The sequence below is a fragment of the Streptomyces sp. NPDC044571 genome (assembly GCF_040647115.1).
GTDB lineage: Bacteria > Actinomycetota > Actinomycetes > Streptomycetales > Streptomycetaceae > Streptomyces.
In genome coordinates this window covers 1-57671 of sequence record NZ_JBEZBN010000040.1, presented here as the reverse complement: position 1 = coordinate 57671, position 57671 = coordinate 1, and the positions used below count along the sequence as shown (strand labels likewise).

Genomic DNA, 57671 nt, shown 5'->3' with positions numbered 1-57671 from the left:
CGGACCCCGTACGGCCGCCCGCAGCTCTTCAGGGCCTGACACCGCCACCGCGATCCCGGCCACCGTCACGGCACGCCCCGGTCAGGGCGAGCCGCGCGCCCTCCCGCATGCGCCGGTGTGCGGGTCGTGCCGGTGGCCGCGCCCGCACCGGTGCCGCGAGAGCTCCCGCACACCGACACCCTGTCAACTTCCGGCGGCATGCGCCCCGTTGCGCCTCTTGTCATGCACCCAACGCGACGTTAGGTTGTGCGCTTCCTGATGTCTTCAATGGGGGCTCCCATGGGTGTACGGGGTCGGCACCGCCGATACCAGCCGAGCAGCATCAACCGCGCATCGCTCGCCGTCACCGCCGGTGGCGCCGGGATCGCGCTCCCCCTGATCGGCACCGGCGCCGCCCAGGCCGCCTCCCTGGACACCTGGGACAAGGTGGCCGGGTGCGAGTCCACCCACAACTGGCACATCAACACCGGCAACGGCTACTACGGCGGGCTCCAGTTCAGCCAGAGCACGTGGCGCGCCTTCGGCGGCACCGCCTACGCCCCCCGCGCCGACCTGGCGACCAAGGACCAGCAGATCGCGGTCGCAGAGAAGGTGCTCAAGGGGCAGGGCCCGCAGGCCTGGCCGGTGTGCGGGAAGCAGGCGGGGCTCAGCCGCAGCGCGCCCGCGTCCGCCGCCACCCCGCAGGTCCCCACCCAGCAGGCCAAGGCCCCCGCCACCGCCCCGCAGGCCGCCGTCCCGCAGGCCGCCGCGCCCCGCCCGACCGGCACGCCGGTGCTGCCGAACCCGTACGTCGTCGCCCCCGGCGACTCCCTCTCGGCGATCGCCACCAGCCGGCACGTCGAGGGCGGCTGGCAGGCGCTGTACGAGACGAACCGGGCGACCGTGGGCAGCGACCCGAACCTGATCTTCCCCGGCCAGCGGCTCACCCTGCGCGTCACCACCGCCCCGGCCCCGCCGCCGCCCGCCCAGAACCCCGAGAAGCCCCCGCGCACCGCTGAGCCCGTCAAACCCGTTCAGCCCGCGGCGGAGCAGCCCGCCGAGAAGCCCGCCGCAAAGCCTGCGGAAAAACCCGCCGAGAAGCCGGCCGCGCAGCCCGCCTCGGGCGGGTTCGTCGCCCCCGTCGACGCCGCCCTCGGCACCCGCTACCGCGTCTCGGGCTCCTCCTGGTCCAGCGGCTACCACACGGGCGTCGACTTCCCCGTGGCGACCGGGACCTCAGTGAAGGCCGTCGGCCCGGGCGAAGTCGTCTCCGCCGGATGGGCCGGAGCGTACGGATACCAGGTCGTCATCCGACACCACGACGGCCGGTACTCGCAGTACGCCCACCTCTCGGCGCTCGGGGTCAAGGCCGGAGCGCAGGTCTCGGGCGGCCAGCGGATCGGCCGCTCGGGCTCGACCGGGAACACCACCGGACCGCATCTGCACTTCGAGATGCGGACGGGACCCGGTTACGGCTCCGACATCGACCCGCTGAAGTACCTCCGCGGCCACGGCGTCGGCATCTGACCCCCGCACGTGCGACGGCACGGCCGTGAGCAGGACCAGGCCGGCCGCCGCCAGCGCGGCGCTCGCCAGGGCCGAGGCCGTGCCCAGGGCCCCGTACCGGAAGCCCTCGCCGAAGAGCGTGATGCCGACCGCCGCCGCCACCACCGGGTTGACCACCGTCACGGTGGCCAGCGGCGCGGTCAGCCCCGCGCCCCGGTAGGCGGCCTGCGAGAGCAGTAGCCCGGCCGAAGCCAGCACGGCGATCGCCGCCAGGGCGGGCCACAGGGAGCCCGCGGACCCGGCGGCGCCGAGCGCGCCGGTGACGCCCTCGGCGACCGACTTGGTGAACACCGAGGCCATGCCGAACGCCGTACCGGCCGCCGCGGCCAGCAGCGCGCTGCGCAGCACCGCCCGGTGCATCCGGCGCGCCGCCAGGAACAGGACGGCCACGCCGGCCCCTGTCGCCAGCAGCAGCAGTACCTGCTCGCCGCCGGCCAGCGGCTGGTCCCCGTCCCGGTTCCCGCCGGTCAGGGCCAGCAGGCCCGCCAGGCCCACCGTGGCCATGAGGGCGCCCCGCCAGGCCGCCGCACCCGCCCGCCGGCGGACGAAGACGGCGGCCATCGGCAGCGCGAACACGATGGTGAGCGCACCCAGTGGCTGGACCAGGCTCAGCGGCCCGTAGGCGAGCGCCACCACGTGCAGCAGGGCGCCGAGGCCGTTCAGTGCGACTGCGACCCACCAGCCGGGTCGGCGCAGCGGCGCGTACGTGCGGTTCGGGGTGCCGGCCGCGACCCGCTCCTGGACGATCGCGCCGCCCGCGTACGCCACAGCGGAGACCAGGCACAGCAGGACCGACAGCACAAGGGCACTCATAGATTCCACAATGCCTTGCCCGAGCGGCCTATTCCTCCCCCTCAAGGAGGTATCCGATCATCCTCAAGGCATACTCCGAACGGAGTAGAGGATCACCCCGCGTCCTCCCTGCGGACTGCTTCCGGTGACCCCGCGGTAGCCCTGCGTGAGAGACGGCGGAACGGGTTTGGTCCCGGGCGCGTCGGATCCGTACAGTTGCCGTTTTGGGGACATCCGCAGCAGGCGGACGCGGACGAGTGATCAAGGAACGGCAGCGGCCATGACGGTGACCGAAGACAGCCAGGACTACGGGCAGGCCCACGGGCCGGGCATCGACCCCGAGCGCCTGGCCCTCTGCCTGAGCGTGCTCGGCGAGCTGGACAAGCTCGACGTCGACCACCCCGACGCCATCACCGTACGCCGTGCCACCGCGGGCCTCTACCGCACGGTCAAGCAGCGCCGCCGCCAGGAGCGCCGCGCCGCCAAGACCGCCAACGACAAGGCCGTCACCGAGGCGACCGCGACCGGCTCCGCCGAGCGCATCGACGACGAGACCGAGGGGATCCTGCCCTCCTCGGTCACGGAGGCCGGCCGGATCGCCGGGATACTCCAGCGCCCGCGTTCCTGCTACGTCTGCAAAGCGCGGTACGTCGAGGTCGACTACTTCTACCACCAGCTCTGCCCGAACTGCGCCGCCGAGAACCGCGGCAAGCGCGAGGCCCGTGCCGACCTCTCCGGCAAGCGCGCGCTGCTCACCGGCGGCCGGGCCAAGATCGGCATGTACATCGCGCTGCGGCTGCTGCGCGACGGTGCGCACACCACCGTCACCACCCGCTTCCCCAAGGACGCCATCCGCCGCTTCAAGGCGATGGACGACTCGGCGGACTGGCTGCACCGCCTGGAGGTCGTCGGCATCGACCTGCGCGACCCGGCCCAGGCCGTGGCGCTCGCCGACCAGGTGGCCGGGGCCGGGCCGCTGGACATCCTGATCAACAACGCGACGCAGACCGTGCGCCGCCTGCCCTCCGCGTACGCGGCGCTGGTCGAAGGGGAGGGCGCCCCGCTCCCCGCCGGTGAGCTCCCCGCCCACCACGTCATCGGCGCCTTCAATTCCGGCGCGGTCGACGGTCTGGCGGCGCTGCCCGTCGGCGTGAGCGGCCTCGAAGCGCAGAAGGTCGCCGACCTCGCCCTGGTCGCGGGCAACGCCAGCATCGCCCGGCATCTCGACGGCACCGCCATCGACGCCGGCGGCCTGCTCCCGGACGTCGTCGAGACCAACACCTGGGTGCAGACCATCGACCAGATCTCCCCGGTGGAGCTGCTCGAAACCCAGCTGTGCAACTACACGTCGCCGTTCATCCTGATCAGCAAGCTCCGGCCGGCCATGGCCGAGGCCGCCCGCCGGGCGTCCAGCGGGCGTGCGTACGTCGTCAACGTCTCCGCGATGGAAGGCGTGTTCAGCCGCGGCTACAAGGGCGCGGGGCACCCGAACACCAATGCCGCCAAGGCCGCGATGAACATGGTGACGCGGACCAGCGGCCGGGAGATGTTCGAGACCGACCGCATCCTCATGACCTCGGTGGACACCGGCTGGATCACCGACGAGCGCCCGCACTTCGACAAGCTGCGCCTGGCCGAGGAGGGCTTCCACGCCCCGCTCGACCTGGTCGACGGCGCGGCCCGGGTCTACGACCCGGTCGTGCGCGGCGAGGCCGGCGAGGACCTCTACGGCGTGTTCCTCAAGGACTACGCACCCGCCAACTGGTAAACCCCGGCACCCCCCGAGCCTGCGCGCCCCGGCCTCCGTACAGGAGCCGGGGCGCGGCCCGTTCACCGTGCGCGCGGGTGCGCCCCCGCCGCGACCAGCTGCAGCGCAGGGTCGGCGCCGCTTCCCCCTCCGGGCCGGCCGCGAAGGCACGCATCCACCACTGCTGCCCCCCCTTCCGTCGCCCTGCTCGTGCCGAACTCCTGCCGCATTCGTGCCGTGGAGCAGACCATCGGCTGTGGAGCCTCGGTCCACGGCTTGCTGAACGGAGGAAGAAATCAAGTGGTCGGGGTGGATTTTGCCGTTCCATCGAGCGGGGGTGCGCTCATATGTGTACTCTGAGGGGCAGCAAGAAGGCCCCAACCGGGCCACGCTCCACCACGGCGCCACCGCGTCCGGAAACCCTTTATCCCTTGTGCCCGGCACGCGGTTCGCCCGCCGGGTTGCGCAACACAAAGGAGTGCGCGGTGACAGACACGACGACGAAGCCCGACGAGACCCTGACGGAGCGTCCGGGGCGGCGCAACAGCCCCCGCACCGACAAGCTCGGCAACCTCGAAGTCTGGGCCCGGTCCGCCCCCATCCGGCTGGCGGGTTACGAGGACGACCTGGCGGAATCGCACATCCTGCCCGGCATCGACTGAGCGTTCCCGGCATCGACTCGGCGTCCCGGCGCCCCCGAGCCGACACGGCGACGGGGGCGCTGCGCTGTGCGGGGGAGCGTCCCGCACGGCTCGGCCCGCGGCGGCGTGCCCCCGAGTTCCCGCATCGCGTACGCCGTCAGCGTCATCGCTCAGGGCGATCACCACTTCCCCGGCCCCCCAGGCCCGGGCACGCTGATCCGCATGAAACTACTGATGCTCGGCGGTACCGAATTCGTCGGACGCGCGATCACCGATGACGCCCTGGACCGCGGCTGGGAGGTCACGCTCTTCCACCGCGGGCACCACGCCGGCCCGCCGGGAACCTCCGCCGTGCACGGAGACCGCACGGTGCCCGGCAGCCTGGATGCCCTGGCCGAGGGGAAGTGGGACCTCGTCGTCGACACCTGGTCCGGCGCCCCGACCGCGGTCCGCGACAGTGCCCGCCTGCTGAGCGGCCGGGCCGGGCGGTACGCCTACATCTCCAGCCGGTCGGTCTACGCCTACCCGGCCCCCGCCGGCATGGGCGAGGACGGGCCGCTGGTCGAGGGCTCGCCCGACGCCGACTCCCTCGCCTACGCCGAGGACAAGCGCGGCGGTGAACTCGCCGCCCTGGACGCCTTCGGCGACCGCGCCCTGCTCGTGCGCGCCGGGCTCATCATGGGCCCGTACGAGAACGTCGGCCGACTGCCCTGGTGGCTGAACCGGGCCGCCCGCGGCGGCCCCATGGTCGCCCCCGGTCCGCGGGACCTGCCGCTCCAGTACATCGACGTGCGCGACCTCGCCCGCTGGACCCTGGACGCAGCCGTGGCCGGGCACGGCGGCCCGTACAACCTGGTCTCCCCGGTCGGGCACGCCACGATGGGCAGCTTCCTGGAGGCCTGCGTCGCGGCCACCGGCGGCGCGGCCGAGCTGCGCTGGACCGACCCCGCCCTGATCGCCGCGGCCGGCATCGAGCCCTGGACCGAACTGCCGGTGTGGCTGCCCGAGGGGGAACTGCACGACTACATGTTCGGCGGAAACGTGGCCAAGGCCCAGGCCGCCGGCCTCACGTGCCGCCCGGTGGAGGAGACCGTGGCCGACACCTGGGCCTGGCTCCGCTCGCTCGGCGGCGTCGTCCCGCAACGCCCCGACCGGCCGCGCAAGGGCATCACGGAGGAGCAGGAGGCGGCGCTACTCGGGCTCTGACCACTCGGGCTCCGACCGCTCGGGCTCTGACCGGGCCGCGTGCGCGAGACGGGTCGGCGCCAGGTACTCGCGCAGCAGCCTGCGGTGCCACCACGCCCCCGTCTCGCGCAACTCCCGCCAGGTGGTGAACCGGTAGCGGTAGAGCCGGGCCCGGACGTAGACGGGCGGGGCGTCCGGGAAGGGGTTGTGCCGGATCAGCCGCAGCGTGTCCCGGTCACCGGTCAGCAGCCTCTCCACGAACGGCCCGAACCAGTCCCGGGCGTACGCGGGGGAGAGTGCGGCGAACCACATCAGCCAGTCCAGCCGGAGGTGGTACGGGGCGAACTGGCGCGGCAACCTGCGCACATCGCCCGGTTTCCCCTTGAACCCGTACTCCCGCCACTCCCCGTCCTCGCGCGGCAGCGCGTCCGCGGTGCCCTCGACGACCACCTCGTCGCGGATCCGGCCCACCGTGCCGAAGGCGCCGTAGGTGTTGACCAGGTGGAGGGAGTCGAAGGAGCGGTTCATGACCTGGCGCCGCGAGATCATGTTCCGCACCGGATGCCGGCTGAGCCACAGCACCAGCACCGTCACGGCGCACACCAGGACCATGAACCAGACGGGCGCGCCGCGCGAGGCCGCGGCGGGGGGCGGCCCCGCGAGCCCGGTGAAGTCGATCGCCGACAGGGCGGGCGTGATCGTCACCCAGTTCAGCCAGGCGAAATTGCCGGACAGCACCAGCCACAGCTGCGTGGCCACGATGACCCCGGCCGCGTACGAGGCGACCGGCTGCGGGGTGAACAGCAACACCGGCACCACCAGTTGCGTCACGTGGTTGGCGGCGCACTCCACCCGGTGCACTGCCCTCGGCAGATGGTGGAAGAACCAGCTCAGCGGCCCCGGCATCGGCTGCGTCTCGTGGTGGTAGTACAGGCAGGTCAGCTTGCGCCAGCAGGCGTCTCCGCGCATCTTGATCAGCCCGGCGCCGAACTCCACCCGGAAGACCACCCAGCGCAGCAGCCACAGCACCAGAACCGGCGGCCCGACCCGCCCATTGCCCAGGAAGACGGCGAGGAAGCCGATCTCCAGCAGCAGCGACTCCCAGCCGAAGGAGTACCAGGTCTGCCCCACGTTCACGATCGACAGGTACAGCAGCCACAACAGCGCCCACAGGCCCATCGCCGCGCCCAGCGGGACCTCGTCGCCCGCGCCCGCCGCCAGGGCCGCCGCCCCGGCCGCCCCCGTCCAGGCGCAGCAGGCGAAGAGCCGGTCCGAGTAGCGCAGTTGAAAGAGGCTCGGAGCCGCCTTGAACGGCACGTACCGTACGTAGCGCGGCACCGGCAGCATGCCGTGCGCCCCGATCAGCGCCCGGAACTGGAGGGCCGCCGCGAGGAAGGCGAAGAGGTAGACGCCTGCCAGGGCCCGCTGGAAGACCAGCCGGCCCAGCCAGTAACCGGGCGCCGTGAACCAGTCCATCGCCTCCAGTATCCGGCCGATCAGGCCGCCGCGGCCAGCCTGCGCAGGGTGCGGCTCAGCAGGCGGGCGTAACCCCGCTGGAAGACGGGGATCAGCGGGCCCGCCAGGCGGGTGTACCAGGCGACCGGGCGGCTGAACGCGGTCACCTCGAACCACACCGTGTCGTCGGCGTCGCGGATGACCATGAAGGACTCCTCGCCGCTCTCCGGGTGCCCGGTCAGCGTCCCGTACGCGAAACCGGTGCGCCCGGGGTCGTACGCGGTCCGGACCACCTGGCAGGGGGCGCTGATCCGCAGCGGACCGAAGCCGATGCCGACCACCACCCGGGTGCCCGGCCGCACGGCGCCGTGGTCGGCGCGGACGAGCATCCCCGAGGCGCGGTGGGCGCGGAAGGTGGTGACGGCGGTCCCGGCGGCCTCGAAGACGGCGCGGCCCGAGCCGATCCGGGTGCGGAGGTGCAGGTGGTTGTATCCGGCGGGCAGCGGCCGGTGCTCCGTCGCGTTCCGCTCCGCGTAGTTGAAAGCCCGGTGGGCGTACCGGGGGTCGAAGGCGGTCCGGCCGGTGCTGATGAGTCGGGTCACGGGGTGCTCTCCTCCATGTGTCGCGGGCTGTGCTGTGCCCCGGTCAGCCGGCGCCAGGCCAGCACCGAGCACAGGGCGAAGCCGAGCGCGTTGCCGAGACCGTGGGTCGCGGCCATCCAGGTCAAGGTGGGGTGTACGAGCCCGGTGGCCTCGCCGAGCGCCCACCACAGGGCGAGCAGCATGGTGGCCACCAGGACCACGGCCGAGGTCCCGAGCAGCGCCCGCGCCGTCCGGTCGCGGCCGGTGGGCCGGATCTCCTGCCAGGTCAGCAGCGCCACGGCCCACATGCCGGCGGTCAGCACCACCGCGCCCGCCAGTTCGGCCCAGTCGTCCACGAAGTAGCCGAGGAGCACGAGCAGCGTCCCACCGGGGACGCTGTACGCCGCCCCGCGCGCCAGGGCGCCGGCTCCGGGCCCGGGCTCCGCCGCGCGGCAGACGAGTCCCGCGACGAGGGCGGCCGTGAAACCGGCGAAGTGGAAGTGGGGCACGGTCAGGGCCAGGATGTCGAGGTCGAAGCCGAAGAGCCGGCAGCCGGCGCGTTCGGCGACCAGGGCGGTCCCGGCGACCGAGGGCGAGACGAGCGCGGTGAGCACCGCGACCTCGGACGGTGCGAGCCGGCGGGTACCCCCGGACGGAGTCCCGGAGAGGGCCCGCAGCAGCCGCTGCGCCGCCCGGGCGGCGAGGACCAGCGTGGCCGCCGCGTAGAGCGCGGCGAGCGCCGCGGCGCCGGCGCCACGCGGCAGCCAGAGGCACAGGGCCCCGGGGGCTGCCAGGAGGGGCCAGATCCGGGCGGTCCCGAGCAGCCCGACCGGGTCGATCAGGCGCAGACCCAGGGGCACGACGCAGAGCATGCCCAGGGTGACGATGAGATGCACCAATACCGCCACCGCGGACTCCCCTCCTCAAGCGGCCCAACGCTTTGAACGCGTTCAACCGTCGATGGCGACCTTACGGGGTCCCTTGAACATGTTCAAGACCGGGAGGGGGTCTGGCGGCGCTCCGGTTGCGGCCCTCTCTCGGATGCGGCAGACAAGAGGGAACACCCTGGGCGAAAAGGGAGATATCCGTGCACGCACCGACACCCCGTCAGGCGCCGCGTCGTCACACGCCGGTCCGCGCCGCCCTCTTCGCTCTCGTCGGCCTGTGCGCCGCGGCATGCGGCGGCGCCGAGGAGCAGCAGGGCGGCACGGCCGGGCCCGAGAGCCAGGACGTCCAGCTCCAGCCCGTGGCGGCCGCCGGCCTCGACCCCTTCACCCCCTCCTCCGCCCCCGGCGAGTCCGCCCCGCTCCAGGCGCCGCTGCCCAACCGGACCGGCAAGGGCATCCGCACCGTGAGCGCGGCCACCCCCGGTCTGTACGGCGGCACCGAGCGGTACGGCAGCTGCGATGTGGAACAGCAGGTCAGTGCCCTGACGAAGGACGACAAGAAGACCCGCGCCTTCGCCGAGGCGGCAGCCGTCGATACGGCGAAGGTCCCCGACTTCCTGCGCGGCCTCACCCCCGTGGTGCTGCGCGCCGACACCCGGGTCACCAGCCACGGCTTCCGGGACGGCCGAGCCCACCCCTTCCAGTCCGTGCTCCAGGCGGGGACCGCCGTGCTCGTCGACGCCCACGGCATGCCCCGGGTCCGGTGCGCCGGCGGGAATCCGCTGCTCGCGCCGCGGGCCCCCAAGGGCACACCGGTACTCAAGGGCGAGCAGTGGGCCGCCTACCAGCCCTCGCAGGTCATCGTGATCGAACCGACCCCCGCCGAACTGCGCAGCCTGATCATCGTCAACATCGCCGACAACAGCTGGCTGGAGCGCACCACCGGCGACGACGGCGCCCAGGACCGCCTCCCGCAGCCGGTTCCCCCGTACGACCCGTCCGACGGAATCCCGGACGTCCCCCTCACCCCGCCGAACGCCCCGCCGAACGGCATGCCGAGCGGGCCGCCTTCGGACGGCTCCCGCGTACCGGCGCCGCCGCAGCAGCCGGCGCAGCCCCCGCCGCCGGCGCAGTCCGCCCCCTCGGCAGTGCCGCCGGGAGGCCCGTCCGAGGCGGCGCCGCAGGCCGACCCGGGCGTACCGCCCGCGCCCGACGGCGCGGCCCCGCCGCCGGACTCCCCCCGGGACCGGTTGTCCCCTCCGGACCCGCTGTCCCCTCGGGATCAGCTGTCCCCCCGGGATCCGTTGTCCCCTGCGGATCCGCTGTCCCCGCAGGACCCGCTGTCGTCCCCCCAGGACCCGCTGTCACCCCAGGACCCGAACGTGCCGGACGACCCGTTCGGCCCGCGCGGCCAGGACGAGCTCGCTCCCCTCCCGGACCAGCAGCAGCCCCCGGACCCCGGTTCCGACCTGGAGAGCGCCTGACCGGCCCGTGTGTCATGGTGGACCGGTGCCGACCACCGTATCGCTGCCGGACGACTGGCCCGCACACCCGGACCGGTCGCTCTCGCTCAACCGCATGGGAAGTTTCGACTGGGACCTGGTCACCGGTCTCATGCACATGGACGCGGCGGCCCTGGACGTGTTCGACACGGCCCCCGAGGACTACGACGGCCGGCCCGAATCCCTCTCCCCGCGCGTCCCGCCGTCCGAGGCGACCCGTCTGGACGCGCTCGTCGCCGGCGCCCTCAAGAGCGGCGTGGACAGCTACGGCGCGTACTTCCGCATCCGCTGCCGCGACGGCACCCTGCGCTGGACGCACACCCAGGGCCGCGTCATGCGCGAGCGGGACGGCCGCCCGTTCAGGATCATCGGCATCGTCCGGGACGCCACCGAGGAGCTCAGCCACTCGGCGGAGCGCCTCGGCCTGGACGAGGAGCGCCGCCGGCAGACCTCCGTCGTCGAGAGCACCACCGCCGCCCTCGCCCACGCCAGGACCGTGCAGGACGTCATCGACGCCCTCGGCGACGCCCACGGCCTGGAGCGGCTCGGCACCATGGGCATGGTGATGGGCCTGGTCGAGGCGGGCCGGATCCACCTCGTGGCCGAGGGGCCGGTGGGCAGTTTCGTCCCCGGCACCCGCTACACCCGCATCGACGAGCAGTACCCGATGAGCGAGGTCGTCCGCTCGCTCCAGCCGCGGTTCCTCGACTCCGCCCAGGAGTTCGCCCACGACTACCCCGGGCTCTGGGCCAAGATCTCGTACATGGACATCTCGGCGGCCGCCTACCTGCCGCTGATCGCCCAGGCCCGCCCCATAGGCGCGCTCGGGCTGCTCTACAAGGACAAGGACGGCTTCACCCAGGACGAGCGCAACCTCCTCGTCGCGCTCGGCAGCAGCATCGCGCAGAGCCTGCAGCGCGCGATGCTCCTGGAGCAGGAGCACGATCTGGCGGAGGGCCTCCAACAGGCGATGCTGCCGCGCCGGATCCCCTCGGTACCCGGCGCCGACATCGCGGTCCGCTACCGCTCCGCCCGCATGGGCCAGGACATCGGGGGGGACTGGTACGACGTCATCCCGCTGCCCGGCGGCCGAGTCGGGGCGATCATCGGCGACGTCCAGGGCCACGACACGCACGCGGCGGCGGTCATGGGCCAGCTGCGGATCGTGCTGCGCGCCTACGCCGCCGAGGGACACTCACCGGGCACGGTCATGGCCCGGGCGTCCTCGTTCCTCCACGAGCTCGACACCGACCGCTTCGCGACGTGCACGTACGCGGAGGCCGACCTCGCGACGGGAGTCCTGCAACTGGTGAGGGCCGGGCACATCGACCCGCTCGTGCGCACCCCGGACGGCGGCTGCCGGAGGCTGGCGGTGGAGGGCGGGATGCCGCTGGGGCTGTCGACGGAGTTCGGCCGCCTGGACTATCCGGTGACCACGGTGGAACTGGACCCCGGGGAAACGCTTCTGCTGTGCACGGACGGCCTGGTGGAACAGCCCGGCGCGGACCTCGACGACGGGGTGCAGCTCCTCACCGCGCTGATCCGCAGCGGGCCCTCGGACCTCCAGCAGCTGGCGGACCGGCTGTGCGGGGTGATCGACGAGCGCGGCGGCGACGACGACATGGCGCTGCTCCTGCTGCGCCGCCAGGTCAAGGACACCCCGCAGGGCGGCGGCCGCCTGCAGCAGCACGTGGCCCCGGGGGACCCCGAGGCGCTGGTCGCGGCCCGCCACATGATCGGGGCGGCGGTGCGGGCGTGGGGCGCGCGGGAGAGGGCCGACGAGATCGAACTCGTCGCGGACGAGCTGATCGTGAACGCCCTGATGCACACGGACGGCCCGGCCATCGTGACCCTGCGGGTCCTGGCCGGAGCACAGCGCAGGCTCCGGGTGGAGGTCGAGGACCGCTCCAGTGCCCTGCCCCGGCGGCGCGAGGCGGGGAGCGCAGGGGTGTCGGGGCGAGGGCTGATGCTGGTCGACCGCCTGGCGGAGGTCTGGGGAGTCGAGCCGCGCGGCAGCGGCAAGTGCGTGTGGTGCGAGTTCTCCCTGCCCTGACCCGGCCGCTGCCCTGACCGGCTCGGCGCTGCGCTGACCCGCCCCGGCGCTGCCCTGACCGGCTCGGCGCTGCGCCGGCGCGCTCCGGGCTGCGCTGGCGCAGGGCCGGAAGCGTTGGCAGGCTGGTGGCATGCCCGAGCTGCCCGAGGTCGAGGCCCTCCGGGAGTTCCTCGACGCGCATCTGGCCGGGCGGGTGGTGGAGCGCGTCCTCCCGCTCGCCGTCAGCGTGCTCAAGACGTACGACCCCCCGCTCAGCGCCCTCGAAGGGCAGGCCGCCGGGACCACCACCCGCTACGGCAAGTTCCTCGCGATGCGGATCGGGGAGCTCCACCTCGTCACCCACCTCGCCCGGGCCGGCTGGCTGCGCTGGCACGACGACCTGCCCGACCGGCCGCCCCGCCCCGGCAAGGGGCCGCTCGCCCTGCGGGTGGCGCTGGAGGGCGGTGGCGGCTTCGACCTGACCGAGGCGGGCACCCAGAAGCGGCTTGCGATGTACGTGGTCCACGACCCGCAGGAGGTGCCGGGCATCGCCCGCCTGGGGCCGGACCCGCTGGCCGAGGACTTCGACCGGGACGCGTTCGCCGTGCTGCTGGCGGGCGAGCGCCGGCAGATCAAGGGCGTCCTGCGCGACCAGGGCGTCATCGCCGGGATCGGCAACGCCTACAGCGACGAGATCCTGCACGCGGCCAAGGTCTCGCCGTTCAAACTGGCCGCCTCCTTCGACGACGAGCAGGTCGCACACCTCTACGAGGCCGTTCGGGAGACGCTGCGCGAGGCGGTCGCCCGCGCGCACGGCGTGGCCGCAGGGAGCCTCAAGGCCGAGAAGAAGAGCGGGCTGCGCGTGCACGGGAGGGAGGGAGAGGCGTGCCCGGTGTGCGGGGACACCATCCGATCGGTCTCCTTCGCGGACTCCTCGCTGCAGTACTGTCCGACCTGCCAGACCGGCGGCAAGCCGCTCGCCGACCGCAGGCTCTCCCGCCTCCTGAAATGAGCCCCGCCTCCTCGACCGGGTCTCCTCGCGGCCTCCTCGCCGGACCCGCGGCTGCGTACACTTCCGCACCATGTCCGAGCCGCAGTCGCCGCAGCAGCCGGGGCCGCAGCCGCCCCGGCGCGAGGTCGTCACGGGCGTGCCCCGCGGCGCCCGCCGCCGTCCGCCCGCGCACACCCCGGCGCGCTCGGAGATCTCCGAGCAGACGACCCTCGGTGCCACCTACGTACGCGCCCTCATGCGCAGCCAACTGCGCGCGGGTCTGGGCGCCCTGGCCGCCCTCGCCCTGCTGGTCGGGACCCTGCCCCTGCTGTTCGCGCTGCCGCGCTCGGCGTCGGGGCCGCTGGAGTGGGTGGCCCTCGGGCTGGTGGTGTACCCGGTGATGTGGCTCATCGGCCGCTGGTACGTGACCCGGGCCGAGCGCAACGAGGCCGATTTCACCGGCCTGGTGATGGACCCGGCCGAGGCGCCGGTACCGGGCCCGCGCAAGCAGTAGGCCCGCGGGCCCCGGCTCGCGGGGACCGCGTCCCGCAGGGACGGACCGTTCCTCAGAACAGGTGCATCGCCAGGTGGCCCAGCGGCAGCCCCAGCTGCCACGCGGGCGTCCACACCCGCGCGTTCTCATCCAGGCCCGGCGGGGCGTCGGCGGGGTCGTGTCCGCCGGGATCGAGGTTGGTGGCGAACAGCTCGGTGTGGTCCAGCCAGCGCCAGGCGGCCCGGGCCAGTTCGAGGTCGGGGTCCTCACCGCGCCCGCGTTCCCGGGCCTCCTCGCCCAGCGCGAGGAAGCGGGTGTGGACCCAGTCGCGCCACGGATGCCCGTACGCCGTCAGCGACAGCCACTCGTCGAGCTGCGAGACCACCCGGATCCCGGAGAGCTCGCCGGCCGCGTCGGAGAGGTAGATGGTCAGGGCCAGTGTGTCGCGCCCGGCGCGGAACTCCAGGGTGCTGACCGGGATCAGCCGGCCCGTGCGCAGCAGTTCGTCGGCGATGTACTCCGCGTAGAGCCATGCCATGGGCACCGCGAGCCCGCCGTCACTGGTGCCGTTCATACCCTCGGGCTGCACCGTTTCCACCTTCTCCCGCGCGTCAGCTTCCCGTCGTCAGCCATGAGCCTTCACCGAGCCACTCGCGGAACGGGGGAGGTTTACCCAACTTGAACGCTCTGAGGCCGATTTCGATGCGCTTCTTGTCCGATCCGCGGGCATTCGGGTCGTTCCCTGAGTGCCGCTCCCGTCCCGCTCAGGCGCCGAGCCCGTACCCGTATCCCTGGAGGCCCTTCCTCAGGGCCCGCAGGGCGTAGTACGTACGGGACTTGACCGTGCCGGCCGGAATCCCCAGCTCCGCCGCGGCCTCGGCCACCGAGCGGTCCTGGAAGTAGACCTGCACCAGCACCTCGCGGTGCTCCGGCCCCAGGGACCCCACGGCTCTGCGGACGTCGATGGCCGTGACCGAGCCGGCCACCGCGTCCTCGGGAGCGGGCGCCTGCTCCAGTCCCTCCGGGTCGACCTCCTGCGGCCGGGACAGCCGGGCCCGGCGGGCGTCGATCGCGAGCCGCCGCGCCACCGTGAACAGCCAGGGGCGCATGGACTCGTGGTCGCTCTCCAGGACCTCGGGGTGCTGCCAGGCCCGGACCAGGGTCTCCTGGACGAGGTCCTCGGCACGCTGGCGGTCTCCGGCGGTGAGGCCGAGCAGGAATCCGAACAGGGCCCGCCCGTGGTCGCGCTGGAGCTCCGCCAGCGTCTCGGGGTCCGTGCGCAGCAGGGTGGGGGAGAGGGGCACGAGTGGCTCCTTCCTGGGTCCGTTCGGGTCCGACGGATCCACCCTCACCTGCACGGAGCGCCCCGGGAACCGTCCTGTGCCGCCGTTGCGCCCAAGCACCCGGGTCGTCCGGTGGGCGGCCGCGCCCGGCGACGAACGGTTGAACGGCGCGGCGAACGGCCGTCCGGGTGAGTTGTCCTCCCGCTGCGGAGCCGCTTCTTGACATGCGGGAACTTCTATCGACAGCAGATGATCCGATGGTCGTATTGATTCCGTGAAGGGGAACCGACCCACATGTCCAAGCACACCCGCCACACCCTCGCGCTGATATCCGCGGCCCTGCTGGCGGCCACCGCCGCAGGCTGCTCCGACGGCAGACAATCCGCGTCCGCCACCCGCCTCGGCAACGCGCAGGCCCCGCCGCCGTCCCGGGCCGACCGCTCCGGCACCGCGCCCCCCGAAGGCGCCGCCAAGGGGTTCACCCTGGTCGCGAGCGGCGACGTACTGCCCCACGACTCGATCATCAAGCGGGCCGCGGCCGACGCGCACGGCGGCGGATACGACTTCAAGCCGATGTTCTCCGGCGTCAAACCGCTGGTCTCGGCCGCCGACCTGGCGATATGCCACATGGAGACCGTCTACGGCGAGGACGGCGGCCCCTTCACCGGCTACCCCGCCTTCCAGTCCCCGCCCGCGGTCGCCGAGGGCCTCAAGGACGCCGGGTACGACGGCTGCTCCACGGCCTCGAACCACACCCTGGACGGGGGGAGCGCGGGGATCAAGCGCACCCTGGACACCTTCGACAAGCTCGGCCTCAAACACGCCGGTTCGGCCCGTACGGCCGCCGAGGCAGCCACCCCGGCCCTCTACACGGCGGGCTCCGCGAAGGTCGCACACCTCGCCTACACGTACGACACGAACGGCTATCCGATGCCCGAGGGCCAGCCGTGGGCCGTCAACCTGATGGAGCAGGACAAGATCCTCGCGGATGCGCGGGCCGCCCGGAAGGCCGGCGCGGACGTGGTCGTGGTCAGCCTGCACTGGGGCACCGAATGGCAGACCGAGCCGGACGCGACCCAGCTCTCCCTGGGCAAGGCGCTCACGGCCTCGCAGACCGGCGGACGCCCCGACATCGACCTGGTCCTCGGCACCCACGCCCACATACCGCAGGCCTACGAGCAGCTCAACGGCACCTGGATCGTCTACGGCATGGGCGACCAGGTCGCCGGAGAGATGTTCAACTACTCCGGCGCGCGGGACATGCGCGGCAACTACGGTTCGATCGGCCGCTTCACCTTCGCCCCGCCCGCCGCCGCGGGCGGCCGCTGGCAGGTCACCAAGGCCGAGTTCGTCCCGCAGATGATGGACCTGTCCGCGGGCAAGGTCGTCAACCTGCCGGCCGCACTCGCCGCGCATCCCGGCCGCAAGGACTACGAGAGCGCCCAGGACACCGTCTCGGAGGCCGTCCTCAGCCGCGGCGCCGCCAAGAACGGCCTCACCATGGCCGAGTAGGCCACGCGCTCCGCGCCCCCGCGTTCGGGCTCGACGCGCGGACCGCCGCCGCCCTCCCTACAGTGCGAACCATGAGTGCCACCGTGGAGGAGACCCGGGGCACCCGGAACCGCTTCCTGAACCGGGTGCCCGACGGATTCGCCGCGTTCTTCGGAACGCTCGGGCTGGTGTGCGCCGTGCTCGCGCTCTCCCCGACGCTGCGGCACCTGCTGAGGCACTTCGTCCGCTTCCTCGACGAGTTCGTCGTGCCCGTCAGCGAGAACCTCGCCTACGCCGTCTTCCTCTTCCTGCTCGCCGCGGCGCTCGGCACCCGCAAGAAGGTCGCCTGGTGGATCGTCGTCACCTATCTGGCCCTGCTGATCCTGGTCGACCTCCTGATCGTGGCCGACGGGTACTACTGGGTCGGCGGACCCTCCATGGTCATCGCCATCGCGGCCCTCGTGCTCCTGATCGCGGCCCGCAAGGAGTTCTACGCGGCCTCCCGGCCCGGCGCCTTCTGGAGGGCGCTGCTCGTCCTGGGCCTCGGCCTGCTCACCGCCGTGCTGCTCGGCTGGGGCCTGGTCGCGCTGTTCCCCGGGACCCTGCCCAGGGGGCAGTGGCTCGACTGGGCCGCGAAGCAGGTCTTCGGCGGTCTCTTCTCGGCCCGCCGGTTCGACGGCCACCCGCCCCGGCCGCTGTACTTCCTGCTCGGCCTCTTCGGCGCCCTCGCCCTGCTGAACGCCGCCGCCACCCTCTTCCGCTCCCAGCGGCTGACCGCCGCCCTGCACGGGGACGAGGAGCCCCGCATCCGCGCCCTGCTCGCCGCATACGGGCGCAGCGACTCCCTCGGCTACTTCGCCACCCGCCGCGACAAGGCCGTCGTCTTCGCCCCCAACGGCAGGGCGGGCGTCACCTACCGCGTCGAAGCCGGTGTCTGCCTCGCCAGCGGGGACCCGGTCGGCGACCCGGCCGCCTGGACCCCGGCCATCAACGCATGGCTGACCGTCGCCCGCCGCCACGGCTGGCAGCCCGCCGTGATGGGGGCCTCCGAGGACGGCGCGACGGCGTACGCGCGCTCCGGGCTCAGCGCCCTCCAGCTCGGCGACGAGGCCATCCTGCACGTGGCGCGCTTCGACCTCGACGGCCGCGACATGCGGGTGACCCGCCAGGCCGTCAACCGGGTCCGCCGCACCGGCGCCACCACCCTCGTACGCCGCCACTCCGCCCTCACCGAGGAGGAGATGCAGCGCATCGTCGACCGCGCCGACCGCTGGCGCGACACCGAGACCGAACGCGGCTTCTCCATGGCCCTGGACCGGCTCGGCGACCCCGCCGACGGGGACTGCCTGCTCGTCGAGGCCTTCGACGCCGACGGCGAACTGATAGCCCTGCTGTCCTTCGTGCCCTGGGGCAAGGACGGCATCTCCCTGGACCTGATGCGCCGCGACCGTACGGCCCCCAACGGGGTCATGGAGTTCATGGTGGCCCAGCTGTGCGCCGCCGCTCCCGGCCTGGGCGTCCACCGGATCTCCCTGAACTTCGCCGTCTTCCGCTCCGCCTTCGAGGAGGGCGGCCGGATCGGCGCCGGACCGGTCCTCAGGCTGTGGCGGGGGCTCCTGCTGTTCTTCTCGCGCTGGTGGCAGTTGGAGGCGCTGTACCGCTCGAACGTCAAGTACGGGCCCGAGTGGTACCCGCGGTTCCTCTGCTACCAGGACGCCGGCTCGCTCGCCCGGGTCAGCCTCGCCTCCGGCATCGCGGAGGGCTTCGTCTCCGTACCGAGCCTGCGCAAGCTGTGGGGCAAGGGCCACGCCAGGGGACTCACCGCCCCGGCCAGCACCGAGGGGCTGCCCTCGATCGACTCCCTCGCCCTGGACCTCGCCGGGGAGAAGGGCGCCGCGGCGGCGCGGACCGAGCGGCTGCCCGAGCAGGTCCGGGTGCGCCACGCCAAGCTGGAGCGGATCCGGGCCGCCGGCACCGACCCGTACCCCGTCGGGATCCCGCAGCGCACCCACACCGCGGAGCAGTTGAAGGCCGCCCACCCGGCCGTCCCCGGTCACCCGCCCGGCGCCCGCACGGGCGAACGGGTCACCCTCGCCGGACGCGTGATGGTCGTACGCGACCTCGGCGGGGTGGTCTTCGCCGTCCTGCGCGACTGGTCCGGGGACATCCAGCTGCTGCTGACCCGCGAGGAGGCCGGCGCGGACGTCCTGGACGCCTTCACCTCGCAGGTCGACTTCGGCGACCACGTCGTCGCCACCGGCGTGGTCGGTGCCGGCAAGTCCGGCGAACTGTCCGTGGTGGTCGACTCCTGGCAGCTCACCGGCAAATGCCTGCGCCCGCTGCCCGACAAGCGCAAGGGTCTCGCCGACCCCGAGGCGCGGGTACGGCGCCGCTACCTCGACCTCGTGGCGAGCCCGGAGGCCCGGGACGTCGTACGGGCCCGGTCCGCCGCGGTGCAGGCGCTGCGCCAGGGACTGCTGGACCGCGGCTACCTGGAGGTCGAGACGCCGATGCTCCAGCAGATCCACGGCGGGGCGAACGCCCGCCCCTTCCGCACCCACATCAACGCCTACGACCTCGACCTGTACCTGCGCATCGCCCCCGAGCTGTACCTCAAACGGCTGTGCGTCGGCGGCCTGGAGAAGGTCTTCGAGATGGGCCGGACCTTCCGCAACGAGGGCGTCTCCTACAAGCACAATCCCGAGTTCACCATGCTGGAGGCCTACCAGGCCTTCGCCGACTACGACGTCATGCTCGACCTCACGCGCGAGCTGATCCAGGGCGCCGCGACCGCAGCCTTCGGTTCGCCGGTCGCCCACAAGGCCGGCGCCGACGGGAAGCTCGTCGTCCACGACATCTCCGGCCCCTGGCCGGTCAAGACGATGTACGGGGCGATCAGCGAGGCGCTCGGCGAGGAAGTCGGCGCGGACACCCCCGAGCACGTGCTCCGCGGGCTCTGCGACCGGGCGAAGGTGCCGCACGCCCCCGAGGACACCCGGGGCGACGTGGCACTGGAGATGTACGAGCGGCTGGTGGAGGAGCGGACCGAGCTGCCCACCTTCTACAAGGACTTCCCGACCGACGTCTCCCCGCTCACCCGGCAGCACCGGGTGGACCCGCGCCTCGCCGAGCGCTGGGACCTGGTGGCCTTCGGCACGGAGCTGGGCACCGCCTACTCGGAGCTGACCGATCCCGTCGAACAGCGGCGCCGACTCACCGCCCAGTCGCTGCTCGCGGCCGGCGGAGACGCGGAGGCCATGGAACTCGACGAAGACTTCCTGGACGCGCTGGAGTACGCCATGCCGCCGACCGGCGGTCTGGGCATCGGCGTCGACCGGCTCGTCATGTTCCTCACCGGCCTGACGATCCGGGAGACGCTGCCGTTCCCGCTGGTGCGGCGCGGCTGAACGGGTGAGGGGGAGGAGGCGCGTCCGCGCCTCTCGACATCCACGGCGATGTCGTTGATACGTAGTAATAATGAAAAATGACGAGCCGACAGTAGGGCGACGCGCGCTCCTGCGTACCGCCGTCTTCCTCGGAGTCGCCGCCGCCTCCGGACTGCTCACCGGCGGCGAGGGCGGCAGCCCCGAACCCGGCGCCACGGTCGGCGGCCCGGGCAACGGGCCCGCCGCAGGCCTGCCCGGACCCGGCGGAGCCGCCGGACCCGGCGGGGTCCGCTCCCTGCGGGCCCAGGCCCTCGGCCGGACGGCGTACCGCCTGGACCCCATGACCGCCGAGGCCCCGCTGCGCCCCCAGGCCGCGAAGCCCGCGGTGCGCACCCGGCCCTTCCTGCACCTGCCGTCCGGCGTCGGCCCGGCGAACGCCATGGTGCTCACCTTCGACGACGGACCCGACCCCCGCTACACACCGGCCATCCTCGACACCCTCTCGCGCCACGGCGTCCGCGCGATGTTCTTCGTCTGCGGGGAGATGGCCACCGACAACCGGGACCTGCTGCGCCGGATGAACGCCGAAGGCCACGTCATCGGCAACCACACCTGGACCCACCCGCTCATCCCCAACCTCAGCCGGCCCGCCCTCGCCTCCGAGATCGCCCGCACGAGCGACGTCGTACAGGAGGCAGTGGGAGAGGCCCCGTTGTGGTTCCGGGCGCCGTACGGGGCATGGAACCGGGCGGCGTTCGAGATCGGGGCCGAACTGGGCATGGAGCCGCTCGCCTGGACCGTGGACAGCCTGGACTGGACGGAGCCGGGCACCACCGCGATCGTCTCCCGCGTGCTCAAGGGAGCGGCACCCGGCGTGATCGTGCTGAACCACGACGCGGGCGGCAACCGCTCGCAGAGCGTGCGCGCGCTCGACGCGTACCTGCCCCAGCTGCTCGCCCGCGGTTTCCGGATGACGCTGCCCCCGCTTCCGCCCCGCTGAGGAGCCGTTTCCCCGGCGGTTCCGGTGGGGGGCGGGCCGGGGCCGGCTCCGGGCCGGCCCCGTCAGCGGGCCGCGGACGGCCTCAGCGCGCCTGCACCATGCGGGCGAACACCACGACGTTGCCGTCGTAGCCGCGGGCCTTCGAGTAGCCGCCGCCGCAGGTGATCACCCGGAGCTCGGGCTGCCCGGTGTCCCCGTACACCCGGGAACCGGGGAAGGTGTTCTTGGAGAACACCTCCACCCCGTACACCTCGAAGACCGCCGTGCGCCCGTCGTAGCGCTCCACCTCGATGTGGTTGCCCTTGCGCAGCGAGCCCAGGCCGTAGAAGACCGCCGGACCCCGCGCGTTGTCGACGTGGCCCACGATCACCGCCGAGCCGCGCTGGCCCGGCGAAATGCCGTTGAGGTACCAGCCGGCCAGGTTCGGGTCCTGGGGCGGCGGGGCGTCGATGAAGCCCTGCGCGTCCAGCCCCACCGCCATCACCGGCGCGTCCACCTTGATCTCCGGGATCTTGATGCGCTGGACCGACGAGTGTTCCAGCACCTCCACCGGAGCCTGTGGCTGGGCGGCCGCCGACGCATCCGACGGCTGCTGCTCGGAGGGAGCCCCGACCGCGGCCGCCGCGGCCGGCTGGGGCGGCCCCTCGTCGACCTCCGCGCCGTTGCGCATCATGGCGAGGCCGGTGAGCATGACCAGCGCGAGCACGCCCCAGGGGGATCGTCTCCTGCGTGGCTGCTCACCCTCGTCCTCGGTCATGGCTCTCCCTTCCCGACGCGGGGGTCCCGACCCGCGTTCTTGTCCCACCCCGGTACGCCCTTCTTCACGCACGTTAAGGGCGAGCGCGCAAGACGGCGATCGGTGAAGGGCGAACGGGTGGTGGGGCCGGAAGGGGTGCGGCCATCCAGGTAATCGTCACATAAATGCCTGACGGGTCGTGACCTGCGGATCCGTCAGCTCCGGCGTCCGCGCCTCGGCGTGTCGCTCAACCTTGCGGCCCAAAGGCGGACATGCGCTGGTTGCGAGCCGCCCTGAGGGTTCGACATGGGAGGCGTTCTCGTCGATCTTCCCGGGCGACCGCTCCGGGGCGCTCCCGCTGGAGGTTCCACATGCGTGTTCTGCGCGCTCTCACCGTGACGGTGGCGGCCTGCGCCGCCATCGGCCTCAGTATCCCGTTCGCCTCCGCGAACCCGGCGGGCGGCCCGCCGTCGGGCGGCGGCAACGGAAACGGGCCCAGCAATGTCACGGTCAATCCGTACTCCGTGCACCAGGGCTCGACGATGCAGGTCAGCGCGGCGGGCTGCAACCACGGCGGCACGGTCTGGTCGAACGGCAACTTTCCCCAGACGAACCTCTCGGCCGGGTCCATCGGGTTCGCGACCGTCCGGATCTTCAACCACGCCTCGCCCGGCAACCACACGCTCTCGGTCAAGTGCCACGACAACAGCCTGGTCGCCACGCACCGCTTCACCATCCTCGCGGGCAACGGCGCGCAGGGCGGTCTCGGCGGCTCGTTCGGCCCGTCCACTGCCGAGACCGCGATCGGGGCGGGGCTCGTCGGCGCCGCCGCCCTGGGAGCGGGCGCCCACGTGGTGCGCCGGCGCCGCCCGGTCCGCAGCCGGGCCTGACGACTGGCCGACCTCCCCGGTCGCCAGCCCGGAAACCGCCGGTCGCCCCGAAGTCCTGGCCAGGAATCGGGGCGACCGGCGGTCGGTGATCGGGTGGTCGGCGGTCGTTCGAGCCGCATCGGGCCGCACGGGCTCAGTGGCTGCGCCGGGAGTGGCGGCGGCGGAGCGTGTACGCCGTGCCTCCCGCGGCGGCGAGGAGAAGGGCCGTACCCGCGCCCAGCTCCCAGGGGTCCATCCCGGCGACGCTGCCGCCCAGTCCGCCGCGCACGCCCAGCGAGGCGGCACTGCTCCTGGTGGCGGTGGAGGTGGAACTGGTGGTCGGCACGGTGCTCCCGCCGGCGATCGTGAGATCGGTGGAACCGGTCTCGCCGTTGCAGGTGAAGGAGACGGAGTAGACGGCTCCGCGCCGCGCGTCGCGGTCCACCGTGACCCGCGTGCTCTGGCCGCGTTGGATGCTCACGGTGTCGAAGACCCCGGAGGAGACGGTGGTGTAGGCGGAATCGCAGCCGCTGACCGAGAGCACCACCTGGCCGCCCGGGGCCACGATCGACGGGGTGATGGCAAAGCCGAAAGACGTGACGGGCTGGGCCTCGGCCGCAAGGGCGGCAGGCGTGCCCGCCGTACCGAGCGCGAGTACGGCGCCCGTGGCGCCGGCGCTCAGCAGGGCTATGGCGGAGGTACGTATCGCACCCATGGTTGATTCTCCGGATCCCCGAGGAGCAGGCCGCGGAAGGGTTTCCGCACGTGGGGGCGCGTGCGCCTCGATGTCTGCCACGCTAGGGGCGGACGCCGCGACCCGCGATCAGGAACGGGCGAACGGGTCACGGCGCTGGGCCGAACCGGGGAAGACGGCCCCGGTACCGGTTTGGCGGGCCGCCCGCTTCAATCGCCCTGCCCCAAGTGCGGGAACTGCGCGAAGAAGGGCTCGGCGGTGGCCGAGATGCCGCGCCCGAAGGGTGCGTCGAAGTCCCAGATCAGGAACAGCAGGAACGCGATCAGCGCGCTGAACAGGCCGGCCAGCAGCATTTCCCGGAACGAGCGCCGGATCTGCAAGGTGAAGATCAGGCCCACCGTGACCAGGGCTCCGGTGACCAGCCCGAACCAGACCACCCCCGGCATCGTCGCCCCGGCGCTCTGGCCGCGGGCGTTGCGGGCGTCGTCGACCAGCGCCACCTGGTCCACCAGCGGCTGGTAGGCCTGCCCCTCGTGGTCCGTCTGCGGCTCGTAGTCCGTCACGTCCCGGCGGATGCGGTCGAGTAGTTCCCCGCTGCGGTCCGTGAGCCGGGCGTGGTCGGCCATCTCCTTCCACTCGGTGTCCACCACGTGCGTCACGTACGCGTCCACGTCGGCCCGGATCTTCTTGCGGACCTCGGGCGGGTAGACCTCGGAGCGGACGCTGATCTCGTGCAGGGCCTGGGCCTCCTGGCGGACGTACTCCTGGGCGGCACCGCGGCCCTCCCAGACGCCGGCGATCGCCAGGCCCAGCACGATCGCGTAGATCACCCCGATCATCATGGTCATGTACTCGATGACGTCCGGAGTCTCGTTCGGGTCGTCGTCGTCGCGGATCCGGCGGTGGTTGAAGAAGGCGATGGACAGCACGACGGCGCAGGCCGCGGCCATTGCGAGGGTCAGGACGAGCCATTCCGACAAGATGACTCCCAATCGTTCTCGTACGGGCGGGCTAGCGCGGGCGCAGCGCGACGATCGCGAGCACTGCGGGGGCCGCGGTCATCAGGGTGAAGGTCACCGGTGAGATGTGGTGCTCCGCCGGTTTGCGGGCCGCCGCGTGGTACACGGGCCGGGCCACCGGCTTCTTCGGGGGCGGCGGGGTCACTGCGGGCGTGGGTGCCGGGGCCGGGCGCGGCGGCGCCGGAGCGGGCGCCGGTGGTTTCGGCGGGGCGGGCGCGGGCGGCTCGGGCTTCGGCGCCGGCTTCGCCGCCGGTGGCGGTGGTGGCGGTGGCGGTGTGGGCCGGGGGGCGGGCGGCGGCGTCGGCTTCGGCGGGGGCGGCGGGGTGGGCTTCGGGCTAGGGGTCGGCGTGGGCGTCGGGGTGGGCGTCGGCTTCGGCGGGCACGGCGGGGGAGGCGGCGGCGGGCAGTGGTGGCCGCCGCCGCCCCCGCCGTGATGGCCGCCGCGGCCCCGCCCGTCGCCCCGCCCGTCGCCGTGGCCGTCGCCGCGGCCGTGTCCTCCGCCGTGATGTCCGCCACCCCGGCCGTCGCCTGACCCGCTGGCGGCGGCGACCGCGACCAGGCTGCCGGCGCCCGCGGAACCGCCGGTTTCGATCGTCGCGTAGGCGCAGCTATCGGCCACGGCCGGGGCGGCGGACCACGCCGCCCACACCAGGACCGGGACGACCAGTACGCGCCTGGTACGGGCACTGTTCACCCCGGGAGCATGGGCTCGCCCGCACCCGCGCACGCGGCGGTCGGCCGTGGTTCGCCTGAACGGGTGGCGCGTGGACCGTAGAGGTTTGAGCCATAAACGGAAGCCGTCCGATCGCCAATTCGATCATTCCCGAACATGATCCGTCAGCCCCGGTCAACCGGTACGTGCGGGGCTCTGGAGGCCTTGGGTGTGTGATGAAGAACGGATCACCAATTTCCGCTTTTGCTCGCTCCGTTGGCCAATGATCAGTACATTCGGCTCGGACAGGCGTCCGACCCCGGAAAGACGCGCAGGACTACGGCTTGGAGACCGCGATGGAGCGCCCCGCCTGGGCCCCGCCAGGTATCGACATATCGGTGCCGAGCGTGTCCCGCATCTATGACTACTACCTGGGCGGCTCCCACAACTTCGAGGTCGACCGACAGGCCGCCCGCCGCGCCATGGAGTTCATGCCGGGCCTGCCCAAGATCATGCAGGCGAACCGCGCCTTCATGCGCCGCGCCGTCCGCTACGCCGTCGCGCAGGGCGTCACCCAGTTCCTCGACATCGGCTCCGGCATCCCGACTTTCGGCAACGTCCACGAGATCGCCCAGGCGGCCAGCCCCGAAGCACGCGTCGTCTACGTCGACCACGACCCGGTGGCCGTCGCCCACAGCCAGGCCGTCCTGGCGGGCAACGACCACGCCGGCGTCGTCGCCGCCGACCTGCGCAAGCCCAGGGACATCCTGGCCGCCCCCGAGGCGACCCGGCTCCTGGACCTGGAGCGGCCGGTCGCCCTGCTCCTCGTCGCCGTCCTGCACTTCCTGGAGGACGCGGACGACCCGTACGCCGCCGTCGCCGAGCTGCGCGACGTGCTGGCCCCCGGCAGCCTGCTGGTCCTGACGCACGCCTCGTACGAGGGCATCCCGCTCTCCGAGGAGGTCGCGGCCGGCACCGTGGGCGTCTACCGGGACATCCGCAACCCGCTGGTGATGCGCAGCGGCGAGCAGATCGCCCGCTTCTTCGACGGTTTCGAGCTGATCGAGCCGGGCGTCGTGTCGATGCCGAACTGGCGCCCGGACGGCAGCGAGGAACCGCAGGACGGTGAGGCGCCGGAGGACCCGTACGCGTTCTCCGGCTTCGGCGGAGTGGGACGCAAGGCGTGAGATCCCCGGCCGCGGTGCCTTCCGGCACACCGACCCCGAAGAACGCGGTGCCCGCGCAGGGCGGACGGACCACCGCGCCGCCCACCGGCCCGTCGGCGACGCCGACGGGCCCCGGCGCGCTGCAGAGCGGTCTGGAGGACCGGATCGCCCGGTTCGCGACGATCTGGGGACGCGCGATCTTCCCCGTCACGGCGACCTCGCTGACCCGGGTCGAGTTCGAACAGCACCTCGTGCCGCTCACCCGGACGCTCGTCGAGGCCCTGCACGCCCGGCCCTTCGACGCGAGCGCCGCCCAGCGCGTCGGGGCCGAACTCGTCGCCGTGCACTGCACCGACCCGGAGGCGCTGGCCGGCACGCTCGGCGTGATCGAGTCCTACCTCGTGCTCTACTGCGGGCCCGACGGCTCCGGCGCGGACGGTGCAGAGGAGTACCGGGCCCGGTGCGCGCGGCTCCAGCACGGCATCGCGGCGGGCTTCGCCCGCGCCCTGCGCGAGCGCACCCTCAAGGAGCAGGAGGCCATCGCGCGCTCCGCACTGACCGCCCGCATCGACGCCCAGCAGGCCCTGCACGCCAGCGAGGAACGCTTCCGGGCCGTCTTCGAAGGCGCGGCCATCGGCATCGGCATCGCCGACCTGGAGGGCAACGTCCTGGAGGTCAACGAGGCGCTGCTGCGGATGTTCGGCGGCATGGACGGGCACGTCCGGGGCCGCAACGTCAGCGAGTGGGGACACCCCGACGACACCCCGCACGTCTGGCGCATGTACGGCGAGCTCGTGCGCGGGGAGCGCGAGAGCTACCGCGTCGAGAAGCCGTACTACCGGCACGACGGGACCGTGCTGTGGACCAACCTGACGGTGTCGCTGCTGCGCGACGCCGACGGCGTACCGCAGTACCAGCTGGCCCTGATGGAGGACACCACCGAGCGCCGGCTGCTGAACCTGCGCCTGCGCTACGAGGCGACCCACGACGCACTGACCGGCCTGCCGAACCGGACGCTCTTCTTCGAGCGCCTGGAGAAGGCCCTCGGCGGCTCCGGCCTGCCCGGCGCAGCCGGCCGCTTCGGCCTGTGCTACCTGGACCTGGACGGCTTCAAGGCGGTCAACGACAGCCTCGGCCACTCCGCCGGCGACCGCCTGCTGGTCGAGGTCGCCGACCGGCTGCAGAGCTGCGCGACCGGCCCCGGCGAGGTGGTCGCCCGGCTCGGCGGCGACGAGTTCGTGGCGCTGACCACCGGCTCCGACACCGAGGAGAAGGTGACCGAACTCGCCGTGCGCATCCTGTCCGCCCTGTCCGCGCCGATCCGGATCGAGGGCCGCGAACTGTCGGTGCGCGGCAGCATCGGCATCGTCGAGGGCCCGGCCGGTGAGCGCACCCCGGCGGAAGTGCTGCGCAGCGCCGACATCACCATGTACCGGGCCAAGGCGGCCGGCGGCAACCGCTTCGAGTTCGCCGACGCCGAGGCCGACGCCCGTGCCATCACCCGCCACGGCCTGACCAACGCCCTTCCGGCGGCTCTGGAACGCGGCGAGTTCTTCATCGAGTACCAGCCGCTGGTCCACATGCACGACGGCAGCATCCACGGCGCCGAGGCACTGGTGCGCTGGTCGCACCCCCAGTACGGGGTCCTCGGCCCGGACCGCTTCATCCCGCTCGCCGAGCGGACCGGGCTGATCGTGCCGCTCGGCCGCTGGGTCCTGGAGGAGTCGGTCCGCCAGGCCCGCACCTGGCAGCGCGAGCACGGCGGCTCCTCCCTGCGGATCAACGTCAACCTCTCGCCGACCCAGCTGCACCACCCCGGCCTGGTCGCCGACACGGTGGCGGTCCTGGAGAACTCCGGCCTCGCCCCGGGCGCGCTGTGCCTGGAGGTCACCGAGTCGGCCCTGATCGGCGCCGACGACGAACTCCTGGAACCGCTGCGCCGGCTCGCCGCCCTGGGTGTGGACATCGCCCTCGACGACTTCGGCACGGGCTATTCGAATCTGGCGAACCTGCGACGCCTGCCCGTCAGCGTGCTGAAACTGGACCGCTCCTTCACCAAGGGGATGCAGCAGCAACCCGCCAACCCCGTCGACGTCAAGATCGTCGAAGGCATCGTGGCCCTGGCCCACAGCCTCGAACTCGCCGTCACCGTCGAGGGCGTGGAGACCGGCGCCCAGGCTGCACAGCTGCGCGACCTCGGCTGCGACACCGCCCAGGGCTGGTACTACGCCCGCCCGGGAGCCCCCGACCGCATCCACATGCTCTCCCTCTCGGACGCCGTACCCACTCCTTCCTGACGTCCTTCCAGCCGCCCGCCCCGCCGCACGGCCGGACCCGATCGGAGCCCGACCGGGACCCCGGGGCGGCCCGGCGGCGGGCGCCCGTCAGTCCAGCCCGGCCTCCGTCCCCACGCCCGGCGTCCGGACGGCCGCCACGACCCGCTCGTACCGCCGCGCCGTGTCGGCCAGTACCTCGGCGGCCACCGGCAGCCGCTCTGCCTGGTATGCGTCGAGCCCTTCCTGCCCGGCGTCCCCGGCGAGGGCGGCGGCCAGCGTTCGGCCCAGCGCCGCCGCGTCCTGGATGCCGGTGTTCATGCCCAGCCCGCCGGCTATCGGGTGGACGTGCGCGGCGTCCCCGGCAAGGAAGACCCGGCCCTCGCGTATCCGGGTGGCCATACGGACGTTGACCCGCCAGGCGGAGAGCCAGGTGGGATCCGCGAGCCGGATGCCCGGCATCCGGGCATGCCGGTCGAAGAGCCGCTGGAAGCTCTCCAGCGAAGGCGGCAGCAGCTCGCCCCGCTCGCCCTGCTCGGGCGACGCCTGGAGCTGGAAGGTGTCCGTCCCCGGCATCGGGCAAAGCAGTATCCCGCCGCCTTGCGACGTGAACCACTGGTGCCAGAAGTCCCGGCTGAGCCCGGGAGCCCTGACATCGCCGAGGACCATGGCGGGCTCCTCCTCCCCGCTCCCCTCGAAGGGAATGCCAAGGAGCTTCCGCGTGGTGCTGTGCCCGCCGTCGCACCCGGCGAGATAGCCGGCTCCGATCACGCTGCCGTCCGCCAGCTCCGCGCGAATCCCCGCCGCGTCCTGGGTGATTCCGGTCAGCTCGGCCCCGTACTCGACCCGTACGCCCAGTACGGCGAGCCGCTCGCGCAGCGCCTCCTCGATCTGCCACTGCCCTATCAGCAGGCCGCCGGCCACGGGAGTGTCGTTGACGTGTGCTCCGTCGAAGTACTTGCGCAGGACCACGCCGCTGTTGCCGATGGCCGTCAGGGGACGGGCCACGCCGAGCTCTTCGAAGACCTCAAGGCTGCTGGGCTGGAGCCCCTTGCCCCGGGACTCGCGGTGTGGGGCGGCCCGCCGGTCGATCACGCGCACGGCCGCCCCCCGCAGGGCGAGGGTGCACGCCAGGGTCAGTCCCGTGGGGCCGGAGCCCGCGATCAGTACGTCGGTCATCGGATGTCCTCTCCTCGTCGATGTCTCAAGGAAAGCGGTTGTCGAGAGAAAACGCAACCCGGTTAAGAAAATGACTCGGTCACTCGTTCGTGGTACGCTTGCGGCCATGGAGAACGTGACCGGTCTGCGCGAGAACAAGAAGCTCCGCACGCGCCGCCAGTTGGCGGCCACGGCGCTGGAGCTCTTCCTGGAGCGGGGCTTCGATGCGGTGTCCGTCGCGGATGTCGCGGCGGCGGCCGAGGTCTCCAAACCCACCCTCTTCCGTTACTTCCCGAGCAAGGAGGACCTGGTCCTCGACCGCTTCGCCGACCACCAGGACGAGGTGGCGCGCATCGTCCGCCAACGCGCCGCCGGACAGACGCCCCTGGGTGCCGTGCGCGCGCACTTCCTGGCGGCGCTGGCCGAGCGGGATCCGATCGCCGGACTCTGCGACCATCCGAACGTGATCGCGTTCGTGCGGCTGGTGTACTCCACGGCGAGCCTGGAAACGCGGCTCGCCCACTACACGGCCCGGGAGGTGGAGCTGCTCGCGGCGGTGCTCGAAGAGGAGTCGGTGGAGCCTCTCGCGGCCCGCCTCGCGGCCATGCACCTGGTGGCGGTCCGTCACGAGCTGGGCCGGGAGAACTGGCGCCGCATCGAAGCCGGCCTGACCGCCGACGAAGCCCACCCGGCCGCCGTCGCGGACGCGGACCGGGCCTTCGGAATGCTCGCCGAAGGCCTCGACCACGCCCTACCGGCACGCAAGGCCTGACGGCGCCCGCCGCCGGCCCGGCGGCCCGACGGCCCCGGCCGGGCCGAGCCGGGTGGGTCTCCCGGCTGGGTCGCTGGGTCAGCTGCGCGGCTGGGCCCGGGGCGGACCCGTGGGCCGGGCGGACTGGGTAGGCCGGCTATCCCGGTAATGCGGGCCGAGCGGCCAGATGCCCCGGATGACCGCCCGGGCCGCCCGGACCAGGCGCACGCGCCAGACGGCGTGGTCCGGGGTGTCGGTAGCGGATCCGGCGCAGGGCCGGGCAACGTGCCCCCCCACGGCCCTGGCGGCGCAGGCGCACCAGGCGTATCTGCCAGTGTGGTCCGGGGTGCCCGTGGCGGACCAGGGCGCGCGGACGGCCGGTTGGCCCGGCGGACCCTGCGGACCGGCTGCGCAGCGCGGCCTAGCGGTCAGGTGCACCAAGGAGGCTGGCCGGGCAGCGTGGCCCGGTGGCGGTGGCGGACTACATGCACCGGTCGGACGGTGTGGCCCGGGGTGGACGTGGCGGACCCGGCTCACCGGGCGGGCAGCGTGACCGGGCCGACCGGCCGAGCCGTGAGGCCCAGATGGCCTTGGCGCACTCGGGCGGACCGGGTTACCGGCGTGGCTCTGGCGGATCGCCCGGACAGGGCGCACCTGTCGGACCCGTCGGACGGCATGGCCCGGGTTGTCCGGGGTGCCCGTGGCGGACCACCGCTCCAGGCGGCCAGGCGGCCAGGCGCGCCCTGGGACTGGCCTGCCGGCGTGGCTCTGGTGGACCGCCCGGCCAAGGTGCTCCTGCCGGACCGGCCGGACAGCGTGGCCTGGGGTGGCGGACCTGGCGCACCGGCCGTTCCGCTCGGACGGTGTGGCCCAGGCGGCAAAGTGCACCGGCCGAACGGCGTGGCCCGGGTTCGTCCGGGGTGCCCGTGTCGGATCAGGCGCGCCGGGCGGGCAGCGTGGCCGTGCGGCTCTGGCGGACCGGCCGGGCAGTGCCGCCACGTGGCCAGGCGCACCCGGGCGGGACCGGCCTGCCGGCGTGGCTCCGGCGGACCGCCCGGACAGGGCGCATCTGCCGGACCGGTCGGGCAGCGTGCCCCAGGTGGCGGTGACGGACCTACCGCACAGGCCGGACCGGTCGGACGGTGCGGCTCAGGCGACCGGGTCCACGGTCGGACGGCGTGGCCCGGGTTGTCCGGGGTGCCCGAGGCGGATCAAGTGCATCCGTCGGACGGTGTGGCCCGGTGGCTCGGGCGGCGCAGGCGCACCGGGGCCGGGCAGCGTGGCCTTGCGGACCCTCCGGACGGGCTGGGAAGTGCGGGCCGGTCGGACCAGGCGCCCCGAGGCGGCCGGGGTAACCCCGCGGACCGGTCGGGCAACGTGGCCAAAGCCACCATCTGCCCAGGCGAGCCAGGCGACCCAGGCGACCCAGGTGGCCAGGCGCACCAGGGGGTTTGGCCGGGCAGTGTGGCGCCGGCGGACCTGGCCCGACAGGGGCACCGGTCGGCCTGGCTGGGCTCCGCGGGCGCGAAGCTGCCCCGCGGCCCAGGCGGCCAGGCGCACCACCCAGGTCGGCGGGCGGTGTGGCGCCGGCGGACCCGGCCCGGGAGGGTGCACCGTCGGGCCGGCCGGGCACCGCGGCCGAGGCGGCCGAAGCTCGCCCCGCCCAGGCGGCCCCGCGGCCCAGGCCGCCCAGGCCGCCCAGCCGCCCAGCGGCCCGCGCCCGCACCGCTGTGCGTCAGTCCAGGAGCATGCGGCGCAGTTCGCGGGCCGCGCGGGGGGGAGCTACGTCCGTGCGGTGGGCCAGGGCGATCGTGCGGCGCAAGGGGGAGCCCGCCAGGGGCGTCGCGCGCAGGCCCGGCCCCGCGTGTTCGACGACCATCGCCGGGACCACCGCCACCCCCAGCCCCGCCCGGACGAAGCCCAGGACGGCGTCCATCTCCCCGCCCTCCACCGTGAACACCGGCTCGAAACCCTCCGCCCGGCAGGCGGCCATCGTCAGGTCCCGCAGGTCGTAGCCGTGGCGGAACATCACCATCGGCTCGTCCCGCAGCGCCGACACGGTGAGCGGCCCGCCGCCCGCCGGGGGCGGCAGCTGCGCCGAGGACACCACCACCAGGTCCTCCGTCAGCAGCTCCACCGTGGTCAGCGCCGGAGCCGAGGGCGGCAGCGGCAGGGCGATCAGCGCCAGGTCCAGGGCCCCGCGCGCGAGCTCCCGTACGAGGTCCAGCGAACCGCTCTCCTCGATCAGCAGCTCGATCCCCGGATGCGCGGTGTGGAAGGCCCGCAGCACATCGGGCAGCAGGCCCGTGCACACGCTCGGCGTGGCCCCCAGCCGGATCCGCCCGCGCCGCAGCTGCGCCAGCTCCTGCACCTCCAGCCGCGCGGTGTCCGCGTCGGCCAGGATCCGCCGGGCCAGGGGCAGCAGCGCCTCACCCGCATCCGTGAGCGTGATGTTCCCCCGTGCCCGGCTGAACAGCTCGGCCCCCAGCTCCCGTTCGAGCGCCTTGATCTGCTGGGAGAGCGAGGGCTGGGCCACGTGCACCCGCTCCGCTGCCCGGGTGAAGTGCCGGGTCTCGGCGACCGCCACGAAATAGAGGAGCTGCTGGAACTGCATCTCCCCAGCATACGCCGCTGAATAGGGAAACCCTATCGAGATCAGCACCATCATGTCTTGGACCTCTCGCCCCTTGGTCCCTACCGTCGACGACATGGCTCTGGCAACCCGGACGGGCCGACGGCCGTCCACCCCGCGCATGCTCTGGGACTCCACCGTCGGCAAGAAGGCCGTCATGGCGGTCTCCGGGTTGATCATGCTCGGGTACCTGGTCGTCCACATGATGGGCAACCTCAAGATCTTCTTCGGGCCCGAGGAGTTCAACGCCTACGCGCACTGGCTCCGGCACATGGGCGAACCGTTCCTGCACAGCCACTGGGGCCTGTGGGCGGCCCGCGTCGTCCTGCTGGCCTCCGTGCTCGCCCACGGCGTGTCCGCGTACCAGCTCAGCCGGCGGGACATCAAGGCGCGGCCCGTGAAGTACGCCCACAAGCGCCGCCGCGCCGGCTACGCCACCCGCACCATGCGCTGGGGCGGCATCATCCTCGCGCTGTTCATCGTCTGGCACCTGCTCGACCTCACCACGCTCACCGTCAACGAGCGCGCATGGGCCGGCCACCCGTACCAGAACGTCCTCGCCACCTTCTCCACCTGGTACGGCAACACGATCTACCTCATCGCCATGGCCGCCCTCGGCCTGCACGTCCGGCACGGCTTCTGGAGCGCCGCCCAGACCCTCGGCGCGGGCAACGCCCGCCGCGACCGGGCCCTGAAGTTCCTCGCCAACGCCCTGGCCCTCGTCCTGTTCGCGGGCTTCGTCTCCGTGCCCGTCGCCGTCATGACCGGAGTGGTGAGCTGACCATGAGCAACGACTACGCCCGCTACACCACCGGCGAGCCCCTCGCCGACACCAAGGCCCCCGCCGGCCCCATCGCCGAGCGCTGGGACCGCCGCCGCTTCGAGGCCAGGCTGGTCAACCCGGCCAACCGCCGCAAGCACACCGTGATCGTCGTCGGCACCGGCCTGGCGGGCGGTGCCGCCGGCGCGACCCTCGCCGAGCAGGGCTACCACGTGGTCCAGTTCTGCTACAGCGACTCACCGCGCCGCGCCCACTCCATCGCCGCCCAGGGCGGCATCAACGCCGCCAAGAACTACCGCAACGACGGAGACTCCGTCCACCGCCTCTTCTACGACACCGTCAAGGGCGGCGACTTCCGGGCCCGCGAGTCCAACGTCCACCGCCTCGCCCAGATCTCCGTCGAGATCATCGACCAGTGCGTGGCCCAGGGCGTCCCCTTCGCCCGCGAGTACGGCGGCCTCCTCGACACCCGCTCCTTCGGCGGCGTCCAGGTCTCCCGCACCTTCTACGCCCGCGGCCAGACGGGCCAGCAGCTCCTGCTCGGCGCCTACCAGGCGCTCTCGCGGCAGATCGCCGCCGGCAACGTGGAGATGCACGCCCGCACGGAGATGCTCGACCTGATCACCGTCGACGGAGTCGCCCGCGGCATCGTCGCCCGCGACCTGATCACCGGCAGGATCAGCACGTACTACGCCGACGCGGTGGTCCTGGCGACCGGCGGCTACGGCAACGTCTTCTACCTCTCCACCAATGCCATGAACTCCAACGCGACCGCCATCTGGCGGGCGCACCGGCGCGGCGCCTACTTCGCCAACCCCTGCTTCACCCAGATCCACCCCACTTGCATCCCGCGCACCGGCGACCACCAGTCCAAGCTCACCCTGATGAGCGAGTCCCTGCGCAACGACGGCCGCATCTGGGTCCCCAAGGCCAAGGGCGACACCCGTCCCGCCGCCGAGATCCCCGAGGAGGAGCGCGACTACTACCTGGAGCGGATCTACCCCTCCTTCGGCAACCTCGTACCCCGCGACATCGCCTCCCGCGCCGCCAAGAACGTCTGCGACGAGGGCCGCGGCGTCGGCCCCGGCGGCCAGGGCGTCTACCTCGACTTCGCCGACGCCATCCGCCGCATGGGCCGGGACAAGGTCGCCGAGAAGTACGGCAACCTCTTCGAGATGTACGAGCGGATCACCGCGGAGGACCCGTACGAGGTCCCCATGCGGATCTACCCCGCCGTGCACTACACGATGGGCGGCCTGTGGGTCGACTACGACCTCCAGACCACCATCCCGGGCCTCTTCGCGATCGGCGAGGCCAACTTCTCCGACCACGGAGCCAACCGCCTCGGCGCCTCCGCCCTCATGCAGGGCCTCGGCGACGGCTACTTCGTGCTCCCCTCCACCATCAACGACTACCTGGCCCGCCACCCGCACCGGGACGAGGTCGACGACAGCCACCCCGAGGCCGCGGCCGCCGTCCGCGAGACCCGCGACTGCCTCGCGAAGCTGCTCGCCGTCGACGGCGACCGCACCCCCGACTCCTTCCACCGCGAGATCGGCGAGCTCATGTGGGAGTACTGCGGCATGTCCCGCACCGACGCCGGTCTGCGCAAGGCCCTCGACCGGATCCCGCAGATCCGCGAGGAGTTCTGGCGGCGGATCAAGGTCCCGGGCAGCGGCGAGGCGTTCAACCAGTCCCTGGAGAAGGCCAACCGCGTCGTCGACTACCTGGAACTCGCCGAGCTGATGTGCCTCGACGCCCTCCACCGCGCCGAGTCCTGCGGCGGCCACTTCCGCGAGGAGTCCCAGACCTCGGACGGCGAGGCCGCCCGCCGCGACGAGGAGTTCGGCTACGCCGCCGCCTGGGAGTACCAGGGCACCGGCGCCGCCCCCGTCCTGCACAAGGAAGACCTCGTCTTCGAGTACGTCCACCCCACCCAGCGGAGCTACGCATGAAGCTCACCCTGCGCGTCTGGCGCCAGCAGAACGCCGACGCCCCCGGCGCCATGGCCTCCTACGAGGTCGACGGCATCTCGAAGGACATGTCCTTCCTGGAGATGCTCGACACCCTCAACGAGGACCTCATCCTGCGCGGCGAGGACCCCGTCGCCTTCGACCACGACTGCCGCGAGGGCATCTGCGGCGCCTGCAGCCTGGTGATCAACGGCGACGCCCACGGCCCGGAGCGCACCACCACCTGCCAGCTCCACATGCGTTCCTTCGCCGACGGCGACACCATCGACGTCGAGCCGTGGCGCGCCTCCGCCTTCCCGGTGGTCAAGGACCTCGTCGTGGACCGCAGCGCCTTCGACCGGATCATCCAGGCCGGCGGTTACATCACCGCCCCGACCGGCTCGGCCCCCGAGGCGCACGCCACCGCCGTGCCCAAGGCGGACGCCGACCACGCCTTCGAACACGCCGAGTGCATCGGCTGCGGGGCATGCGTGGCCGCCTGCCCCAACGGTTCCGCGATGCTCTTCACCTCCGCCAAGATCAACCACCTGAACGTGCTGCCGCAGGGCTCGCCCGAGCGGGAGACCCGCGTGCTCGACATGGTGGCCACGATGGACGGCGAGGGCTTCGGCGGCTGCACCCTGACCGGCGAATGCGCCACGGCCTGCCCGAAGGGCATCCCGCTGCCATCCATCGCCGCCATGAACAAGGAGTGGCTGCGCGCGGTCCGCAAGCACGGGGGCGGAAGCTGAGAAGTGCCTGTGAGAGTCGAACGGCAGCTCCCAGGCCCTTGCGTGAAAAATGAACCAAAGGAAAGGTGGGGGTGAACGAGGCATCCGCCCCTGCCCGCCGGACACCACCCTCCCTTCGCACCGGGTGAGGTCCACAACCTCGGGTGCCGCACGCCGGCGCCGTCACGCGAGGTCGTCCATGCAGGGCATGTCCCGTCTTCCCCTCCCCTTCGGCCTGCGCCGGATCGTACGGACGCTGCGCAAGCCGGGCGCTGTGCCGGGGCAACCGGGCGCCGCCCGACGCGAGCGCATCGAGGCCGCCCTGCGGGGCGAAGGCGGGCCGCAGGGGGAGGGCGGGCCGGCGGCGACTCGCCGCTCGCGCGAGGACGAGCTGCTGGAGCGGCTGCCCGGCCTGGTCCGCCACCGGGGCCGGATCACGCGGGTGCGCGACGACATGCTGCCCGCCGATGCCAGGGACGCCAACCTGCTGGCGGTGGCCGAGGCCCTCGAAGCCGCCGCCGTCCCCTACGGACTGGTGCCCGACGGCGGTCTCACCCACCGGGTGGCGATCGCCCCGGAGGACCGCGCCGCCGCACTGAAGGCCTGCGCCGTCGCCTTCGCCGGCCTCCCGGTCTACGCCTGCCTCCTCGGAGACGGAGGCGGAGGCGGACTTGGGGACGGGGACGGGGACGGAGACGGAGACGGGGACCGCCACGGAGCCGGCGGCGGCGACCTGGGGGAGGTGCTCGCCGAAGCCCTTCCCGACGCGGTCGAAGCCGCCGAGGCCGAGGACGCGTACGCCCGCGGCGCCGACGCCGCCCCGCCGAGGGTCAAGGGTCTGCGGCTCCACCAGCCCGTCACCACCTCCGGCCGTACCCTGACCTACGGCCCCGACACCGGGTGCGACCTGGAGTTCTGGGAAGCCCCAGGATCCGGCACCGGCGCCATGGCCGGCCTGCGCGAAACCCCGTACGGCTGGTGGGTGCCCTCCCTCGAAGCCACCGCCACCACCCGCGTCGGCGACCGCGACCTGCCCGTCGTCGACGCCTTCGCGGGCCGCTTTCCCGACGACATCGACTTCGCCGTCGACGCCGTGATCACCTGGGTGGACGCCGCAGACCCCGCCTGGCGCCGCCGCCGCGACCGGGCCGCGGCCGCCGGATCCGCCACCGGGGCCGTCGTCGACCACGCCGACAACCGCTACCGGGACCGGGGCGAGCTCCGCTACTGCCTGCGCTCCATCGCGGCCCACGCCCCGTGGATCCGGCACGTCTTCCTCGTCACCGACGACCAGACCCCGCCGTGGCTCGCCACCGAGCACCCCCGGCTCACCGTCGTGGACCACCGCGAGCTGTTCGCCGACCCCGCCGCCCTCCCGGTCTTCAACTCGCACGCCATCGAGAGCCAGCTGCACCGCATCCCCGGCCTTGCCGAGCACTTCCTGTACTTCAACGACGACATCTTCCTCGGTCGCCCCCAGCGCCCGCAGCAGTACTTCCTCGCCTCGGGCCTGCCCAAGGTGTTCCACGACTGGCGGGCCGTGGCCCCCAGCGCCCCCTGCGCCGAAGACGACGTCTTCACCGCGTCCCAGAAGGCCACCCGGCAGGCCGTGGAACTGGTCGCCGACCGCACCTACCCGCACATCCTGGCCCACACCCCCTACGCCCTCAGCCGCTCCCTCTTCGCCCACGTCGAGGAACGGCTGCCCGGCCGGCTCGGCGCCACCAGCCGCTCCGTCTTCCGCAGCGCCGCCGACCTCGCCCCGGTCACGCTCGCCGCCCACCTGGCCCTCGCCGACGGCCGGGCCGTGGAGGGCGAACTCCGCCACGCCTACGTCAGTACCAGCCGGGCCGACGCCCTCGAACGACTCCGGGACCTGGCCGCCGAACGCCGGGCCGACGCCTTCTGCCTCGCCGACGACGACGCCGGGGCCGACCTCAGCCCCCAAGAGCAGCAGCACGCCCTCGCCGCCTTCCTGGAGGCCTACTTCCCGGTGCCCTCCCCCTACGAGCACCCCGATCCGACCGGCTGACCGGTTGACCGGTTGACGGGGCTGATGCGGACCAGGCCGAGCCGCCCGCCCTCGCCGCGCCGGCCGTCCGTCCGCGTCGCCCATCCATCCGCCCCGGCCGCCCCAGTGATCGGCCGACCGGGCGCTCGTGCGACCGTACGCCGCGCCGCGGCCCGGCCGGATCCGGCTCATGGGAGACAGTGGGCCCCATGCCACACGCCCCCGCCGGGTCCGGGCCACGCCGCCGAACCGTACTGGCCGCCGCCGCCCTCGCCCCGCTCGCCGTGGCCGGCTGCTCGGCGCAGAACCACCCCCGCACCCCCGCCCCCGGCCCGTCCGGCACGCCCAAGGACGCCCTGCTCCTGCTCATCCGGCATGCGGAGAAGCCGTACGCCGGAGACATTGGCGAGGACGCGCAGGGCAACGAGGACCCCGGATCCCTCGCGGGGCGCGGCCGGCGCCGGGCCGGGGAACTCCACCGCCTCTTCCTGCCGCCAGGCGGCTCCTCACTGCCACGCCCCGCCGTCGTCTTCGCGGCCGGCGGACCGGCCGGGGCCCCCGGCCGCTGTCGGCAGACGGTGCAGGCGCTGGCCAGCTCCCTGAAGACCCCCGTGCGCGCCGAGTTCGCGGTCGGCGCCGAAACGGCCCTGGCGCGCGCCGCGCTGGCCGCCGCGATGCCCGTCCTCGTCTGCTGGGAGCACACCGGCATGCCCCGGCTGATCCGGGCCATCGGAGCCGACCAGGTGCTCGGCGTCCCCGCCGCCTGGCCCGACCGCTACGACCTGGTGTGGGTCTTCACCCGCAGACAGGGCCGCTGGAGCTTCCGCGAACTCGCCCAACATCTGCTCCCCGGGGACGCGTAGCCGGGCCGGCGGCCGTACCCACGACAGGCCGTACCCGCGGCAGAAGGGTGCAGCACATGCACGGTGTCGAGGACACGCACGGTGGCGCGCCGGCGGGATCGGCCGGCCGGCGGGACCTGCGCGGCACGCTGCTGTGGTGGGGACCGCGGATGCTGTTCGTCGCGGGTGCCGTGTTCCTCGTCGTGGAGTCGAGCCGTGGAGTGCCGCTTCCGGAGCTGTACCTGGCTCTGGGCTTCTTCGGCCTGTGCAGTGCCGTCTTCGTCGGACGACAGCTGGGGTTCGGGCACGAGCGGGCCCCCGGCGAGCGGGCCCCGCGCTGGCTGATCCGGGCGGCCGCCCTGCTGAGCACGGCCGGAGTGGCCGTCCTCGTCGTCCACGCGGCGGTGGCGGAGGGGGACGCCCTGCCGCTCGTGGGGTCGGTTCTGCTGCTGCTCGGCCTGGGCTGGTTCGTCGAAGCGTGGCGGGGAGCCGGACCGGGCCGCCCGAGCAGGGCCCTGCTGCCGTGGGGCACGGCCCTGATGGTGGTGACCGCGCTGACGGCGGCCCTCGCAGGCCTCCTGCTGCCCCGGGCGAAGGGCGGTCTCTACGTCGCCCTGCTCATCGCCCTCGGCGTGGCCCTCTTCGTGTTCCTCCCGCTGGGCCTCAACCTCCTGTCCGAGTGGGGCGTACGCCGACTGCGCAGCCGGCGGTCCGCCGCGGGGACCGGAGCCGGAATCGGCGCCGTCGGGATCCTCGGCCTCGTCGTGATCGTCGCGGTCGCCCTGTCCTGCGTATGGCTCGTGCGCCGGGACTGGATGCTGGCCGCGGTCCTCGTCGCGGCGGCGCTGCTCCTGCTGCCGGCCGTCGTCTCCAACACGCACGCCGATGTCGCCCTCGTACTCGCGGCGCTCTGCCTGCTCGCGGCGGCACCCCCGGAGCATCCGGCGCCGCCCGACGCCGCCGGAGGGCAGCGGGTCCTCGTGGCGCTCGGCGACTCCTACATGTCGGGTGAGGGGGCGAGCAGCTACTTCCGGGGAACCGACGACGGCGGCCGCAACGAATGCCGGCGCTCACCCTCCGCCTACGCCGTGGGACTCGCCAGCGGCCGGCGGTTCGACCGCATGGTGTTCCTCGCGTGCTCCGGCGCGCGGACCTACAACCTCAACCCGGCATCGGCTCCCGGCCCCTCCCGAGCACAACCGGGCGAGCGGGGCACCCAGATCGACCGACTGCGGCGTCAGCCAACCCCGTTCCACCCGGCCCTCGTCATCGTCACGGTGGGTGGCAACGACGCCGGCTTCGCCATCCTGGGAGAGGCGTGCCTGGCACCCGGCGACTGCCGGACCCAGAAGCCCGCGTTCGTGAACAACCTGCCGAAAGTCCGCCGGGACCTCATCGCGACCTACCGGTCACTGCGCAAGGCCCTGCCCGCCGACGTGCCCGTCGTGGCCGTGCCCTACCCCCAGCCGATCGCCGCGGCCGGCAGCTGCACCGGAGTGGCCCTGACGGAGGGCGAGCGCGACTTCATCCGCACGTTCGTCGAGCAGCTCGACACCACCATGCGCGAAGCCGCCGACCGAGCGGGCGTCACCTACATGGCCGAGATGAAGGACAGCCTCGCGACACACCGGCTCCAGCTGTGCGAGCGGAGGAAAGGAGCCGCCGGAATCAACTTCGTGGACATCGAGACGGTCAACGGGCTGGCAGCACAGCGCTTCAGCCCCGCCAAGTGGCTCCACAACAGCCTGCACCCGAACGAGCGCGGCCACGCCGCCATGCAGGACACCTTCACCACCTGGCTGGACTCCCACCCCGAGCTCCTGCCGCCCGCCCCGACGGGCCGCGAACAGGCCGCGGGCGCCGTCGCCGCGGCGGAGCCCGAGCCGCTGTGCGGCATGACCTACCAAGCGGCGAACGCGCACTGCCGGGTCCTGATCCGGGCCTGGGAGCTGGAGCAGGTCCGCAGCCGGTGGCCCTGGCTGCTGCTCGTGCTGTGCGCACTGGCCGTCCTGTGGGCCGCGAGCATCGCCGCCTTCAGCCTGCTCCCCGCAACCGGACGGTCCTACCCGGCTCCCCCCGCCAGCGCGCGGGCGAGGTAGGGGGCGGTGCGGCTCGCCGCGGAACGGGCCACCCGCTCGGGGGGACCCGAGGCGACGACCCGGCCGCCCTCGGCGCCGCCGCCCGGGCCCAGGTCCACGACCCAGTCCGCGCCGGCCACCACCTCCATGTCGTGCTCGACGACCACCACCGAGTGCCCGGCGTCCACCAGCCCGTGCAGCTGCCGCAGCAGCACCCGCACGTCGGCCGGATGCAACCCCGTCGTCGGCTCGTCCAACAGGTACAGGGTGTGGTCGTGGCGCAGCCTCTGCAGCTCCGTCGCGAGCTTGATCCGCTGCGCCTCGCCGCCCGACAGCTCCGTCGCGGGCTGCCCGAGCCGCAGGTAGCCCAGCCCGATGTCCTCCAGCGCCCTCAGGCTGCGCACCGCCGCCGGAACCTCCGCGAAGAAGGGGAGGGCGGACTCCACCGTCAGCGACAGCACCTCCGCGATGTTCAGCCCCTCGTACCGGACCTCAAGCGTCTCCGGGTTGTACCGGGCGCCCCCGCAGTCCGGGCACGGCGCGTACGTACTCGGCAGGAACAGCAGCTCCACCGAGACGAAGCCCTCGCCCTGACAGGTCTCACACCGGCCGCCCGCCACGTTGAAGGAGAACCGGCCCGCCTTCCAGCCGCGCGCCCGCGCCTGCGGGGCCGCCGTGAACAGCCTGCGCACCACGTCGAACAGCCCGGTGTAGGTGGCCAGGTTGGACCGCGGGGTCCGGCCGATCGGCTTCTGGTCCACCTCCACCAGCCGCCGCACCGGGAACCGTGCGTCCGCGAGCCGCTCCCCGACCTCCCGGGCGAGCACCCGGCCCACCAGCGTCGACTTGCCGGACCCGGACACCCCCGTCACCGCGGTGAACACGCCGAGCGGGAACTCCGCGTCCACGTCCCGCAGGTTGTGCAGATCGGCACCGCTGATCCGGACGGACCCCGTCGGCTGCCGGACCCGCCGCGGGCCGGCCGCTTCGGGGACGGCGAACAGGTGCCTCGCCGTCGCCGACTCCCGTACGCCGCCCAGCGCGTCCGGGGGCCCGCTGTGGAGCACCTGCCCGCCGTGCTCCCCGGCCAGCGGCCCCACGTCCACCAGCCAGTCCGCGTGCCGTACGACGTCCAGGTCGTGCTCCACCACGAACACCGTGTTCCCGGCCGCCTTGAGCCGGTCCAGTACCGTCAGCAGGGCCTCCGTGTCGGCCGGATGCAGCCCCGCCGACGGCTCGTCCAACACGTACACCACCCCGAACAGCCCGGACCGCAGCTGCGTCGCCAGCCGCAACCGCTGCAGCTCGCCCGCCGACAGGGTCGGTGCGCTGCGGTCCAGGCTCAGGTAGCCGAGCCCCAGCTCCACGACGGGCCCGATCCGTGCGCGCAGGTCCTCGGCCAGGACCCGGGCCGCCTCACCGGCCGGAGCCGTCTCGGCCAGAAGGGTGTCCAGCGCCGTCAGCGGCAGCGCCGCCAGCTCCGCGATGCTGCGCCCGGCGAAGGTCACGGCCAGCGCCTCCGGCCGCAGCCGCCGGCCCCCGCACGCCGGGCAGGGGGAATCGGTGAGGAACCGCTCGGCACGGGCCCGCAGGGTGGCGCTCTTGCTGTCCGAGAAGGTCCGCATGACGTAGCGGTGGGCGCTCATGTACGTGCCCTGGTACGGCCGTTGGATCCGGTCGGCGTCCCGCACCGGATGCACGGTGACCACCGGCTGCTCCTCGGTGAACAGGATCCACTCGCGGTCCTTCTGCGCGAGCTCCTGCCACGGCGCGTCCACGTCGTGGCCGAGCGCTTCCAGGATGTCCCGGAGGTTCTTGCCCTGCCAGGCACCCGGCCAGGCGGCGATGGCGCCCTGGCGGATCGACAGCCGCGGGTCGGGGACGAGGAGTTCCTCGCTGGTGCGGTGGATCCGGCCGAGCCCGTGGCAGGAGGGGCAGGCGCCGGCGGCGGTGTTGGGGGAGAAGGCGTCGGAGTCGAGCCGCTCGGCCCCCGGGGGATAGGTTCCGGCCCGGGAGTACAGCATCCGCAGGGAGTTGGACAGCAGCGTCACCGTGCCGACCGAGGACCGCGAACCGGGGGAGGAGCGGCGCTGTTCCAGCGAGACCGCGGGCGGCAGACCCGTGACGGAGTCCACCTTCGGGGCGCCGATCTGGTGGATGAGGCGCCGGGCGTACGGGGCCACCGACTCGAAGTACCGGCGCTGGGCCTCCGCGTACAGCGTGCCGAAGGCCAGTGAGCTCTTGCCGGATCCGGAGACCCCGCTGAACACGGTCAGGGCGTCGCGCGGGATGTCCACGTCGACGCCCCGCAGGTTGTTCTCCCGGGCGCCGCGCACGCGGACGAAGGGGTCGAGGGCGGCGGTCGCGGCCGGAGCCGTGGCCGGTGGCTCGGTGGAGTGGTGCATTCGCCCCAGTTTACGTGCGCGGACGGCGGCATCCGCGCCCGCCGGCACGAATCGGAGTACGCCCTGCCGCCCCGCCGGCATGAACCGGCGGCCGCCGGGCAGCCGCACCGCGGGGAGGAAGGAGTCGGCCATGGGCGAGCCGCTGATCGAACGCCTCCTGGACCGGTACGGCGAGACGCACGCGCAGGAGGCCGGCATCCGGCTGCGCGACACGCCCGCGCCGCTCTACCAGCTGCTGGTCCTCTGCCTGCTCTGCTCGACCCGGATCCGGGCCGACATCGCCGTCGCCGCCGCCCGGGAACTGTACGCGGCAGGCCTGCGCACCCCGCGCGAGATGGCCCGGGCCTCCTGGCAGGAGCGGGTGGACGCCCTCGGGCGGGCCCACTACCGGCGGTACGACGAAAGCACCTCCACGGCCCTCGGGGCGGGCGCAGAACTGCTGGGGGAACGGTACGGCGGCGACCTGCGGAGGCTGCGCAAGGAGGCGGACGGGGACCCGCGCCGGGTGCGTGAGCTGCTGCAGGAGTTCCCGCGGATCGGCCCGGTCGGCGCCGACATCTTCTGCCGCGAGGCACAGGGGCTGTGGCCCGAGCTGCGCCCCGCCTTCGACCGGCGCGCCAGGGACGCCGCGGGCCTGCTCGGCCTGCCCCGCACGGCCGGGCGACTCGCCGACCTCGTCGAGGGCGCCGAGCTGCCGAGGCTCGCAGCGGCCCTCGTACGTGCGAAGTCGGCCGGGAAGGACGAGCTCCAGCAGCTGCGCCAGGGCGGCTGACCCGGCGGGGCCGTGCCCTCAGGCCGTACCGGGCAGGCCGCAGAGGCGGGCCAGGCGGGTGAGGGAGTCCAGGAGGGCGGCCCTGTCGTACGTGGAGGTGGTGACCAGCAGTTCGTCCGCGCCGGTCAGCTCCGCGACCTCGGCCAGTTCCGCCGCGACCTGCTCCTCGGTGCCGTGGATGTGCCCGCCGAGCGCGCCCTCGTACAGCTCCCGCTCCTTGGAGGTCATCTCCAGGGCCTCCACCTCCTGCGCCGGGCGCAGCGGCGGGAAGCTGCCCCGGGTGCGGGAGTGCGCGAGCGCCCACGCCTCCGGCACCAGGATCCGCCGGGCCTCCTCCGCGGTGGCGGCGACCGCGACCGTCCCGGAGACGACGACGTACGGCTCCGCGCCCCGGGACGAGGGCCGGAACTCCTTGCGGTACCGCTCGACGATGTCCGCCACCCGGTCCCGGGTCCGCAGATCGCCCACCACCAGCGGCAGCCCGGTCCGGGCCGCGATGCCCGCCCCCTCCCCGGTGGCCAGCACGTACGCCGGGATCCGCAGCCCCTCCGCCGGGCGGGCGTGCACCTGCGGGTGCGCCTGCTGGGTGCCGTCCACCCAGCCGAGCAGCTCGGTCAGCTGCTCCTCGAAGCGGTCGGCGTCCTCGGTGTCCCGGCCCAGCGCCCGCCGGATCCCGCCGGTGAAGCCGACGGAGCGGCCCAGGCCCATGTCGATCCGGCCGGGGAAGAGGGATTCGAGGACCCCGAACTGTTCCGCCACCACCAGCGGCTGATGGTTGGGCAGCATCACCCCGCCCGTGCCGACCCGGATCCGGGACGTGGCACCGGCGACGGCGGCGGCCAGCACGGTCGGTGCCGAGCCCGCCACCCCGGGGACGCTGTGGTGCTCCGACACCCAGAAGCGGTGGTACCCGAGCCGTTCCGCGGCGCGGGCCAGCTCCACCGTGTCGCGCAGTGCCTGGGGGGCGGGCAGGCCCTGGCGGGTCCGGGAGCGGTCGAGGACGGAGACGGTGCGGATTTCGTGGATCACACCGTCTCAACGCTCCGGGGCGTCGAGGATTTCCCGGAGATCCGGAGTAACTACGCTGACCCGTATGAGTGACACCACACCCCGTCGGCTGCTGGCCGTGTTCGACATCGACAACACCCTGGCCGACACCGACCACCGCCAGCACTACCTGGAGCGCCGCCCCCGGGACTGGGACGGCTTCTTCGGTGCGGCGCCGGCCGACCCGCCGCTGGCGCGCGGAGTGGCGCTCGCGCTGGAGCGTGCGGCCGACTGCGAGGTGGTCTACCTGACCGGCCGCCCGGAGCGGTGCCGGGACGACACGGTGGAGTGGCTGGCCCGGTACGGGCTGCCCGAGGGGCGGGTGTGGATGCGGGGCAACCAGGACCGGCGGCCGGCCCGGACGACCAAGCTGGAGGCGCTGCAGCGGATCGCCCGGGGCCGGGAGGTGCAGGTGTTCGTGGACGACGACGAGCTGGTCTGCCAGGCGGCGCGCGCCGCCGGCTTCCGTGTGGTCCTGGCGAACTGGGCGGCCGATGCGCCCGAGCTCAAGGCCGCCCAGGAGGGTGAGGGCCGTACCTGAGGGGCCGGAGGGAGAAGGGCCCGAAGGCCCTCACTCCGCGTCGTCGAGGCGGAAGCCCACCTTGAGCCCCACCTGGTAGTGGGCGATCTCCCCGTTCTCGATGTGCCCGCGTACCTGCGTGACCTCGAACCAGTCCAGGTTGTGCAGGGTCTGGCCCGCCCGGGCGATCCCGTTGCGGACGGCCTGGTCGATGCCGTCCTGCGACGTGCCGACGATTTCGGTCACCCGATAGGTGTGATTGGACATGGGGCTCTCCCGAGAGTGGTGGATCTGCCGTGTTCCACGGTGCCCCAGTACCTCCCCCTACGCGAACTTTAGGTGAACAGTCCCGGGGCAAATACCCTTGACCGGCCCATTGGTCTATGCCAATTTCAAGCCATCTGAGATCGCTCCCCAGAAGGTGACTCCGTGAAGATGCGCTACCTCGCCGTGTCCACCGCCCTCGTGGCCGCGACCGCCCTCACCGGCTGCGGCAGGTCGGCCGAACCGGCGGGAGGCACGCAGAAGGTGACGCTCTGGCTGATGAAGGGCAGCGCCTCGCAGGACTTCATCACGAAGTTCACCAGCTCCTTCGAGAAGGAGCACCCCGGCACCGACCTGGACGTCAGGATCCAGGAATGGACGGGCATCGGCGACAAGGTCGACGCCGTACTCGCCGGGAAGGCCAAGGAGGGCGCCGACGTCATCGAGGTCGGCAACACCCAGGTCGCCCGGTACATCGCGAACGGCGGACTGTCCGAACTCACCCTGGAGTGCCTGCGCGACTGGGGCAGCACGGACTGGCTGAGGGGCCTCGCCGACCCCGGAAGCATCGACGGGGCCCAGTACGGCATCCCCTGGTACGCCGCCAACCGCGTGGTGATCTACAACAAGGACCTCTTCGCGAACGCCGGGATCAAGACCCCGCCGAAGAACCGCCAGGAGTGGATCCAGGCCACCCAGAAGCTCGACAAGGGCGAACAGCAGGGCATCTACCTCGCCGGACAGAACTGGTACGTCCTGTCCGGATTCGTCTGGGACGAGGGCGGCGACCTCGCCGTCGAGACCAGCGGGCAGTGGGTCGGCACCCTCGACGACGAGAAGGCCCTGGCCGGCATGGAGTTCTACAAGCAGCTCCAGGCCCTCGGCGGCGGACCCAAGGACGCCGACGAGGAGACGCCCCCGCAGTCCGACGTGTTCGCCGGCGGCCGGGTCGCCCAGATCATCGCCCCGCCCGGCCAGGCCGCGGCCATCGAGGCCGCCAACCCCGCCCTCAAGGGCAAGCTCGGCTTCTTCCCGGTCCCCGGCAAGACCTCCGACCGGCCCGGCGCCGTCTTCACCGGCGGCTCCGACCTGATCATTCCGGCCCGCACCGCCCGGCGGGACCGGGCGGTCGAGGTGATCACGGCCCTGGTCAGCGAGAAGTGGCAGGCCGAGCTCGCCCGCAGCATGAGCTACGTACCGAACAAGACCACCCTCGCCCACCTCGTCGACGGCAACGAGGGCTCCGCCGCCATGGCCCCGGGCGCCGCACAGGGCCGGGCCACCCCGAAGTCCGCGCGCTGGGCCGAGGTCGAGGCCAAGAACCCGATCAAGCCGTACATGACGGCCGTCCTCACCGGTCAGGATCCCCGGCAAGCCGCCAGGGCCGCCTCGGAGACGATCAGCAGGGTCCTCGGCTCCGACCGCTGAGTTCAGCGTCCGCACATCCAAGGGCCGCTGAGCGGTCATGTCGAATCCAGCCGGTCACGGAAGAAGTAGAGGAGCCGGGCCACCGCACCGCAGGCCCGGCTCTTCGAGCCCGGACCAGGAGCAGCCATGACCATCGCCCCCTTGTCCCCGTCCGTCCTTCCTCCGATCGCCACCCCCACCGCAACCGCAAGCGCCGCCACCCCGACCTCCGCCGCGCCGACCGCCCTTGGCGCGCCCGCCGCCCCCGCCGCCCCGGCCGCACCCCGCTACGCCGTACGCCTCGCCCGCAACGAGGACGAGGTGCGCGCCGCCCAGCGGCTGCGCCACCAGGTCTTCGCCGGAGAACTCGGCGCCCGCCTCGGCGGCCCCGAGCCGGGCCTCGACGCCGACGCCTTCGACGCCTACTGCGACCACCTCCTCGTCATCGACGAGGAGACGGAGCAGGTCGTCGGCACCTACCGGCTGCTGCCCCCCGAGCGCGCCGCCGTCGCGGGACGCCTCTACTCCGAGGGCGAGTTCGACCTCTCCGCCCTGGACCCGATCCGCCCCGACCTGGTCGAGGTCGGCCGCTCCTGCGTCCACCCCGACCACCGCAACGGCGCCGTCATCGCCCTGACCTGGGCCGGCCTCGCCCGCTACATGGACCGCTCCGGGCACAACTGGCTCGCCGGCTGCTGCTCGATAGCGCTCGCCGACGGCGGAGTCCTTGCCGCCGCCACCCGCGCCCACGTCCTGACCCGCAACCTCGCCCCCGAGGAGTACCGGGTCACCCCGCACCTCCCCTGGAACCCCGAGGGCATCCCCGTCCCCGACCGCACGGAACTGCCCCCGCTGCTGCGCGGCTACCTGCGGCTGGGCGCCTGGGTCTGCGGAGAGGCCGCCCTCGACGCCGAGTTCGGCTGCGCCGACCTGTACGTCCTGCTCTCCCTGCGGCGCACCAACCCGCGCTACCTCAAGCACTTCCTCTCGCTCGTTCCGGCCGCATGAGCGTCTGGCTGCCCACCTCGCCCTGCACGCCCGCGGCCTGCGCCGGCCACGCGGGGCACACCACGAACGTCCCGCACGCGCTGCTCCGGCTCGGCGCCGCCATCGCCCTGGTCCTGCTCGGGATCCTGGGCGCCCCGCCCGTCCGGCTGCTGCCGGCCGGTCCGCGCCACACGGTGATACGGGCATGGTCGGCCGTAGTGGTACGGGCCTTCGGCATACGGATCACCGTCCAGGGCAGTCCGGGCCCGGACGGCGGACGCCTCGTCGTCGCCAACCACATCTCCTGGCTGGACATCCCGGTCCTCGCCGGGGTCCTGCCCTGCCGCATGCTTGCCAAGGACGACATCCGGGCCTGGCCCGTCCTCGGCCGCCTCGCCGCCCAGGCCGGCACCCTGTTCATCGAGCGCGACCGGATCCGCGCCCTGCCCGCCACCGTCGAGACGCTCACCCGCGCCCTGCTCGACGGCGACCGGGTCACCGTCTTCCCCGAGGGCAGCACCTGGTGCGGCCGGGCCCGCGGAACCTTCCGGCGGGCCGCCTTCCAGAGCGCGCTGGACGCCCGCGTCCCCGTACAGCCGGTACGGCTCGCCTACCGGCTGGCGGACGGGAGCACCGCCGGGGCCGTCTCCTTCGTCGGGGACGACCCGCTGACCGCCTCCCTGTGGCGGATCGCCCGGGCCCGCGGCGTACGCGCCGAGGTGCGGCTGCTGCCGCGGATCCCGCCGGGCCGCCACCCGGACCGGCGGGAACTCGCGGCCGCGGCTCAGGCGGCTGTCTCCGCCTCCGACTCCCTCCCCGAATCCGCCGCCGGCTCCGCACCGTCGGCCACCGACAGCGACAGGGCGAAACGGCCCGCCGCATCCGTCCACCAGTGGGTCAACTCCAGCCCGGCGGCGGACAGCTCCCTGCGGACGCCCTCCTGACGGAACTTCGCGGACACCTCCGTCAGGATCTCCTCACCCGCCGCGAACGGCACCAGCAGATCCAGCTCCCGGACCTTCACCACCAGCTCGGACCGGGCCCGCAGACGCATCTCGATCCACTCCTGCTCACGGTTCCACACCGCGACGTGCACGAAGTCCTCGGTGTGGAAATCCGCACCCAGCTCGCGGTCGATGACCGAGAGGACGTTCTTGTTGAACTCGGCCGTCACCCCCTGCGCATCGTCGTACGCCGCGACCAGCACGTCCTCGTCCTTGACCAGGTCCGTCCCCATCAGCAGGGCGTCACCCGGCGACAGCATCGCCCGGACCGAAGCCAGGAACACGGCCCGCTCCGGCGGCAGGAGATTGCCGACCGTACCCCCGAGGAACACCACCAGCCGCGGCCCGGGGCTCTGCGGCAGGTGCAGCGGCTTCGTGAAATCCGCCAGGAGCGCATGCACCCGCAGCCCCGGATGCTCCTCCAACAGCGTCTGCGCCGCCCCCGACAGGGCGCTCTCGCTCACGTCCACCGGAATGTAGGTGTCCAGTGCGGGCATCGCCTCGATCAGGTGCCGGGTCTTCTCCGAGGACCCGGAGCCCAGTTCCACCAAGGTGCGCGCGCCGCTCACCACGGCGATCTCCTGGGCCCGCGCCAACAGGATCTCCCGCTCCGCCCGCGTCGGGTAGTACTCGGGCAACCGGGTGATCTCCTCGAAGAGTTCACTGCCGCGGGCATCGTAGAACCACTTGGGCGGCAGCACCTTGGGGGAGTGCGTCAGCCCGTGCAGTACATCGGCGCGCAGCGCCCTGTCCGCGGCGTGCTCGTCGAGCGTACGGGTCAACTGGAAGTCACTCACTGGAAGCTCTCCTTGAGCAGGGTCAGGTCGACCCGTGTGCGGTCGGCGGTCAGCAGAGTCCGGTCGGGCACCTCACACCAGCGGGAATCGTCGTCGTAAGGCTCCGACGCCACGACCGTGCGCCGGGCGGCGGTGTCGACCAGGTACCAGAGCGAATCGCCCCAGGCCGTGGCCGCGATGCCCGTGCCGTCGGTCAGCAGCAGGTTCAGCCGGGAACCGGGCGAGGCGCCGGCGAGCTCCCGCACCGGCTCGGCGAGCGCCGTGCCGAGATCGTCCCCCCGGCGCAGCCGGTGCAGCACCAGTGCCCAGATCAGCGCCGAGTCCGTGGTCGCCGCCAGGGACAGCAGCTCTTCGGGCGGCAGAGCCGCAGCCAGCGGAGCCACCGCCTGCGGCCAGTCCCGCACCGCTCCGTTGTGGCTGAACAGCCACGGCCCGGCCGCGAACGGCGCCGCCGCGGCCTCCCCGTCCGCCGTGAACAGCGTGGCGTCGCGTACGGCGGCCAGGGCGGCCGAACTGCGCACCACACGGACGAGATCGGCGAAGTTCAGGTCCCCCCAGACCGGGCCGGGCCGCCGGTAGCGGGCAGGGACCGGATCACCCTCGGCGTACCAGCCGACACCGAAGCCGTCCGCGTTGACCGTTCCGTGCCGCTGCCGGCGCGGCTCCCAGGCCTGCCGGACGATCGAGTGCTCCGGCTCGATCAGCAGCCTCCCCAGCGGTACCTCCGGCCCCACGAAGGCCAGGTGACGGCACATCAGAGGTCCCTCGCGGTCCGGAAGCCGGAGAAGATCTGCCGGCGCACCGGCAGGTCCCAGTTGCGGAAGGTGCCCCGGCAGGCCACCGGATCCACCGCGAAGGAACCGCCGCGCAACACCTTGTGCTCCGGACCGAAGAACACCTCCGAGTACTCGCGGTACGGGAAGGCCCGGAACCCGGGATACGGCAGGAAATCGGAGGCCGTCCACTCCCACACGTCGCCGATCAGCTGCCGCACCCCCAGCGGCGAGGCACCGGCCGGGTAGCTGCCGGCCGCAGCCGGGCGCAGATGGCGCTGACCCAGGTTGGCGTGGACCGGGGTCGGGTCCGCATCACCCCACGGGTAGCGGGTCGAGCGGCCGGTGGCGGGATCGAAGCGGGCGGCCTTCTCCCACTCCGCCTCCGTGGGCAGCCTGCGCCCGGCCCAGCGGGCATAGGCGTCGGCCTCGTACCAGCTGACGTGCAGAACCGGTTCCTCATCGGGCACCGGCTCGGTCACCCCGAAGCGGCGGCGCAGCCACTGGCCGGCCTCCCGGTGCCAGAACAGCGGCGCCTCGATCCCGTGCCGGTGGATCTGCTCCCAGCCCTCGGGCGCCCACCAGCGCTCGTCGCGATAGCCGCCGTCCGCGATGAACGCCTGGTACGCGCCATTGGTCACCGGCACCGTGTCGATCCAGAACGCAGCGGTCTCCCGGCTGTGCGCGGGCCGCTCGTTGTCCAGCGACCACGGCTCGGCGGACGTGCCCATCATGAACGGACCGCCCGGCACCAGCACTTCGGGCACCGCCGGGGCCGGACCGGCCGGCGGATCCGGGTCGGGGGCGGTCAGCACCGGCGCACCGCGCCTCAGCTGATGGGTGATCAGCATCGTCTCGTCGTGCTGCTGCTCGTGCTGCGCGATCATCCCGAAGGCGAACGCCGAGTCGAGCAGCGCCGTGCCCTCCAGCGGAGTGCGCTCCAGCAGGTCGACGACCCGCCCGCGCACCTCGGCGGCGTACCGGCGGGCCTCCGCGGGGCCCAGCAGCGGCAGCTTCGGCCGCTCGGAGCGGGGATGCTCGAACGCATCGTAGAGCGGGTCGATCTCGGGGCGCATGGACGCGCGGCCTGCGACCTTCCGCAGCAGCCAGAGCTCCTCCATGTTCCCGATGTGGGCGAGGTCCCACACCAGCGGGGACATCAGCGGGGAGTGCTGGGCGGTCAGATCCTCGTCGGTCACCGCGTCGGTGAGCGCCGCGGTACGGGCGCGGGCCGCAGTGAGCGCCGCGACGGCCCGCTCCCGCAGGTCCTGCGGCGGCCGGTCGGGACGAAGGGCGGTGGTCACGGGCGTACCCCCGTTCCGGTCAACTGCCGATCAAGGTCATCGGCCGGGCAGCGGCCGCGAAGGACGAGCCTCTCGGTGAACACCCCGACCACGTCCTGGACGTGCCGGCTCGCACCCAGTCGGGGCAGCGCCGCGGCGGCGGCCCGGAAACAGGCGCCGGCGGCCGAACGCAGCGCCGGATCGGCCAGGCCGTGACGGGCGGCCGACAGCCAGAGCGGATTGCGCGGGGCAGGGTGGGAACCGTACGTGCCGGACAGCGACTTGGCCACCCGGTAGGCCGTCTCGGCGGCCTCCGGATCGTCGAACAGCGCGTGCACCACGGCCACCGGGACGATCCAGCCGTCGTCGCCGGGCTGCGCGTCGATCATCCGCAGTTCCAGATGGCCCCGCGGGCGCACCGGCGGGAAGAGGGTGGTCAGGTGGTACTCCAGGTCCTCGACGGTGGGCGGCCGCAGGGCGCCGCCCGCCTGCCCGCGTACGAGACCCGGCGCGGACGAGAACGCCCCGTCGGCGCATTCGCTGATGCCGCCGCTGTCGCCGCCGAGGCGCAGCCAGTCGCGGAAGGTCAGCCCCCGGGGAACGCGCCACGGTCCACCGTCGGGCGACCGTACGCACATCACCTCCGTGTCCAGCGCCTGCCGGACCCAGCCGGACCGCGGCACCGCCGCCAGCGGAGGGGCCAGCGCGCGCATGCGGTCGAGGTCGCCCCAGATGCCCTGCCGGGCGCACCGCCATCCGGCGTACGGACCGCTGTGCGCCGGGGAGTTGGCGAACGCGGCGACGAGGACGGCGCCCAGCAGATGCGCGAGCCGCCAGCGCCGGCCGTACCCGAGCGGGCCCGGCTCCTCGTACCCGGCGTCCACACAGACCTGTACGGAGGCGGAGGAGCACATCATGGCGCGCCCGGCGGGGCCGATGCGGTCGAAGTAGGTCTCCATCGCGTCGTAGCGCGAGCTGTTCAGCAGCCGGCGCAGCGGCCGGCGCGGGTCCTGGCCGAGCCCCCGCAGGACCAGCCCCTGCGCACGCAGGGCGGCCCGTACGGCGGTGAGGTCGGCCTGCAGTCCGTCCACGCAGCCGGAGAGAGAGGCGGCGGGCGCCGAGCTGAGCTCCAACTGCCCGCCCGGCTCGATGCTGAGCCGGGAGCGCAGGGGCAGGGCGGCGGCCGCGTCGTGCGCGGCGGTCAACCGCTCGGCGGCCAGGGGTGCACCGGGCCGCTCGGCGTCCAGGACGAACCATTCGAGCTCGGCACCCAGGACGCGGGGCGGGCCGGTCTTGAAACAGATGCCGTGGATCAGGTCCTCGGCGGCCGCCTCGGTGATCCTGCGCGAGGCATCCGGGGCGGGTGGGGTTGGCGGGGCCTGCGGGGTGGGTGGGGCCTGGGGAGCGGATGAGTCCTGTGGCATGGCCGGGTCTCCTGCCGTTGGTGATGACTTGACCATGCCTACCCGTCCTCGCCGGGTGCTCAACGACCGCGAGCGAGCCCCTGTGCGAAAAATGTCTGGCAGCCACCGATCCGGGGTGCCGATGATGGTCACGTGAGCAGCAGATTGCGCGACATCGCGCGGGAGAACGCGACGATCATGGCGGCCGGCGGATACCGGACGCGGTCGGGACGGCAGATCTCCCTCGCCGCCGCCCTGGCGGAAGCCAAGGCCGGAACAAGGATATATGGGCCAGACCAGGTCATTCCAGACGAAAGCACCCCTGTCGGCGCAGGGCAGACCACCATCGAGGTCACCGGCGAGAGCAGCACGGTCGCAGCGCGTAGGCTCACCGCCGACGGCCCGGAGTCGCCGACGGTGGCGGTGCTGAACTTCGCCTCGGCCAGGAATCCCGGGGGCGGCTACGTCCGCGGGGCCAAGGCCCAGGAAGAGGCGCTGTGCCGCGCCTCCGCGCTGTACGACACCCTGCTCCAGGCCCGCGAGTACTACGAGATCCACCGCGCAGGACGCAGCACCTTCTACACCGACCGGGTGATTCACTCGCCCGGCGTGCCCGTCTTCCGCGACGACCGGGGCGAACTGCTGGAGACCCCGTTCCGCGTCGGCTTCCTCACCTCCCCGGCCCCGAACGCGGGCACCATCCGCCGCCAGGAACCGGAGCGCGCCGCCGAGATCGCGGCGGCCCTCGCCCGCCGCGCGGAACGCGTCCTGGAGACGGCCGCCCTGCACGGCTACCCCCGACTGGTGCTCGGGGCCTGGGGCTGCGGGGTGTTCCGCAACGACCCCGCGGAGGTCGCGGAGGCCTTCCGGGCCCTGCTGGCCGGGCGCTTCGGCGGTGCCTTCGCGCACGTGGTGTTCGCGGTGCTCGACCGTAATCCGGCGACCCGGAAGACCTTCGAGGCGGTGTTCGCCCCCGGGGGGTGAGCGCCCGCCGTATCCGGCCGACTACTGCCAGCCGTAGCGCTCCTGCAGCCGGGCCACCACCAGCTGGAAGCGCACCCGGTCCAGCGCGCACGCCTCGCGGCGCATGCCCGCCTCGTGCACGCGCAGCACCCGGTCCACGTCCACCCAGGACTCCCGCCCGGCGCTGTCCCAGGGGCCGGTCCCGATCGGCACCCACTCGCGGTCGTTGTCGTGCCGCTTGCTGGACAGCTGCACGGCCAGCAGCGTGCGCCCGCCCGGCTCCCGCGCGACGACCAGCACCGGCCGGTCCTTGCCGCGGCCGTCGTTCTCCTCGAAGGGGACCCAAGTCCACACGATCTCGCCCGGATCGGGGTCGCCGTCGGGATCGGGCGCGTACTCGGTGCGTACCGGCCCGATGGCATGCGGATCGGCCTCGGTGGTCGTGGTGACCCCGTGCCGGCCGGGCTGCTCGATGTGGTCGCTGCCGTGGTGCGAAAGTGCCGTCATCCGGGGGAGATTACCGGGGAGTCGTGAGCCCTTCGGGCGCGGCCCTGCCCGCAGGTAATCTGATCATGACTTTTGTGAACAAGTTCAGGAATTGGGGGGCCGGTGTACCGTCACCGCGTCATGATCTCCGCCGCGGTCGTCGCGGCAGCCGTCGGATTCGTACCCGCCACGGCGCAGGCAGCAGTCCCGACCGCCGACCCCGGCCGGGCCACGACCGCCACCTTCCCGGCCCACGAGGCGGGCTCCGCGACCTACGCGCCCGGGCAGGGTGCTTCCGGGCAGGGCGCTTCCGGGCAGGGTGCTTCCGGGCAGGGTGCTTCGGCGACGTACGCGTCCACGAAGGACGCATCCGCGCAGGATGCTTCCGCCCGGAAGGCGGCCGAGGAGGCCGCCGCGAAGGAGGTGGCCGCGAAGGTCGCCGCGACCAAGGCCGAGCTCGGGGTGCCGAGGGCGACGGCCGAAGCCGGCGCGTCGGCCCGCGCACAGCAGAGTGAGTACTTCGAGGTGGGGATGGGAACGACCACCTCCTACGCGCACAGCATCGGACTGGCGACCTCCGTCAGCACCGACCTGACCAACAGTTACGTCCGGTTCGACGTCGACTGGGGTGACGGCATCACCGGCGAGGACTTCGGCAAGGCCGAAGCGTTCGTGTACTTCAAGCACAAGTACGCGGAGGTCGGCGCCCACAAGATCACGATCACGGCGACCGACCTGCTCACCAAGGTGACCTCCACCACCACCAAGGACATCGTCGTGGACGGTTCCGAGTTCACCCCCCACGCGCCCACCCGATTGCTGGACACCCGCGACGGCACCGGCACAGGCACCGGCACTTCGGCCGGCCGCCCCGTCGCCCCGTACGGCACGGCCCGGGTCAAGGTCGTCGGCACCGCCGGCATCCCGGCCGGGGTGACCGCCGTGGCCCTGAACCTCACGGCCACCAACACCTCGGCGGGCGGGCACATCATCGCGTACGCCTCCGGCAAGGAGCAGCCGACCACGTCGAACGTCAACTTCGCGGCGGGACAGACCGTGCCGAATCTGGCGATCGTGCCGGTCGGTGAGGACGGGTACGTCGAGCTGGCCAACCGCAGCGTGGGCTCGGTGGACCTGATCGCCGATGTGACGGGCTACTTCACCCGCTCAGCCGCCGGCGGATACACCTCCGTCAAGCCGTCTCGGCTCGTCGACACCCGGGAGGGACTGGGTACGGCCAAGGGCCAGGCTGCCGCGCAGAGCACCTTCGGCATCCAGATCGCCGGTCAGGGCGGACTGCCGGCCAAGGGCGTCACCGCCGTGGCCCTCAACGTCACGGTGACCGATCCGAAGGGCTCCGGTCACCTGACCGTCTTCCCGAGCGGCCAGCAGGCGCCGTCCACGTCGAGCGTGAACTTCACCGCTGGGCAGACGGTCGCCAACGCGGTGATCGTGCCGGTCGGACCGGACGGCAGGATCAACGTCCGCAACGGCGCCTGGAGCCCGACCGACGTGATCGTGGACGTCACCGGCTACTACAGCGCCGACGGCAAGGCCGCCTACCTGCCGGTGGAGCCGCGGCGCACGTACGACTCGCGGACCTCCGCCTGGCCGCTCGCCGGCCAGGAGTACCACTACGAGACCCTGTGGACGTCCGGCATGGCGCTGGAGGCCCTCGTCCTGAACACGACGGTGACCAACCCGCAGGGCAGCGGGCACCTCTCGGTCGCTCCGGACCCGAACACGCTGGACGACTACATCGCCGGCAAGGCGGTCCGACCGACCCCGCCCGACTCGTCCGTCCTGAACTGGACGAAGGACGCCACCGTCGCGAACCTGGTCCAAGCGAGCACGGGCACCACCAACGTCGTCGACTTCTGGAACCGGGGCTGGCAGTCGACCGACCTGATCGTCGATCTCTACGGGATGTACGAAAGGAACTGACGCCTTGTAGGTGTGGCGGGGCGGGGGCCCGCGGGTGGGGTGGGGGCCCCGCGGGTGGGGGCGGTAGGCGGGGTGTGGGCTTCGGGGGTCGGGATGTCCGCACGCGGCATCAGGGGAGGTCCGGGGGCGTCCCGGCAGTCGACTGTCCTTCCGTGTCGGTCCGGGCCGTCAAGGGCGCTCCTCCTCGTTCCTCGTCGTCGCGTCGCTTCGCGATGGCCTTCGGCCACCCTTGACTGCCCGGCCCGCCCCGGAAAGACAAC

Annotated in this window: 48 protein-coding genes and 2 pseudogenes; 30 read left to right on the top strand and 20 right to left on the bottom strand. The window is 73.1% G+C overall.

Features of this window, described 5'->3' with window-relative positions:
* Window positions 1-279 precede the first annotated feature (279 nt).
* Complete coding sequence (locus AB0B01_RS21555) at window positions 280-1506, top strand: transglycosylase family protein (RefSeq protein WP_361721336.1); 1227 nt, start codon at window positions 280-282, stop codon at window positions 1504-1506.
* 24 nt (window positions 1507-1530) lie between these two features.
* Here the strand turns inward: AB0B01_RS21555 and AB0B01_RS21550 are convergent.
* A pseudogene (locus AB0B01_RS21550) lies at window positions 1531-2358 on the bottom strand (DMT family transporter); the annotation flags it as partial.
* Window positions 2359-2617: 259 nt separating this feature from the next.
* On the opposite strand from AB0B01_RS21550, the gene AB0B01_RS21545 reads away from it, so the two are divergent.
* The 3 genes from AB0B01_RS21545 to AB0B01_RS21535 all read left to right on the top strand — a co-directional run bounded on the left by AB0B01_RS21545 (window position 2618) and on the right by AB0B01_RS21535 (window position 5931).
* Window positions 2618-4105: an SDR family NAD(P)-dependent oxidoreductase gene (locus tag AB0B01_RS21545; protein WP_361721333.1), complete on the top strand. Its 1488-nt coding sequence runs from the start codon at window positions 2618-2620 to the stop codon at window positions 4103-4105.
* A 464-nt stretch (window positions 4106-4569) separates the two neighbouring features.
* Window positions 4570-4746, top strand: coding sequence for a hypothetical protein (locus AB0B01_RS21540; RefSeq protein WP_361721330.1), 177 nt, complete (start codon window positions 4570-4572; stop codon window positions 4744-4746).
* Window positions 4747-4947: 201 nt separating this feature from the next.
* A complete protein-coding gene (locus AB0B01_RS21535; RefSeq protein WP_361721327.1) occupies window positions 4948-5931 on the top strand; it encodes an NAD-dependent epimerase/dehydratase family protein in 984 nt (327 codons plus the stop codon).
* Here AB0B01_RS21535 and AB0B01_RS21530 read toward each other — a convergent pair.
* Genes AB0B01_RS21530 through AB0B01_RS21520 form a run of 3 tightly spaced genes read right to left on the bottom strand, consistent with a single transcriptional unit; the run spans window position 5917 to window position 8854 of the window.
* Entirely contained in the window at window positions 5917-7386 is a 1470-nt protein-coding gene (locus AB0B01_RS21530) for a lipase maturation factor family protein (RefSeq protein ID WP_361721324.1), read from the bottom strand. The genes AB0B01_RS21535 and AB0B01_RS21530 overlap by 15 nt on opposite strands.
* Window positions 7387-7406: 20 nt before the next feature.
* Entirely contained in the window at window positions 7407-7967 is a 561-nt protein-coding gene (locus tag AB0B01_RS21525) for a DUF1990 domain-containing protein (RefSeq protein WP_361721321.1), read from the bottom strand.
* A complete protein-coding gene (locus tag AB0B01_RS21520) occupies window positions 7964-8854 on the bottom strand; it encodes a YndJ family protein (protein ID WP_361721318.1) in 891 nt (296 codons plus the stop codon). Before AB0B01_RS21520 ends, AB0B01_RS21525 begins: the two co-directional genes overlap by 4 nt.
* A gap of 179 nt (window positions 8855-9033) precedes the next feature.
* Here AB0B01_RS21520 and AB0B01_RS21515 point away from each other — a divergent pair, with 179 nt between their 5' ends.
* The 4 genes from AB0B01_RS21515 (at window position 9034) to AB0B01_RS21500 (ending at window position 13872) form a co-directional block, all read left to right on the top strand.
* Window positions 9034-10317 (top strand): DUF6777 domain-containing protein, encoded by a 1284-nt coding sequence (locus AB0B01_RS21515; RefSeq protein ID WP_361721315.1) that lies wholly within the window; start codon window positions 9034-9036, stop codon window positions 10315-10317.
* 7 nt (window positions 10318-10324) lie between these two features.
* On the top strand, window positions 10325-12388 hold the full coding sequence (locus AB0B01_RS21510; RefSeq protein WP_361721312.1) for a SpoIIE family protein phosphatase: 2064 nt from the start codon (window positions 10325-10327) through the stop codon (window positions 12386-12388).
* Window positions 12389-12518: 130 nt separating this feature from the next.
* Window positions 12519-13379, top strand: coding sequence for a DNA-formamidopyrimidine glycosylase family protein (locus AB0B01_RS21505; protein WP_361721309.1), 861 nt, complete (start codon window positions 12519-12521; stop codon window positions 13377-13379).
* Window positions 13380-13449: 70 nt separating this feature from the next.
* Window positions 13450-13872 carry a hypothetical protein gene (locus AB0B01_RS21500; RefSeq protein WP_361721306.1) on the top strand — a complete coding sequence of 141 codons (423 nt, stop codon included), beginning with the start codon at window positions 13450-13452 and terminating at the stop codon, window positions 13870-13872.
* A 52-nt stretch (window positions 13873-13924) separates the two neighbouring features.
* Here AB0B01_RS21500 and AB0B01_RS21495 read toward each other — a convergent pair whose 3' ends face one another.
* The gene (locus AB0B01_RS21495; RefSeq protein ID WP_361721354.1) at window positions 13925-14425 is read right to left on the bottom strand and encodes a hypothetical protein; all 501 of its coding nucleotides are present in this window, start codon (window positions 14423-14425) and stop codon (window positions 13925-13927) included.
* A gap of 190 nt (window positions 14426-14615) precedes the next feature.
* Window positions 14616-15155 carry a sigma-70 family RNA polymerase sigma factor gene (locus AB0B01_RS21490; protein WP_361721303.1) on the bottom strand — a complete coding sequence of 180 codons (540 nt, stop codon included), beginning with the start codon at window positions 15153-15155 and terminating at the stop codon, window positions 14616-14618.
* Window positions 15156-15428: 273 nt separating this feature from the next.
* Between AB0B01_RS21490 and AB0B01_RS21485 the strand changes: the two genes are divergently transcribed.
* The 3 genes from AB0B01_RS21485 (at window position 15429) to AB0B01_RS21475 (ending at window position 21011) form a co-directional block, all read left to right on the top strand.
* Window positions 15429-16646: a CapA family protein gene (locus AB0B01_RS21485; RefSeq protein ID WP_361721300.1), complete on the top strand. Its 1218-nt coding sequence runs from the start codon at window positions 15429-15431 to the stop codon at window positions 16644-16646.
* Between the two features lie 71 nt (window positions 16647-16717).
* Entirely contained in the window at window positions 16718-20032 is a 3315-nt protein-coding gene (lysX, locus tag AB0B01_RS21480; protein ID WP_361721297.1) for a bifunctional lysylphosphatidylglycerol synthetase/lysine--tRNA ligase LysX, read from the top strand.
* Window positions 20033-20102: 70 nt separating this feature from the next.
* The gene (locus AB0B01_RS21475; protein ID WP_361721294.1) at window positions 20103-21011 is read left to right on the top strand and encodes a polysaccharide deacetylase family protein; all 909 of its coding nucleotides are present in this window, start codon (window positions 20103-20105) and stop codon (window positions 21009-21011) included.
* Window positions 21012-21093: 82 nt separating this feature from the next.
* On the opposite strand, the gene AB0B01_RS21470 is transcribed toward AB0B01_RS21475, so the two are convergent.
* Entirely contained in the window at window positions 21094-21768 is a 675-nt protein-coding gene (locus tag AB0B01_RS21470; RefSeq protein WP_361721291.1) for a class F sortase, read from the bottom strand.
* A 350-nt stretch (window positions 21769-22118) separates the two neighbouring features.
* Here AB0B01_RS21470 and AB0B01_RS21465 point away from each other — a divergent pair, with 350 nt between their 5' ends.
* Window positions 22119-22637, top strand: coding sequence for a hypothetical protein (locus tag AB0B01_RS21465; RefSeq protein WP_361721288.1), 519 nt, complete (start codon window positions 22119-22121; stop codon window positions 22635-22637).
* 133 nt (window positions 22638-22770) lie between these two features.
* Here AB0B01_RS21465 and AB0B01_RS21460 read toward each other — a convergent pair whose 3' ends face one another.
* The 3 genes from AB0B01_RS21460 to AB0B01_RS21450 all read right to left on the bottom strand — a co-directional run bounded on the left by AB0B01_RS21460 (window position 22771) and on the right by AB0B01_RS21450 (window position 24474).
* Window positions 22771-23331: a hypothetical protein gene (locus AB0B01_RS21460; protein ID WP_361721285.1), complete on the bottom strand. Its 561-nt coding sequence runs from the start codon at window positions 23329-23331 to the stop codon at window positions 22771-22773.
* 188 nt (window positions 23332-23519) lie between these two features.
* Window positions 23520-24290: a hypothetical protein gene (locus AB0B01_RS21455; RefSeq protein WP_361721282.1), complete on the bottom strand. Its 771-nt coding sequence runs from the start codon at window positions 24288-24290 to the stop codon at window positions 23520-23522.
* Window positions 24291-24321: 31 nt separating this feature from the next.
* Window positions 24322-24474 (bottom strand): hypothetical protein, encoded by a 153-nt coding sequence (locus AB0B01_RS21450; RefSeq protein ID WP_361721279.1) that lies wholly within the window; start codon window positions 24472-24474, stop codon window positions 24322-24324.
* Window positions 24475-24481: 7 nt separating this feature from the next.
* Between AB0B01_RS21450 and AB0B01_RS21445 the strand changes: the two genes are divergently transcribed.
* From AB0B01_RS21445 to AB0B01_RS21430, 4 genes are all read left to right on the top strand, one after another.
* A complete protein-coding gene (locus AB0B01_RS21445; RefSeq protein WP_361721276.1) occupies window positions 24482-24763 on the top strand; it encodes a hypothetical protein in 282 nt (93 codons plus the stop codon).
* The gene (locus AB0B01_RS21440; RefSeq protein WP_361721273.1) at window positions 24739-24861 is read left to right on the top strand and encodes a hypothetical protein; all 123 of its coding nucleotides are present in this window, start codon (window positions 24739-24741) and stop codon (window positions 24859-24861) included. The genes AB0B01_RS21445 and AB0B01_RS21440 overlap by 25 nt, the downstream gene beginning before the upstream one ends.
* A gap of 476 nt (window positions 24862-25337) precedes the next feature.
* Entirely contained in the window at window positions 25338-26168 is an 831-nt protein-coding gene (locus AB0B01_RS21435) for an SAM-dependent methyltransferase (RefSeq protein WP_361721351.1), read from the top strand.
* Between the two features lie 131 nt (window positions 26169-26299).
* Window positions 26300-28444 carry an EAL domain-containing protein gene (locus AB0B01_RS21430; protein ID WP_361721348.1) on the top strand — a complete coding sequence of 715 codons (2145 nt, stop codon included), beginning with the start codon at window positions 26300-26302 and terminating at the stop codon, window positions 28442-28444.
* A gap of 87 nt (window positions 28445-28531) precedes the next feature.
* Here AB0B01_RS21430 and AB0B01_RS21425 read toward each other — a convergent pair whose 3' ends face one another.
* Window positions 28532-29599, bottom strand: a complete 1068-nt coding sequence (locus tag AB0B01_RS21425) for an FAD-dependent monooxygenase (RefSeq protein ID WP_361721270.1) — start codon at window positions 29597-29599, stop codon at window positions 28532-28534.
* A 106-nt stretch (window positions 29600-29705) separates the two neighbouring features.
* On the opposite strand from AB0B01_RS21425, the gene AB0B01_RS21420 reads away from it, so the two are divergent.
* Window positions 29706-30350 (top strand): TetR family transcriptional regulator, encoded by a 645-nt coding sequence (locus AB0B01_RS21420; RefSeq protein WP_361721267.1) that lies wholly within the window; start codon window positions 29706-29708, stop codon window positions 30348-30350.
* A gap of 1714 nt (window positions 30351-32064) precedes the next feature.
* On the opposite strand, the gene AB0B01_RS21415 is transcribed toward AB0B01_RS21420, so the two are convergent.
* On the bottom strand, window positions 32065-32943 hold the full coding sequence (locus AB0B01_RS21415) for a LysR substrate-binding domain-containing protein (RefSeq protein ID WP_361721264.1): 879 nt from the start codon (window positions 32941-32943) through the stop codon (window positions 32065-32067).
* Window positions 32944-33037: 94 nt separating this feature from the next.
* Between AB0B01_RS21415 and AB0B01_RS21410 the strand changes: the two genes are divergently transcribed.
* From AB0B01_RS21410 to AB0B01_RS21385, 6 genes are all read left to right on the top strand, one after another.
* A complete protein-coding gene (locus tag AB0B01_RS21410; protein ID WP_361721261.1) occupies window positions 33038-33742 on the top strand; it encodes a succinate dehydrogenase cytochrome b subunit in 705 nt (234 codons plus the stop codon).
* Window positions 33743-33744: 2 nt separating this feature from the next.
* Window positions 33745-35697 (top strand): fumarate reductase/succinate dehydrogenase flavoprotein subunit, encoded by a 1953-nt coding sequence (locus AB0B01_RS21405; protein WP_361721258.1) that lies wholly within the window; start codon window positions 33745-33747, stop codon window positions 35695-35697.
* Entirely contained in the window at window positions 35694-36446 is a 753-nt protein-coding gene (locus AB0B01_RS21400) for a succinate dehydrogenase/fumarate reductase iron-sulfur subunit (protein WP_361721255.1), read from the top strand. The genes AB0B01_RS21405 and AB0B01_RS21400 overlap by 4 nt, the downstream gene beginning before the upstream one ends.
* 187 nt (window positions 36447-36633) lie before the next feature.
* Window positions 36634-38457, top strand: coding sequence for a stealth conserved region 3 domain-containing protein (locus AB0B01_RS21395; protein WP_361721252.1), 1824 nt, complete (start codon window positions 36634-36636; stop codon window positions 38455-38457).
* A gap of 188 nt (window positions 38458-38645) precedes the next feature.
* A complete protein-coding gene (locus AB0B01_RS21390) occupies window positions 38646-39299 on the top strand; it encodes a hypothetical protein (RefSeq protein WP_361721249.1) in 654 nt (217 codons plus the stop codon).
* A 56-nt stretch (window positions 39300-39355) separates the two neighbouring features.
* Window positions 39356-41377 (top strand): SGNH/GDSL hydrolase family protein, encoded by a 2022-nt coding sequence (locus AB0B01_RS21385; protein ID WP_361721246.1) that lies wholly within the window; start codon window positions 39356-39358, stop codon window positions 41375-41377.
* Here AB0B01_RS21385 and AB0B01_RS21380 read toward each other — a convergent pair.
* Window positions 41341-43761, bottom strand: coding sequence for an excinuclease ABC subunit UvrA (locus AB0B01_RS21380; RefSeq protein ID WP_361721243.1), 2421 nt, complete (start codon window positions 43759-43761; stop codon window positions 41341-41343). The two genes, AB0B01_RS21385 and AB0B01_RS21380, sit on opposite strands and share 37 nt — an antisense overlap.
* A 130-nt stretch (window positions 43762-43891) precedes the next feature.
* Here AB0B01_RS21380 and AB0B01_RS21375 point away from each other — a divergent pair, with 130 nt between their 5' ends.
* Window positions 43892-44533 (top strand): endonuclease, encoded by a 642-nt coding sequence (locus tag AB0B01_RS21375; protein ID WP_361721240.1) that lies wholly within the window; start codon window positions 43892-43894, stop codon window positions 44531-44533.
* 18 nt (window positions 44534-44551) lie between these two features.
* Here AB0B01_RS21375 and AB0B01_RS21370 read toward each other — a convergent pair whose 3' ends face one another.
* A complete protein-coding gene (locus AB0B01_RS21370; RefSeq protein WP_361721237.1) occupies window positions 44552-45562 on the bottom strand; it encodes an LLM class flavin-dependent oxidoreductase in 1011 nt (336 codons plus the stop codon).
* Window positions 45563-45626: 64 nt separating this feature from the next.
* On the opposite strand from AB0B01_RS21370, the gene AB0B01_RS21365 reads away from it, so the two are divergent.
* A complete protein-coding gene (locus tag AB0B01_RS21365) occupies window positions 45627-46121 on the top strand; it encodes a hypothetical protein (RefSeq protein WP_361721234.1) in 495 nt (164 codons plus the stop codon).
* Between the two features lie 30 nt (window positions 46122-46151).
* Here AB0B01_RS21365 and AB0B01_RS21360 read toward each other — a convergent pair whose 3' ends face one another.
* Window positions 46152-46367 (bottom strand): dodecin, encoded by a 216-nt coding sequence (locus tag AB0B01_RS21360; RefSeq protein ID WP_361721231.1) that lies wholly within the window; start codon window positions 46365-46367, stop codon window positions 46152-46154.
* Between the two features lie 162 nt (window positions 46368-46529).
* Between AB0B01_RS21360 and AB0B01_RS21355 the strand changes: the two genes are divergently transcribed.
* From AB0B01_RS21355 to AB0B01_RS21345, 3 genes and pseudogenes are all read left to right on the top strand, one after another.
* Window positions 46530-47792, top strand: coding sequence for an extracellular solute-binding protein (locus AB0B01_RS21355; RefSeq protein WP_361721228.1), 1263 nt, complete (start codon window positions 46530-46532; stop codon window positions 47790-47792).
* Between the two features lie 126 nt (window positions 47793-47918).
* Window positions 47919-48779 (top strand): GNAT family N-acyltransferase, encoded by an 861-nt coding sequence (locus AB0B01_RS21350; RefSeq protein WP_361721225.1) that lies wholly within the window; start codon window positions 47919-47921, stop codon window positions 48777-48779.
* Window positions 48776-49303, top strand: a pseudogene (locus AB0B01_RS21345) (1-acyl-sn-glycerol-3-phosphate acyltransferase); the annotation flags it as partial. The gene AB0B01_RS21350 and the pseudogene AB0B01_RS21345, both read left to right, overlap by 4 nt.
* Before the next feature lie 239 nt (window positions 49304-49542).
* On the opposite strand, the gene egtD reads toward AB0B01_RS21345, so the two are convergent.
* The 4 genes from egtD to AB0B01_RS21325 are packed head-to-tail and all read right to left on the bottom strand — an operon-like array spanning window position 49543 to window position 54039.
* Window positions 49543-50559, bottom strand: a complete 1017-nt coding sequence (egtD, locus tag AB0B01_RS21340; RefSeq protein WP_361721222.1) for an L-histidine N(alpha)-methyltransferase — start codon at window positions 50557-50559, stop codon at window positions 49543-49545.
* A complete protein-coding gene (gene egtC / locus AB0B01_RS21335; protein WP_361721219.1) occupies window positions 50556-51314 on the bottom strand; it encodes an ergothioneine biosynthesis protein EgtC in 759 nt (252 codons plus the stop codon). Before egtC ends, egtD begins: the two co-directional genes overlap by 4 nt.
* Window positions 51314-52636, bottom strand: coding sequence for an ergothioneine biosynthesis protein EgtB (egtB, locus tag AB0B01_RS21330; protein WP_361721216.1), 1323 nt, complete (start codon window positions 52634-52636; stop codon window positions 51314-51316). Before egtB ends, egtC begins: the two co-directional genes overlap by 1 nt.
* On the bottom strand, window positions 52633-54039 hold the full coding sequence (locus AB0B01_RS21325; protein ID WP_361721213.1) for a glutamate-cysteine ligase family protein: 1407 nt from the start codon (window positions 54037-54039) through the stop codon (window positions 52633-52635). Before AB0B01_RS21325 ends, egtB begins: the two co-directional genes overlap by 4 nt.
* A gap of 132 nt (window positions 54040-54171) precedes the next feature.
* Here AB0B01_RS21325 and AB0B01_RS21320 point away from each other — a divergent pair, with 132 nt between their 5' ends.
* Window positions 54172-55002, top strand: a complete 831-nt coding sequence (locus tag AB0B01_RS21320; protein ID WP_361721210.1) for a TIGR02452 family protein — start codon at window positions 54172-54174, stop codon at window positions 55000-55002.
* Between the two features lie 21 nt (window positions 55003-55023).
* Here AB0B01_RS21320 and AB0B01_RS21315 read toward each other — a convergent pair whose 3' ends face one another.
* Window positions 55024-55488, bottom strand: coding sequence for a type II toxin-antitoxin system PemK/MazF family toxin (locus tag AB0B01_RS21315; protein ID WP_361721207.1), 465 nt, complete (start codon window positions 55486-55488; stop codon window positions 55024-55026).
* A gap of 120 nt (window positions 55489-55608) precedes the next feature.
* On the opposite strand from AB0B01_RS21315, the gene AB0B01_RS21310 reads away from it, so the two are divergent.
* Window positions 55609-57411, top strand: coding sequence for a hypothetical protein (locus AB0B01_RS21310; RefSeq protein WP_361721204.1), 1803 nt, complete (start codon window positions 55609-55611; stop codon window positions 57409-57411).
* The last annotated feature ends 260 nt before the right edge of the window (window positions 57412-57671 follow it).

Coding starts and splice junctions, on each gene's coding strand:
- AB0B01_RS21555 (WP_361721336.1), top strand. CDS start 280: ATGGGTGTACGGGGTCGGCACCGCCGATACCAGCCGAGCAGCATCAAC.
- AB0B01_RS21545 (WP_361721333.1), top strand. CDS start 2,618: ATGACGGTGACCGAAGACAGCCAGGACTACGGGCAGGCCCACGGGCCG.
- AB0B01_RS21535 (WP_361721327.1), top strand. CDS start 4,948: ATGAAACTACTGATGCTCGGCGGTACCGAATTCGTCGGACGCGCGATC.
- AB0B01_RS21530 (WP_361721324.1), bottom strand. CDS start 7,386: ATGGACTGGTTCACGGCGCCCGGTTACTGGCTGGGCCGGCTGGTCTTC.
- AB0B01_RS21505 (WP_361721309.1), top strand. CDS start 12,519: ATGCCCGAGCTGCCCGAGGTCGAGGCCCTCCGGGAGTTCCTCGACGCG.
- AB0B01_RS21500 (WP_361721306.1), top strand. CDS start 13,450: ATGTCCGAGCCGCAGTCGCCGCAGCAGCCGGGGCCGCAGCCGCCCCGG.
- AB0B01_RS21495 (WP_361721354.1), bottom strand. CDS start 14,425: ATGAACGGCACCAGTGACGGCGGGCTCGCGGTGCCCATGGCATGGCTC.
- AB0B01_RS21485 (WP_361721300.1), top strand. CDS start 15,429: ATGTCCAAGCACACCCGCCACACCCTCGCGCTGATATCCGCGGCCCTG.
- lysX (WP_361721297.1), top strand. CDS start 16,718: ATGAGTGCCACCGTGGAGGAGACCCGGGGCACCCGGAACCGCTTCCTG.
- AB0B01_RS21475 (WP_361721294.1), top strand. CDS start 20,103: ATGAAAAATGACGAGCCGACAGTAGGGCGACGCGCGCTCCTGCGTACC.
- AB0B01_RS21470 (WP_361721291.1), bottom strand. CDS start 21,768: ATGACCGAGGACGAGGGTGAGCAGCCACGCAGGAGACGATCCCCCTGG.
- AB0B01_RS21465 (WP_361721288.1), top strand. CDS start 22,119: ATGCGTGTTCTGCGCGCTCTCACCGTGACGGTGGCGGCCTGCGCCGCC.
- AB0B01_RS21460 (WP_361721285.1), bottom strand. CDS start 23,331: ATGGGTGCGATACGTACCTCCGCCATAGCCCTGCTGAGCGCCGGCGCC.
- AB0B01_RS21435 (WP_361721351.1), top strand. CDS start 25,338: ATGGAGCGCCCCGCCTGGGCCCCGCCAGGTATCGACATATCGGTGCCG.
- AB0B01_RS21425 (WP_361721270.1), bottom strand. CDS start 29,599: ATGACCGACGTACTGATCGCGGGCTCCGGCCCCACGGGACTGACCCTG.
- AB0B01_RS21420 (WP_361721267.1), top strand. CDS start 29,706: ATGGAGAACGTGACCGGTCTGCGCGAGAACAAGAAGCTCCGCACGCGC.
- AB0B01_RS21415 (WP_361721264.1), bottom strand. CDS start 32,943: ATGCAGTTCCAGCAGCTCCTCTATTTCGTGGCGGTCGCCGAGACCCGG.
- AB0B01_RS21410 (WP_361721261.1), top strand. CDS start 33,038: ATGGCTCTGGCAACCCGGACGGGCCGACGGCCGTCCACCCCGCGCATG.
- AB0B01_RS21405 (WP_361721258.1), top strand. CDS start 33,745: ATGAGCAACGACTACGCCCGCTACACCACCGGCGAGCCCCTCGCCGAC.
- AB0B01_RS21400 (WP_361721255.1), top strand. CDS start 35,694: ATGAAGCTCACCCTGCGCGTCTGGCGCCAGCAGAACGCCGACGCCCCC.
- AB0B01_RS21395 (WP_361721252.1), top strand. CDS start 36,634: ATGTCCCGTCTTCCCCTCCCCTTCGGCCTGCGCCGGATCGTACGGACG.
- AB0B01_RS21390 (WP_361721249.1), top strand. CDS start 38,646: ATGCCACACGCCCCCGCCGGGTCCGGGCCACGCCGCCGAACCGTACTG.
- AB0B01_RS21385 (WP_361721246.1), top strand. CDS start 39,356: ATGCACGGTGTCGAGGACACGCACGGTGGCGCGCCGGCGGGATCGGCC.
- AB0B01_RS21380 (WP_361721243.1), bottom strand. CDS start 43,761: ATGCACCACTCCACCGAGCCACCGGCCACGGCTCCGGCCGCGACCGCC.
- AB0B01_RS21375 (WP_361721240.1), top strand. CDS start 43,892: ATGGGCGAGCCGCTGATCGAACGCCTCCTGGACCGGTACGGCGAGACG.
- AB0B01_RS21365 (WP_361721234.1), top strand. CDS start 45,627: ATGAGTGACACCACACCCCGTCGGCTGCTGGCCGTGTTCGACATCGAC.
- AB0B01_RS21360 (WP_361721231.1), bottom strand. CDS start 46,367: ATGTCCAATCACACCTATCGGGTGACCGAAATCGTCGGCACGTCGCAG.
- AB0B01_RS21350 (WP_361721225.1), top strand. CDS start 47,919: ATGACCATCGCCCCCTTGTCCCCGTCCGTCCTTCCTCCGATCGCCACC.
- egtC (WP_361721219.1), bottom strand. CDS start 51,314: ATGTGCCGTCACCTGGCCTTCGTGGGGCCGGAGGTACCGCTGGGGAGG.
- AB0B01_RS21325 (WP_361721213.1), bottom strand. CDS start 54,039: ATGCCACAGGACTCATCCGCTCCCCAGGCCCCACCCACCCCGCAGGCC.
- AB0B01_RS21315 (WP_361721207.1), bottom strand. CDS start 55,488: ATGACGGCACTTTCGCACCACGGCAGCGACCACATCGAGCAGCCCGGC.
- AB0B01_RS21310 (WP_361721204.1), top strand. CDS start 55,609: ATGATCTCCGCCGCGGTCGTCGCGGCAGCCGTCGGATTCGTACCCGCC.